We start from the raw sequence: 57671 nt of genomic DNA on the forward strand, positions 1-57671 counted from the left end.
GCAGCGCCTGTTTGGCATTGATGCTGTGTTATCACCTATTTATGGGGAATAACCACACGACATAGGCGCTGCCTTGCCTAAATACCAAACAGACTGCTGCAAATTTAACCTTGAAAGGTCAACAGGCCCTAATATACTGATATTAAATAATAATATTTTTATAAGCCTCCAGCCGGAGGCTTTCAGGGGTAACAAGGCGAATTTATGCTTCAATAGCCGGCCTATTGCAAGTAAATTCAACGCAGTTAGCGCTTAAAGTAGCCGCTGGAGATATATTTATTAACCAAAGATCAGGTTAACTACTTTAAGCTACGATAAAACAAGGTGGTTACTTTTTCTTTTGGTAACCAATTAGCGTATTTTAAACCCAGCTCTGAGAGTGGGTCCGCCTCAAGTACTTGTTCAAGCGAAGCGTTATTTTGCATGGCTGTGAGCATTAAGTCTTTCGCTTTTTGCACCAGTTCACGGTATTTCATTAACCCAGCACGGTCACTCATGGGGCCGTGACCAGGAATAATTTGGGTATTCGCATCGCTCTTTTTAATAACATCGTCAACAGCAGCAAGTACGCCATCAACACTGCCACCACTGTCTACATCAACAAAAGGTAAGCTACCAAAGTTAAAGTAAATATCGCCCATGTGCACAATGTTATCGTTGCTGAAAAATATCACTGAATCGCCATCTGTGTGCGCGTGTGCGTAATGCACCACATGAGCGTGCTCATCATTAAAGTGTAGTTTTAAATCATGGCCAAAACTAATACGCGGTAAATATTTAGACCCCTCACCGTGCTTTTCCTTTAAGCGTTTATGCACGTTGTCGTGGGCAATTACATGCGCACCCGCTTTGGCAAAGTTTTCATTGCCGCCAGTGTGATCGCCATGATGATGCGTGTTAATTACAAACTCAGCACTGCCAGGCTTTAAATCGCTAATTGTTTTTTTAATGTCGTCTGAGAGCTTGGCAAACTGATCGTCAATTATATAAATGCCATCTTTACCTACGCTTGCTGCAATGTTGCCACCTTGACCATACAACACATACACACTGTCACTCAATTGAGTCGCTGTTACTGGGCTTTTATCCGCCATGGCGTAATTACTTAAAAACAAGGTAGTGATGAGTGCGGGTAATATTTTTTTCATTATTGTTATCGCTATTAAAAATAAAATATGATTATTGAACGTGATGACTCCTATTTTAGTTCACTCTTACTATAAAGCTAATTAACCTGAACGCACGGTTTAGTTTTTAAACCAGCGATACAGGCCAAATACAAGCAAAAAAGCAAAACAAGCCACTGCCAGTAAACGCCAAGCACTGTAACTTTGCTCTTCTTTGTTCGGCGCAATAGCAACTAACCGAGTATCTGCTTTTGATACTGGAGTTAACGTCATCGAGTTTGCTTTGCCTAGCGTTTTTAGCGGTAGTGTTGCGGATAGTGTTCTATCTTGTAGCTTTTGCGCTCTTATGGCTGCAGATTTGACTTTTGTTTGCCACTGCGCTTCAAAAGTTGCTCTTTGCTCTGCCCTATTTTCACTACACCAAACAAAATCTGTTCGCTCCATTTGTTTAGCACGACAACGCCCAGGAAGCTGATAAAAACGGCCCCATTCAAGTCGTTTATCATCGCTGTTATAGCTTTTACCAAACACTGTAGAGTCATAAACTTTTTTATTTAATAACTCATTAGCAGAAGAAGGTACGTAGGTATTTGCGTATACACGTCGGCTGTAGCCCTTAGTTGGACGTTTACAATGATTACCTAGCTTTTTAAATAACTCAGTAGAGCGCCGACGTAACCGCTCTCCTTGCTGTGACGTATAGCTGGAGCGCATTCTGTCTCTAATTTTTTCTCGCTCTGCTTCTATTTGATTACATCGGGTTTGTGAGTATTGCTCTGCCCCCACAGTGTCAGCGCTAAAAACTAAGCACACAGCTAATAAAGTCCTTTTAATCATGTCTACACCACTGTCGTTAAATTAGTATTAGCGTATCATTTTTTACACTCACAGCAAGGCGTTCTATTAGAGGTTTTCTAGGCTTATTATTCGCCTCATCGAGGTATATTAAGTTTGAAGGAGTGAATTTAAAAGTTGAAACAACAAACGTAGCAGCGACTTTATATCGCGTTTATGAACGAGTTCATTTGTGATTATTACAACCAATTTTACCACCGAGTTCACTGAGGCGCTGCGCTACACCAAGAAGAAGAGTTATAGCTTCGTGCGCCGAGCGATGAGCTGCGGATTGACCCTAGCACATAGTCATTTCCCTAGAGCCTAGGCCCTTTTTATTGCCTCTAAAGCGCAGAGTCTCATTACCTCTATGTGAATAAATCACTTAAAAACAATTTGCACAAAGAGAAAACAATGAGGGTAAATGAGAAAATAAAAGCTACGGGGTTCGGGCGAAGGGCAACGAACGGCGGGCTACAAATTACCCTAGCCCCTAGTCACTTCCCTAGCTTCTATCATCTTTAACCTAGAACCTTTACCACCGTAGGCGTTAAGCTTGCTGACGCGAAAAGCAAAGCTTTTAAATTACTTTCACGTCATTATTCGCCTCATATAATGAGGCAAATAGTGTAATTATTTGCCTCATAATGTGAGTTTGCAAGTTTGAATGGGTAAAGCTAGCGAGTTGAAAAACGGCTACAAATTACCCCTAGCACCTAGTCACTTCCCTAGCTCCTATCACCTTTAACCTAGAACCTTTACCACCGTCGGCGTTAAGCTTGCTGACGCGAAAAGCGCAGTTTTTGGATTGTAGGCGGGAGTTTGTATCCGGCTTTGGTTTTTAATTGCAAATTTTCAAGGGGTCGCGTTGGCGAAAGCAACGAGATTAGTGAGTACATACTCAATAAGATTTAAATATATTTTACTCCGCAGCATTCAATTTTAAAAAGTAAACACCTAAAAAAGCTTCCATTTGTACCCATTTATTTAGTATGTTTAATGTTCAATAAAAAGGAGTGCTATTTCATGGATGGTCAATTACCTCTATTTGATGAGATATCAGTTAAAAATGAGTACGCGGGATCGCCGCAGGAATCAAACCGTAAGTTTTGTACAGAACTCGAAGATGAGTTAATAGCTATTGGCTTTACTGAATGTTCTGACACTCAACCTAAAATTAAAAAATATACAAAGCGGGCTGCCTATCAAGATATGTATGGCAGTACGCGCCATAGTACCTTTTTGATACACCATAAAAGCAAAGGGTTATTAAGAGTCGAAGCTCACCGACAAGTACAAAGTGGCTCTGTCGACCAAAAATTCCCGTTCTTTTATGAGTCATTAAGTAATGCACCCGAGAGAACTGTAGTTATTGTTTTCGATGGAAAAGGCTATAAAAAAGAAGCATATGACTGGTTATTAACACAAACTGAAAACCGTATAGAAAAAGCATTCAAAGTATTTTCTTCAAAAGAAGACTTTCTTAATTATCTTATTAACGAGTAAATGTCGCGTTGGCGACTGCAACCAAAGAGAAGTAACCGCCGACTTCTCTTTGGAATCTCTCGGCGCCCCGAGGGTCACACTGCTTCCTCAATTTAAATTAATGATATGAACGTAAATGCTGTGTATTCGCCCAACTTACACATCCCTGTACGCTCCCCAGTTCGGGTATCCATACCCTCTCGTTCAAAACTACGTTTTTCACCCATGGCGAAGTCACAGCTTAACGCGCATCCATGCGCTGCTATTACTCATCATTAATTCAATTTCGGGTGTGATCACGGGGAAGTTGTCTTGGTAGCAGTCTTTAATTCAATAATGAGTTAATGCTTGTTTACATTGCATTTTTTAGTAAACTGAATGCTCGCAAACAGGGAGCGATTTAATGCAGCAAATTGGTATATACGAGCAGTTGATTACGCAAGTAATTAAGCAAAATTTAAAACGCGATCAATTTTATGTCGGTGAACGACAGCTTGAGTCAGCTGAGGCGGCTACGTGGCTTTCGCGTTTTTTAGGCAAGTTGGTTGAACATGCCATTGATGCAATCCCTAATTCAAGCGAGCGTTTGCAGGAGCAAATTAACCTCGCAAACAACCTTGTGCTTTGGCTTAAAGATCATATCCGCGATGACGAGCTGATCAACGAAAACCTTATCGACAGCCAAGGCCGTATTCTAACCGCATTATTTAATACCCAAAATCCCATTGCTGCAAATCTTAAAGATTACTCCAAAGATATTTTCCCGCTAACAGGACTTACTCAAAGCGAATTATTCAGCGGGGCGAATGCGGGTATATCGCTCGAAACCGAGCTAAAACGCGAGATTAAATCGTCAGACACTATTTACTGGCTTGTCTCATTTATAAAATGGACGGGGCTGCGTATTTTTAAAAACGAACTTGAAGCCTTTACCAAAAGCGGCAATAAGCTCAAAGTTATTACCACCTCGTACATGGGCGCAACGGATGCTAAAGCGGTGGAGTTTTTAGCAAACCTACCAAACACTGAGGTAAAACTTAGTTACAACAACCAGCAAGAGCGTTTACATGCAAAGTCATACTTGTTTATGCGTAATACGGGTTTTCATACCGGTTATATTGGCTCGTCTAATTTATCGCATTCGGCGCTTACCAGCGGCCTTGAGTGGAACTTAAAAATTACCGCGCAAGAAATCCCGCACATCATAGCAAAAACCAAAAGTACCTTCGAAACCTATTGGCAATCGCCAGATTTCGAGCTATTTACTGGCAAAGCTGAATGTAAAGAAAAGCTCATAAATTCACTTAACGAGCAACGCGGTGTTGGCCAAGCAAGCAGCCAGTTTTATTTTGATATAACACCAAAAACCCATCAGCTCGCAATCTTAGAAAAGCTAAGCGTTGAGCGAAGCGTGCATAATCGCTTTAAAAATTTAGTGGTTGCCGCAACGGGAACTGGTAAAACAATAATATCGGCGTTCGACTTTAAAACCGTTTACGACAAAAACCCAAACGCCCACTTTTTGTTTGTAGCCCACCGTGAAGAAATACTCAAACAAGCGCAAAGTGCTTACCGTGGTGTACTTAAAAATAACGACTTTGGTGAGCTGTGGGTGGGTAACTACAAACCACAGCGTTACAACCAATTATTTGCGTCAATTCAAACGCTGAATAGCCAAATTAAATCGCTGAATTTAACGCATGATTACTACGATTACATAGTGATAGATGAAGTACATCACGTAAGCGCTGCAAGTTATCGCGCTATTTTAAATCACTTTACGCCCGCAATATTACTTGGCTTAACCGCAACACCAGAGCGACAAGATGGCGCAAATATACTTGATGATTTTTGCGGCGTAATAGCCGCTGAAATTCGCTTGCCAGAGGCAATAAACCAACGCCACTTATGCCCATTTCAATACTTTGGCCTCGATGACGACACCGACCTAAGTCAAATAACATGGCGAGGCGGCCGTTACGATATAAGCGAGCTAAGTAACCTCTATACAGGGGAGAACAACCGCGCTAATAAGATTATATCCAGCCTTGCTGATATAGTGACTGATGTTAATAACATTAAAGCGCTCGCGTTTTGCGTAAGCCAACAACACGCAGAATTTATGGCCGCTAAATTTAACTTAGCGGGCATAAACGCTGATGTACTGATCAGCAAAAACACCAATGAGCGTGCGACCAAACAGCAAGCACTGCGCCAAGATGAAATACAAATACTGTGTGTGGTTGATATTTTTAACGAAGGTGTCGATATTCCAGAGGTCGATACCCTGCTATTTTTACGCCCGACGGAAAGCCTAACGCTGTTTTTACAGCAACTCGGCCGTGGTTTGCGCCTGCCCGACAATAGCCAAAAACAGTGCTGTACCGTACTCGACTTTGTAGGCAACGCCCGCCCAGAATACGACTTTGCCAGTAAGTTCCGTGCACTCATTGGTAAAAGCAACCAACCAATAAAAACTGAGATTGAAAACAACTTCCCGCATTTGCCACTGGGTTGTCGTATAGAGCTACAAAAGCGAACGCAACAAACAATATTAAAAAATATTCAGCAAGCCATAAACACCAAGCGCCGTTTACAACAGCTGATAAATAGCTACCCGCAACATACCAATGACGCGCTTACGCTCAGTAATTTTTTACGCATAAACCCACAAGTCACGCTTGAAGATATTTACAAACCAAAAGATAAAAAGCTCGGCGGCTGGCACTGGTTAAAAGGCGATGAAATACCCGCAGAGCAAGCCGACATTTACGCCGCGTATTACCGCGCTATCAACACTCAATTACTCGGCTGCGACTCGCTCAGTTACTTATGCTTTTTACGAGATTTATGTAACAACGACTTTAGTTTTACGCCAACGCCACAAAACCAACAGTATGCGCTTATGGCGCATTACAATTTTTGGGATACCAGTGGCACAAGTTTAGGGTTTAATACCCTTGAGCAAAGCTTACAGGCACTTAAACACAAAGAGTTACAGCAGGAACTTGCCCAAGTAATTACGCTGTTAATAAACCGCATTCACCAGCAAGAAAGTGATTTAGCATGTTTACCCAATCATGCAATCAAATTACACAGCCGCTACACGCGCCAGCAAATACTCGCCGCGTTTGGCGCTCACACGTTTGAGCAAAAGTCATCTGCTCGTGAGGGTGTTCTTGTATTAAACGACCAAAACCTTGAGCTACTATTCGTCACTCTCAATAAATGTGAGAAAACCTACTCGCCCACCACGCTGTACCACGATTACGCAATCAGCCCCACGCTGTTTCATTGGCAAACGCAAAACAGCGCACGCCCAGAACACGGCCGCGGCCTAAGTTATATTGAACACAAAAAAACAGGCAAAACCATCCTGTTATTTGTGCGCGAACAAGGCAAAGACGAAAACGGCCGAACCATGGGGTTTGTAAACTACGGCGAGGTTAAATACCAAAGCCACAACAGCAGCCAGCCGATGAATATAACGTGGGAATTAGCCAACCCCATGCCAAACGAAATGTGGCATGAGGCAGGGAAATTAGCGGTTGGGTGATGAGCTAAAACTTTGATTAAATAAAATTTTAAATATTTTTTAAGGAATAACAAATGAAAAGTTTACGTGGCCTTGCTTTTGTCGCCTTTGTAATAATGATATCTGTATTGTGTAGTATAATTGCTCAATTCGGCTTCTCACCAGATTCACCGATTGAGCAATGGGGAGCCTTTGGAGATTTCATTGGAGGAACATTAAATCCCATTTTTGCCTTTCTATCATTTATTTGTTTATTAATGACAATTGTTTTACAAAATACAGAACTAAAAGAAACAAGAAAAGAGTTTACCCGCGTAGCAAATGCTAATGAGCAGCAACTTTCACTTATTTCCAACCAACAACAAAAAGATGATACTTATAAAGTAATTCAAAAAGTTACTGAGCGCCTTAACAAGAACTACAATGAAAATAGATTCAAAGAAAAAACTCTTTCTTTACATAAAATTATCTTGGGTGGTGCAGATTATAATAAAAACCTCGATTTCAAATTTCTATATGAAGCATGTCTTTACACCAATAGTGACGAATATAAAATCATTAAATACATTGAAAAAGATCTTTTCTTATTAAAAGATCTTCTTGAGAATTATGACAAGTTAACTAACTTTGAAACAGGGGAATACAACCCGCTTATCAATTTTTATCGGAATGAATACCTTGAGCTTGTACAAGCTTTAGGCACGTATAACTTGGTTGATCACAGTTTATTCGAAAGCTTTTAACGCCCTCTTATTAACGAGTAACTTACTTAATAACCCTCGTATAATTCTTAAATTTTCTAATAATGCGTAAGAAATTGTTGGCCTAACTCTGAAGAAATTAGGCTTCAACAATTACTTGCTTCCTTACTAATATTATGACTTTTCTTCAACTAGCTTATTTTGTAAGTCATATTTACGATAACCTGTATCACTTTGCAGAGAGCTAAGACTTGTGCAATGCCAGTGTTCAATAGTAAAAACTTTTTTTCCATTTTCATCGAATACATCGTATTCCCAGTACTCATTTTGAGCCATAGTGCCTTTTGCTTTAAATCTAGTTTGCTTTATTTGGTAGTTCTCTGGAAAATTAAATTTTTTATTTAGGCTCATACATCCCCCTTCGGTTGGTTCCCATAAAACTGATATTGTTTTGCTCTTTTAAAAATAGTGAATCGACTTAATTTACCTGTGAAATTTACTCTTAAACGTTTTTTATGACCCAACTCTATTTAAAATAAAACTTCTCTGAGCTACCTTTACCAAAATATTGCTCGTATTCCTGAGCCGCATATGAGTCCATCATACCGGAGATGTAATCAGTCACTAATCTGACTTTACAATCATTAATAGACCTTAATTCTGGGGGCAATAATATATTATCTTTGTTGTATTTTTCATCAGTATATACCTCAAATAAACCTCGTATTATTTGCTCTCCTCGTCGCTCATAAAGCTGAATATCTTTCTTTCGAAGTATAGCCTTGAACAATAGCTTTTTAAGCCCCTCAGCTAGTTTTCCAAATTGCTTGTAGCCCAAACATCCATTAACCATACCAATATCAGCACATAACGTATTCACTATTTTTGAAGTTAACTCTTTTTTTAGTACAATGGCATACTCCTCTGAAGTACCATTTCTAGTAGCCTTCATCGCTACTCCTTGTGCCTCTTTCGCAATCGTAGCCATTGCATTGTAAGCACTTTGAAACTTTTCACTGATACTAAACTCATGGACAATCTCACCTAAACTTATCAAACCAAAGCTTAGTGCGTCCTCCAAGTCATGCGCTGCATACGCAATTTCATCGGCTAAGTCCATTATTTCCGCATCTATACTTTTAGTAACAGCTACATCTTTACTTTCAAGTGCAGCTTTTAGAAATTCGTAGTCATCATCGTATAAAAACTTTTTACTATTTTGCTGCTTGTTGAAGAAGTACTTAGTAATCCCCATAAGAGTACGCACATTCAGATTTAACCCTGGATACGCATAATGTTTTTTCTCTAGAGTACGTAAAATTCGAAATGCTTGTGCATTTCCCTCATAGCCACCGTACCCTGAACTTAAATCGTTGAGTACAACTTCACCATAGTGACCAAAAGGTGGATTACCAATATCATGGGCAAGTGACGCAGTTTCAGTTACAACCGTGTGCTTTAAATTTAGATCAAAAGCAATTGAGCGAGCAATTTGTGCAACTTCTAAGCTATGTGTGAGCCGATTTCGATTAAACTTATTGGCATCTACCCCTAATAACTGCATTTTACCTTGTAGACGCCGAAATGATGAGGAGTATAAAACTCGTGCATAATCCCGCATTAAGTCTTGTCGATTCTCAGAGCGACCATCATCGTAGCTATGCACACGATATTCTAACTTAGAAATAATATTCTCTTGTTCTTTCGCATACTCAATTACTTCACTATCGTACATATATTCCTCTTCATTTACTAACCAGCAAAAGCTGGCTCATAAAAATATCAATAGAAAAACTTCCTTAACGTATGTAAAAATGTCTATATTTTTGGAAGGAAGTTCTTCTTATTTAATTACTTAGCTAAACCCTACTGTAGCCAAATTACTACATATTACTCATATTTTCGCTTATATGAGCGCTTTTAGCGCGAGCAAGCTCTGCGCCTACAAACATAAAGCCAGATACAAACCCACGACTATATTCAAAAACACCAATCTATCAAAACACTCCAATTCCCCGTGATCACACCCGAAAGTTATAAATTGATGATTAATTACTTGCATGGCAGAATTTTGTTCCCGACAAATTCCAAGTACCTAAATCCCTTTAGGCAATTTATGTTAAGCCGTGACTTCGCCATGGATGGCGAATACACGGCGCTTACGTTCACATCAATTTTTAACTTGAGGACACAGTGTGATCCTCGGGGCGCCGTGGGGTTCCAAGGGGCGGTCGGCGGCAGCCGCCCCTTGGTTGCCGCCAGCAATCTGGCAAAAACCTCGAATAGAGGTTTTTAATCTCTTCGAAATACCTAACAAAACTATGTAAAAATTCACGGCTAAAGCTAGTTCCTACAGCACGATTTTCACGTACAAATAGTGACACCACCAAAGCTAACTTTTACGTCCCAAAGTTAAACTATATTTTGGTGATCGTTTTTGATCATTAAACTCAGGAAGCTGACCAAATAACTCAGCAAAATACGCAAAGCAGTCATACTCAAATTTTGCAACCTCTCCCATTACTCTTAGGTCTTCAGGGTTATTTGATTTAACATCACACTCAAAAGAAGCAACAGCGACATATAAATTTTTGACCAATCGTTCATAACTTTGGTGTTTATATCTCACACGATCTGCACCACCATGTCCCTTTTTTCCAATTATGGTGTTATCAAATTGCCGTAACCTTCCCTTCAAGCCGTTTAGGGAATTAGTCATTCCTACATACACTATGTCTGTAGTCCATAAAAAATTTTGACCTGATAAGTTTTCATCAGCAATTGCAATGATATAAATACCTGGGTATTTAACACCTTCGGTTAAATTTCTATCAGCCCAGCATACCCATTTACTAAAACGATCTTCATACATAACTTTATGCTAAAGCCTCATAAAATTTAAAGCTTGGGCCAGTAAACCGAATGTCCCCGCCTACACTCATAACCACCAATCTACCAACACACTCCAATTCCCCGTGATCACACCCGAAAGTTATAAATTGATGAGTAATCACTTGCATGGAGGCAAGTTAAGCCGTGACTGGCACATGGATGTGCCTTACACGGCGCTTACGTTCACATCAATTTTTAACTTGAGGACACAGTGTGATCCTCGGGTGCGCCGTGGGGTTCCAAGGGGCGGTCGGCGGCAGCCGCCCTTTGGTTGCCGCCAGCAATCTGGCAAAAACCTCGAATAGAGGTTTTGAATCCCTTTCCAAAACCATGTAAAAATCCACGGCTAAAACCAGTTCCCACAAAACCAATAAATTACATTGACGCGCTAAAGCACGACCTACAATTTAAAAGCTGCGCTTTTCGCGCGAGCAAGCTTCATGCTTACGCGTCATACCTCGGTTTACCTTCCGCCACTAAACTAAGCTCTGCACTTGGTTGCTCTTTGGTATGCAGATATAACCCCGCACCAGCGGCTTGTTCAAAGCTGTCTTTCGCTAACCACAACTTCGCGCTGTTCGCCTGCGCGACCTGATACGCCCAATCACTTACCGAGCGTGATTTATCAGCATCACAATTAAAATAATCACTGAGTTCACGAGTTATATGCTGGCTATTCAAAACCAAGTTTTGTTCTTGCCAGCGTTCGCGGTGCAACTGCGCGGCTAAAAAGTCGCGCTTACTGTTATTGCACGTGCTGTGCGCGGCCACAAAGTTGTGGCCTAAATCGTTTGCGTAACGGGCAAACGGTATAAAGTGGTCAACCTCGGTTTTATTATTCAACGGCTTTTGGCAATAAAAGCAATTGCCGTGTTGCAACTCGATTAGCACAGGTTTGGCTTTACTCAGAGCATTGCGGTCAAAGCCGAATAAAAAGTCGTGCAGTTGGCTTTGTGGGCCAATTAGCGCTTGGTTATGCTTAATGCTTTGAATTTTTTGCAGCCACGCATTTTTAGCTAAGTACACTACCAAATCATAAAAGCGCCGAAAACAACTGGCTATGCCAGCATTGAGGGTAATGTATTTCGTGCTGTTGGTATGCGGGTACAAAAAGCACTCTGCTTGTTTTGCTAATATTTGTAAACGCCACAACGGCCCACTTTTGAGTGTTGCCATCGCAGCGTTAAAGGTTGGCTTATAGAGCGAACTTTGTTTTAACGCGCGTAAATTACGAATGTTGTTTTGTTGGCACTCATAAAGCACCGAAATCACTTTAGATTGCGCGCCTGTGTTTTGCTTAAGTAGTGCGCTTTCGCCTGTTTGCTCTGAAGCAAACGGCACTGCGTGATGCCAATATAAAACAATAAGTTTATCGGCTAAGGTGGCTAAATCTATTTTTAGCTCTGCTTGATCTGATAACAGTGGCTGTTCAACACATACATCAGCCAACGCATGCAATAACGCAAACTTGTACGTTGCGCTAAAATCTCCTTCCACCAGCATACGCTGAATGTAAGCAATAAAGTCGAGTTGCTGCTGCATTGCGCCAATCATAAAACGGGCACTGCTTTAATTAGGGCATTGAGCCACACTTCGCTTTCACGACCTGGGCGCTGATCAACACTTTGCCATTGTTTTATTATTTTAAGTTCGGTGTGGTGGGCAATTAGCGCAGTTAGGCCATCTTCATTTAAATCGGTAAATTCGCGGCCGTTATGCACGCGCTCAGTGTCGCCATATTTAAACGACACATACAAAACCCCGTTTGGTTTAAGCGCGTGTTGCAGGTTTAAAAATACCTGCGGGAGTTCGCTTTTAGGCAAATGCAATAAGCTGGCACAGCACCAAATGCCGTCGTACATATTTGTACAATTAAGCTGCTGAAAGGTTTTAACTGCAACGGGTTGTTGTAAGTAACTGCTAGCTAACTTTGCAAGTTCTTCGCTTGCATCAAACGCACTAACAGTAAAACCTTGCTGTTTAAAGTACGCGGCGTCGCGGGCAGAGCCGCAACCTGCATCTAAAATATGGCCGTGTTTGGGGATAAGCGGTAAAAACTCACTATAAAGCGCCGACATATCAACATTAAGCGTTGAGTCGCTAAAGCTTTGTGCGTTTTGATTGTAATAACTGAGTGTTTTATTTGACACTAATCTTACCGCTCCATGGCTAACAAATAATACTTAACTACTAGCTTGTTAAGCTTTGATTAAGTTTAACCCTAACCTAACATAAAAATGTATTAAAAACATAGGGTTTTCCGATGAGTACCAAGTACATAGGCAGTAAACAGTACAAAATAAGCATTTAGTCTGGGTTGTATTTAGGTACTAAGTGCTGGGATTAGCCCGCTGCTTTGCCTTCTCATTTACCCGCATTCACTGCTCTTTGTGCAAATTGGTTTTAAGTAAAACGCGTCAACAAGCTTAACGCCTATATTGCAGAGAAGGCGTAAAGTGTTATGTTTATTTCGAGGCGCGTAGCGCGGTTCACGCGGCTGGTTTTTACCTTGAATGCTATTTACCTTCACGTTGTTAGTTTAACTTTACGCGCCAATAAAAAAAGGCCCCTTGGGGCCTTTAGGTAACATCACTTACCTTTAACGTTAAGCTGATTTAGCAACCAATGCCTTTAAGCTGTTACCTGCTACAAATAATGACGCTGCAAATAAGCCTATGTCTTTTAGTAAAAACTCACCTACAAAACTCAGTACTGGGAAGCCTGCATCGCTTGTGATACCCGGTAAAAATACCATCATACTGATTGTGACTGTAAATAACGCCATCGACAGTACACCACCAATCACCGACAACGCAGGATTCACAAAGCGGCCAATAAATAATAAACCTATGATGATCTCAAGGCTGCCTAAAAAGTTAACCATACCCTGCTTTGAAAAAATAGCGTACATCCACGATACCAGCGGGTTATTCGCAATCATGCCGTACATGCCCTCGGCTTGTCCGGCACTAAACTTGATGCCGCCAAACCAAATATAAATAACGCCAAGGGTAATGTAGATTAACGGCAAGCCTGCTTTTTCAAGTTTGTTACCTAGGGTTGCTAATGTGTTTAGTTGTGTTGTTGTTAGGCTCATAACGGGCTCCAGTGTATTTTGCATTTACATACCTACTAGTAGGTAGGTTTATCGGTTAAAATTTTTAGTACTTCTTTGCACCCGGCTAGTTTTGCTGTTAGCGCAACTAACCGGGCGTGTATTAACGACACCTGTTTAAGCTTATGTACTTTACAGGTGTTTATAATCTGTTTACTGCCACAATTAGTGGCTTTTTTACTCAGCGTTAAGCCGCCAGCATGCTTATACTTGCCTCACAAGTTTGCTCAAATAGCCCTTGATGTTGTCCTCGGTTAAGCATTAGTGCGCCTTTTATGGCACAACAAATAATAACGGCTTGTTGGTAAGGTGTTGCCTTAAACGAAAACTCACCGTTTTGCTTACCCTGTTCTAAAATACGTGAGAGTATTTGTAACTCTAAACCTGCCAATTTATTTACTTGCTTTTGCAGTGGCTCGCTCATCAATTGTAAATCTGTTTGCATGGCGTAAATACCACACATTTGCTGTTGTTCTGCGCAGCTTTCAAAAATCGCAAAGTAACCTTTTAATTGGTCTACCGCGTGCTGCTTAGTTTTAAGTTGTGAGTCTAGCTGCGCTAATGCATCACACTTTTGCTGACAATACGCCAAACCCAAATCAGCTTTTGCAGGAAAGTGATGATGAATACTGGCTTTGGTAATGCCCAATGTTTTTGATAAATCTGCATAGCTAAAGCCATTAAACCCCTTGAGTTGAATTAGCTCATTAGCGTGTTGCAAAATAGTTGTGTATGTCGTGTTCATGGCAAGTATATTACCTACCAGTAGGTAGGCTGGCAAGTTATTTTTTAATCATGTAACAAAAAAGATCGTGTTGATCGTTTAAGATCTTGTAATCCATAACTAAAATAAATAATAAACTGCCTATAGCCAAGTGCCTTTTGCTACCCTGTCATCAGATTTTTATTACACCACTGTGGTTTGGTTGAGTATATTTAGTATCACATTTTTGTTTACTCTGTGTGCACACGCTGCTTTATTGTGCTTTTAAAGCCTGTGTTTGTGTAAAAGTAAGCCACCGCTCTTTTATTCGTATGCGTGACCAATCTATATGTATTGCCCTATATTGTTGGTTTTATTTGATCATGCTTATAGCAAGATGCGGGCAGTTAAGTATTAGGCGCTATTTGTTATGTGCTTTTGTGCTTTTGTGCTTTTGTGCTTTTGTGCTTTTTCGCTAATCATCGTCGCGAGTTATTTGGTATTTTTTGGCAATACTGCTTTGTGTTGGCGCTGAATTTAATTATTTATCGCTGTCCTTAAAAAATGTCTTCAAAGCTTAATAAAAAGGCTATATTTTGTATCAAACCACATAAGGATTGATGCTATGACGGGTAAAACGCTGATTTTCAATTTTGATGGCACAGGGAACGAACCCCGTGATGCGGAGCAATTTAGTTCTGAGCATTTTAAAGAAGATGCCAGTATCTCAAATATTCTCAAGTTGCATTTATTATTAGGTGGCACACTCAATAACGAGCCCGCAACCGAGTTTGATAGCCAGCTTAGTTTTTACTACCAGGGTATAGGCACACAAGGCAGCCGTTTAAAACGTTTATTAAATCAAACACTGGCACCTCGTGATGACGATGTTGCCAGTATTTTAAATCACGCCATGAGTGATTTTAAAACGTATTACCAACCGGGCGATTGTGTGTTACTAACGGGCTTTAGCCGCGGCGCGGCGTTGGCTCGTCGGTTTGCTAAGTGTCTTGAACGCTTTTTAACCGACCAAGTTTACCTGTGTGTGTTTGATACCGTTGCCTCGATTGGCCTTTCTAAAATGACTAAAGCCACGCGTGGTGCTGAGCACGTTATTTTTGAAAACCATACCCTTGCTAACAATGTGAGTGCTGCCTTGCATTGCGTGTCGCTTGATGAAAAACGCCGTGCTTTTGAGCCAACTTTAATTAATCATCAAGCTCATGTTGATGAAGTGTGGTTTGCCGGTGCGCACTCAGATATAGGTGGTGGGTATTACCGTGATGGCCTTGCCGACATTTGCCTTCGCTTTGCTATTGAGTGGTTGCTCGAAAAACCCTTGCCTGTGGGCTTTATTACCAGCCAAGATATTGATTATGAGCTGCTCTTTCCAAACGTTAAAAATGCATTGATTGCCCAAGACGATGTAACCGTCACGCCAGATCCATTAGCACTTAGCCACCAGCAAAATTACTTTTGGTTTAACCCATTTTTTAAACTTATTGATCGGGAGTGTTGTGTATTGGTGAATGAACAACAAAGTGATATACCGCCAGTGGTTCATCATAGTGTGGCAAAACGGATTCATCATTTAACCAGCTATCGCCCTGAATCATTAAAAAGCGTGAACTACCAGCTTTTATACAGTGATAACACGACACTGAAATTTACCGGTTTGAGCGCCCATATTGCTCTGATGAATCAAAATATGGCGGTGTTAAAAATAGACCAAAGTCACGATGTAGTGGTGTTTGCGTCTGAGCAGTATAATGCAACGGGCTTAATGCTTGAGCAAGGTGCAACTTACCGTTTTACTCCCTACCCTGATCAATACTGGTTTGATGATGGGGTAAAGTGTACTGCTGCTGGCTGGCACCGTGATAACGTAAAACTAGGGGTGAAAGAAATCCCTATGGCACTGCTCGAACCCTTTAGGCGTTTACCACAATCCCCATGGTTTGCTTTAGGTGGCGCAATTGATTTCACTGATAACGACGCTTTTGAGATTGCCGTCGGCGGCGAGTTTAAAATGCACCATTCAGGCGAGTTTACGCCTTTTGCTAATGACTTAATGCGTTTTTATGGTGCTAATGCGGGGAAAATAAAAGTAAAAGTAACGCGTTTAGGGTAAGGCTTTATTGCGTGTAGTGATTGATAATGTTGGTAATCGGTGTTTCGAGCTGTTTAATTGCATCATCAATTTTTTGGCTATGTGCTGTGCTCACTGTTTTATTACTAAACATAAAATGAATAGGGTTGTCGTTTACAATATAGGGGTGCAGTGAAATGCCTTCAATATTTTTTTCCGCCATTAAATATAAGCCGGAGACTTCGTCGTCTATCATAAAGTCGACTCGTTTTGCTTTTAGCATTAACAACCGTTGATTAATCATTTTTACTGGCACGATAAGGCTTTTATAGTCTGTTTGTTGACTTAACTGTGCAAACTCCTCGCCGTAATAGCCTCCGCTGTTAATCACAAAAGTTTTGCCGTTGTGCATTAAGTGTTGCAGGTCATGTTTTACAAACGCGCTGTTTTCATACCAAAATAGGCGCATGCGTTCTCGCCTGTAGGGCAGTGAAAAGTGGCTGTACTGTGCTCTTTCGTCGCTATAACTTGCCGCAGGTAATACATCAACAGTGCCTTTTTTTAGTTCCACTAAGCCTCTAATTGATGAGGGTAATAATACAAACTGGCTACAAAACCCCGCTTTTTTTAGCACTAGGCGCGTTATATCTATATCAATGCCACTGAGTGTTCTCTCCCCTTTAAATACAAAAGGAGGCCATGGTTGGCCAATACCTACTTTGAGTGTTTTTTCACACGCAAGGCTAAGGGGTGCTAATAATATAAAAATAATACACAGATATTTAATAATGAACTCTCTGCATTGCTTCGTTTATTTTATAAGTATGCAACAATCTGGCGGAAACACAAAAAAAGCAGCTTAAAAGCTGCTTTGAATAATTGAGTTACTTAAATTGCCACCTGAGAGTAGGTCAGGTGGCCTTTGTTTAAATTAAAGTAACTTCCATACGTCAGCTGAGCCAGGCTCGTTTCCTTGAGTCCACCACTTAGCTTGGTATTTGTTGCCGTTGTGAGACACTTCATCACCGCTGTTATACACACCAGATGATTGCCAAACAACACTGCCAGAACCATCTACAGGTTGAGTTGTTGCTTCCCATACGCCGCCTAAATCAGGACGATTACCTTGTGTCCACCATTTTGCTTTGTATTCAACACCGTTATAAGTCACTACATCGCCACCTACGTATACCGCAGCTGCATCCCAGCTACCTTTTGGTGGTTCTGTTGTATCTGTGTTTGTTACCGTTACAGTAAAGCTTTGTGATGTGCTTAGTTCACCATCGCTCACAGCCACCGATACGGTTAGGTTGGTATCAGCTTCAACGTTACCAGCCTCTAAACTAACGTTTGCTCCGCTGCCTACAAGTGTTAAACCCGCTGGCACTGTCCATGTGTATGAAAGTGCATCGTTTTGTGCATCAGTTGCAACAACTGATACGTTAGCAGATGCGCCTTCTTCAACACTGACATTAGCGATTGCATCAACACTTGGCGCGGTGTTATCACCACCACCTGTTGTAGGTGCAATTACGTTTACGGTCACGTCGCGGCTTACGGTTGCTTCGCCATCAGATACACTAACCGTTACAACGTACTGTGTATCAACCGTGACAGCTGGTGCTGTAATCACAAGTGATGCACTGTTTTGGCCAGATACAGTTAATGCACTGTCTGCTGCCCAGCTAAAACTTAGTGGGTCGTTGTCAGCATCGGTTGCAGACGCTGCTACGGCTACACTTTCGCCAGCGTTTACAGACACTGTTGAAGACACAGAAAGCACTGGCTTTTTGTTACTTGGTGGATTAACCACACCGCCTAAACCATCGTGCATTGCGTTAAGGATATCGCCATTATCAGCATCGATTTCCCAAGCGAATAAACCACCTAGGTTATGCTGCTTAACATACGCTCCTTTAGCGAGTACCGAACGGCGGTTATCGTATGTGATCAACTTACCACTACTGCGATTCCATACATAAGCGGCTTCTGCCATTTCGTCGTAACCCGCTTCAAAACCATTAACGCCTTGCTCATTAGCACCAAGCATATAAGTTTTAATGCCTTTGTAGTCGATTACGCCGTCTTCCCAAACGCCTTGTGCCGTAGAGCCTTTTAATGGCCCATTACCTGGTGCCGTCATCGGGTTACCATCAATTGTTGTGTTTTGTGGGTAAACACCTTCCCAACCACGGCCATACATTGCTGCGCCAACAACTATTTTCTTCGACGGTACATTTTGCGCTAGTAATAGCTGTATTGCATTGTCAGTGGTGTATGCAGGGCCTTTACGTGGCTCGCCATTTTCATCTAATCCCGTGCCATTACATTGGCCTACACTCATGTGTTCACCACAGTAAAGTGCCGTTTGGTGACCTGTTACGCCGCTCCATGCACCGTAAAAATCGTATGTCATGGCGAAAATATAGTCCATGTGCTGACTAGCTGCTTGGTAGTCAACGTCTTCAATTTTGTCGTAACCTGCACCAATAGCCGACGTTAGCTCGTAAGTACGGCCTGTTTCTGCTTCAAGTTTATCAAGCATGGCACGTAACTCTTGCATTAGCGCCACATAAGCTGGACCGTCGTTTACTGGGTCGCCGATGTCTGGGTTAGGGCCGTCACCACCTGGGAATTCCCAATCGATATCAACACCGTCGTAGAATTTCCATGTTCTTAAAAACTCTTCCATTGAGGCAACAAACGTGTCGCGGTTAGCTTTATTAGTAAAGCCACCAAATGGGTCTGATAATGTCCAACCACCTACAGATGGTAAAATTTTAATATCTGGGTAACGCTGTTTAAGTGCCATTAACTGCGAATAAGTACCACGAATTGGATCTTTTGCATCAACACCTGGCAACGCTTTTTGAACTGCTGCCCAAGGGTCGTGAATAACCACTTCGTAATCTGCAGAGCCGGCACAAGCTGTATCAAGCGCACGCTTAGGACCACCTGTTAACGAAGCATTTTCACCACAGATTGGGATAAAGCCGTATAGAATGTGGCTTAAGTTTTGTGCTGGCATATTGGTTACATCGTAATCGCGGCCATAAATACCCCACTCGACAAAGTAAGCGCCCGTAACTAAGCCTGCTTTGGTGCCAATGTCGCGGTTATTTGGATCTACATCCATCGGCAATGGCGCTAAGTGGCCACCGTCAGTATCAGCAATAACAATAGGTTTGCCTGCACTGCGTGCACACGTTGTGCCGCCTTCACATAGCTCAACATACATTGTATGGCGGCCTGCTTTGTTATATGGGAATGTGATAGTACCTTTTTTGCTGCCTGCTGCAAGTGCGCCTTCATTGACTAGCATGTCATCAAAATATACTTTGTAGCTATCGCCACCGTCACCACTCCAGGCGCTCCACTCAATATTGATCGTTACTTCATCAACGCGCGAAACAAGTTGCTTATATGAGCCTGTGCCCTCTAAATCAACTTGTACAAATGAGTACTGTTGTGGCTCCCAGTTAATGCTTGGTGTAGATGGTGCAGCAGATGCTGTACTTGCAAATAAAGCAACACCGATGGCTGCGCTTAGTTGTTTGATATTCATAGGTCTCTCTTATCCATTATTTATGTAATTATTTAATAAGTTTGAACTGCAAAACTTAGGCTTTATTAAAGTTTGCTCCATACATTGGCTTGCCCTGGCGTATCGCCCTGAGTCCACCATTTAGCGCGATAGCGCTGTCCTTGATACGTTACTTCTGCGCCAGCTTGGTAGGCTTTGCTGGTATTCCAAGTGGCTGCTGTGTCAGCTACTGAGGCTGATTCCCATGCCGCTGAGGTATCTGGTTGTTGGCCTTTGTTCCACCATTTAGCGGTGTAAATCACGTTAGCAAAACGGGCTTTATCGTTTGCTTGATAGATCTGAGTGCTGTCCCATTCAGGTACTGTTGGATCAACAGGGTCAACCGGATCAACCACAGGCACATCGTTAACCGTGACGCTAAAACTGGTTTGGGTAGTTAATTGACCATCCGATACAGATACTGCAATGGTGTAATCGGTGTTTGCTGATACCTCTGCAGTGGTTAAGTTGATGTTGGCACCAGAGCCTGTGAAGCTTAGCGGTGTAGGCACTGTCCAGCTGTAAGTTAGCTCACTTTGCTCATCATCAAAGGCATGCAGATGAATTGCTGTTGTGGTGTTTTCATCAACTACGAGGTTATCTGGGGTATGTACAATGGGTGCGGTGTTTGTTGGCGCACCTTGCACACTCAAGGCATAGGTATAATTTGCATTGCTGCTGTACACTTGGTTTATCAGTACGTCGGTTGCATCAAACGTAATGTCGCCCGCTTGGTTTTGCACACCAATTTGCACTAGATGCGCATAATCGAGGTTGAGCTGCTCAGCCAATGCTTGTTGCCAATTTGCTTGATTGTCGGCATTGATTTTAAGCTGTTGGTTGATCACCTCTTGGCCTGTTTCGTCAAATAATCGCGCCCATACGGTGTCGCCTGCAATGGCGTTTTGCCCTTGGCGAACAAAATAACCGACGCTAGTCCACGAATTTGGATCAGTCGGGCCTGCGTCATTTACTATGTTGATGTCGCTACAGTTATAAAAGCCTTCACCGACCACATCATTACGTTGCCAACGGCTATATAAAATGGCCTCGCCGCTGCGGTCTTGCGGAATTGCAACATTCATTTCGTAGTAGCGTTTACCATCGGGGTCTTTAACAACCTCAATGTTGTCGTGCTCTTGTACTAGCTGTAAGTCTTGCCAAGTTAGTACGTCAGTTGCGCTATTGAAGCTTGGCTTGGTAATGTAAAACTGCCAAAAGCTTGGGTTGTGCGGGGTTGATGCAAGGTAACGTATTTGAATATCACCATTGGCATTGGGCACTACATCGCTACGCTGAAAGTGTGGTGAGGGTAAATCCATACCACGCTTTGCGTTATCGCCACCGGCACATAAAAGCCCATTCGGTACTTTTGCCTCAACCGCGGCTTGGTTTAGATAATCAGGGGTATTAACCGAAAACTCAATTTCTTGTACAAACTGTACGGTGCCTGATTCTAAATAAGCAGCACGACATGCTAAGTTTGGAATACTGCTGCCATCTTCTGGCCACCAATAACCACCATCTGCTTGGCAAAATGATTGGCGGGCTTTGGGGCTGTCCATGTAACCATGCGCATTAACATGTGCAGGCGCTATGCTCAGTAGCACAGTACTGGCAATTGCCGAGAGCGACAATGTGTTTAATTTGATTGATGTCATTGTGTTGTCCTCAAAAAGACTATATTTAAGGGTGAGTGAATGCTCACCCTCTTTTATTGTTATTGTTTACAGGCTACAGCTTTTGCTCCAATCGGCAGTGCCTGGCTCTGAGCTGGTCCACCATTTGGCTTTATACACTGCATTGTTATGCACCATTAGATCGCCGCCAGCAGCATGGCTAGGATTGCCTGCCCAGTCGGTTTGAGGGAAGTTTGGATAAACCGCAATATCAGCAACGGCTACACCTTCACACGTACCTGATGTGTCACCGCCTCCATTACCGCCGCCTGTGTCACCACCGCCATTGCCTGGGGTTGCATCTGGTAGCATTGGGTATTCAGCTTTGAATGCGTAAGTTTTGCCATCTTTTTCAATGGTGAAGTTACTAGGTCCTGTGATTGGCATGTAGTACATAACTTGCGCATTTACGGTTGCACCTGCACTGAAGTCTTTTGGTTGACCGCCCCATTCATTGTTCAGTGTGATTGAGAAGCGATGGAACTCGTTCTCAAAACCGCCAATATTATTACCCGCTGCGTTCGATCCATTTACTTCTACTGCCATGCCCAGTTTTTCTTGTGCATTCCAGTTAGATTTAAAAATAGCTGAGGTTGATACCGGCACATCAAATGAGATTTTTGCACCACTTAAATCAAGACTTGAGTTATTAGTAAATGCAAACGTTGGGCTGATTGGGTAGTTATCATCGCCAATTGGGAAGTCTTTTGCTGTAAATGTTATATCTACTGCTTCCGCAGGCACTGTGAAGTTTGGATTTCCACCATGTACATCATATGCAACACCGCTTTGATTAAACTTGTCGTATGCTAATGAAGTTAATGTAGAACCCATGAAGTACTCGCCTTTGGCTGAGTCATAGTCAAAGTCACCTGCCAGCTCCCAGAACATAATACCGCCAAGGCCATTGTTGATAACGTAATCAACCTTTGTTGCCATTGACTCTTCATCTTCTATCGAGAGGAATACTTTTTTATCTGCGTTCCATAACCAAGGTGCAACGGCAACGCTGTCATAGTGACGAGTATAAGTACCCGTTAAGCGGTCATCAGCGTCTGTATCAGGTGTTAAGCCATACACGCCTAAATACGAGCCAACAATACCGTTTTCAAGGTTTTTAACATGCCATAGTGGGTTTGAACCAGCTGGCATTTCTTGGCCTGCATCGTTCTTATCATGCCAAAGGTTATCAATGCCTAACGCACCATTACCGCATTTGTTTTTCTCACCTACGCCAGTACCTTTAGCGCAATCAGCTTGGTTTGGTAACGCCGCTTGGCCCCATAAACCGTTTGTTCCGCCTGATACATCTTTAAAGCCACGAGTGTAGTAAGGTAAACCAATATTAATACGACCTGCTGACATCGCACCACGGAAGTAACGCACTGCCCAATCAGTATTTAAATAACCAATGCCTTCAAACTCTTTGGTGCCGTATACATTCCATTGCGCAAGCTCTGAGTCTAACCCAGTATCAAATAATGCCGCGTTATGGCCTACGTGTGAGTTCCATGCGCCGTGTAAGTCGTACGACATGATGTTAACGTAATCAAGGTATTTAACAGTTTGGAATGTTTCCATACCGCGTAGCAAATAACCTGAAGATGGGGATGCAATCGTTAGTAAATAATGCTTACCCGCAGCCTCACCTGCACGGTCTAACGCCTCACGTACTTTTTTCATTAGCACTTGGTATGAGGCATTTAAACCACCACGACGTGCGTTTGAAATTGGGAAGTCATCAGGATGGCCTGAGTCATTCATTGATGATGGATATTCGTAATCGATATCAACCCCATCAAAACCATATTTTTCAATAAACTCAACTGCACTTTGCGCAAATGCATTGATACCTGCATGGTTAACTGAACCATCAGCATTGGTGGTCATGGTGTAAAAACCACCGCTTGCAACACGGCCTGTTTCATCAAAGTAACCGCCGGTTTCAGCCCAACCGCCCACAGATATGAGTGTTTTTACATCTGGGTGTTGTTTTTTGTATTTGTTTAACAGGTTAAAGTGACCTTTGTAGTTAAACTCTGGGTCCATTTCTGCGCCAACTACGCCCGGCCATTCCATATTAGTGGCAGGATTATTTACTGAAGTAGGATCGCCAATAGATACTTTGTTGTTTGCATCAACATGGGCAAATGCATAGTTGATGTGGGTGATTTTATCCCACGGAATATCGTTCACTAAATAGCTGGGTTGACCATTAGCGCCATTACGCCAGCTAGTAAAGTATCCAATTACACGGCGTGGATGATCTGGGCCCATGATCTCACGGCCATCTGCATCATAAATTGTACAGTAAGGCGTATTTACACCGGGTGTTTGATACAAACCTTGTGGACGACAATCACTGCCCGTAACTGGGCCGGTATTTTCGTCAACAACCGTTAATACTTTTGTTACTTGCGCTGTTGCACCGTCGTTATCGGTCACCGTTAGGGTGAAAGTTGCTTGACCAAGTGCCGTTGCTTGCCATGCAAAACTACTCTGTGGTGAGTTTGATTGGTGAACATCCACCCCGTTTGCTGCAAAGCTTAGAGCCGTTACTTGGCCATCACTATCAGTTCCAGAAAGTGCAAACACCACCTGCGAACCAACAACCAGTTGATCCGGTAGCGTGCTAAATGAAATAGCAGCAACGGGTGCTTGATTTACAGGGTCAACTACAACGGCATCGCTCACACTAATTGTTTGTGTAATTTGTGGTGATTTTGCGCCTTGATCATCTGTTGCAACCGCACTAATTTGATGTGAACCAGGGCTTGCCTGCCAATTTGCACTAAACGGTGCAGTGGAATCAACCAGTACTGACGTGCCATCAACAAAAAATTCTACATTTGTGACCGTGCCATCAGCATCTGTTGCTGATGCCGAAATGACAACGCTGTCTTTATCGGCAAATTGAGAACCTTCAGCGGGGCTCAAGCTGGCTATAACAGGGCTTTCATTTTCTGTGACAGCGCTGTCACACTTACCCAATAATTTCCACTCTTGCCAGTCGCCAGCATTCTCCACAGGATTAGATTGCGTCCACCACTTGGCTTCATACGCGTTTCCTTGTGACTGAACTTGGCTTCCGCCAGTGTGTGTTTGACCTGATTGCCATGACGTCAGCGCGCTACAGTCAACTGCTGCATGCGCACTTAGGCCAATAACGCTAAGTGATAGGGCACTTAACTTAAAGGCATTTATTAGTATATTACGTGAGCTCATCTGCTCCTCCGCCCAGGGGGTAAAAAATAACATTTATTTTACAACTTCATTCAAAATTAACACAGTTTACATATACGTCAACTTAATATTAGAAAATAAAGGTACAAAAACCACCCTTCTTACAATCAAAAAGAGTTAAGCGTAAGTAAAAACCCAACCCTAAAGTATCAATAATCGCATTTGTATCTGCAAATTTTGTGTAATGTGACACAACCAAAATGAACACTATATTAACATTAAATTAACGCCGCATGATGAGTGTTTACGCGGGTTGAAGCTGGGGTTTACGTGAACGTAAAGGGTACAAAGTGAGGCAGGATTTTATTTTATATAACCAGAAAGCCCCGCATTAGAAATAATTTATCTAAGCGGGGCTTTATTAATTTTTATGGATTGGCAAAAAACCTTATTTGATTACTACTTTTTTAAGCAGCCATTAAATAAGACTCTCGTCCTATGTGTTTGTTGTTTCGGCTGTAAGAACCTTTGCCTTTTTTAGCTTTCACAACTTGTGGTTTGAACACTTTTGATGTGACTAATGCGGCTAATGCGTTATCACGGATGACGCCACGACCGGTGTCTAGCTTACTGTTTGTTTTTGCTTTTTTACTCATATCTGACCTTTAAATTTAAAAAGTATTTTTGTGTATATGCACATAAATTGAAATGGCGATTGTAGGCGTTAATTTCAACAGCGCAAGCATTTTAAATACATTTTAGCGGTTTATGTTCGAAAAAAAGCGCAGTAGATACTGCGCTTAAATTATGTAGCGAATGATTAAAAGCTAAAACTCACTTTTGCATAATAGGTCATGCCATCAAAGCCATAAGGCAAAGCCCTTACAGGGTATTTGAACGCTTGGTTAGTTATAAAATCAAGTACTTCATCTTGACCTAACTCATCTGGCGTTACATCAAATAAGTTATCTACCCCCATGTTTAGGGTGAGTGACTCATTTAACTCATAGCCAACATTTACATCAACTAACACCGCCGATTCCACAACACTGGTGGCTTTAAACTCACCCGTAGGTGATAACTCATTAGGTAAACCAATGTGATCATTACCAAAGTACTTCACATCAGTCTCACCATAGTAGTTGAAACGTAGCATGGCACTTGCTGCATCTCGCTCATAATCAAATGTTAACGTGCCGCGTTCACCTGGCTGACCATCCGTTAAAAAACTACGTTGAATATCATCTAAGGCAATACTTTGTGGTATGCCAGCAGGCGCATTAACATTATCGATTTCGGTTGTATTTAAGTTACCTGCGAACGTTGCTGAAAAATTACCGTCGTACAAATCTGTACGGTATGAGGCAATAATATCAACCCCTTTGGTGGTTGAGTCTACTGAGTTTGAGAAATAAGCAGCTTGGTCGGCACCTGTTTTAGCTAATGCAGCTACAGCCGCAGGGCTAAAGGCAACATCGCTTGCTGATAAGAAGCTGCCCAATGTAATACGGTCTTGTATAGCGGTGTGGTAAAAATCAACTGTAAGTGACATTTCACTGCTTACATCATAAACAAAACCAAAGCTGATATTTTCAGAGCTTTCTAAGGCTAAACTTTCAACCCCTAATGCTGCTGGAAATTCAGAGCCAGCAGTGGCAATAAACGATTGCTCAAGTACACCACCAGCACCTAAATTCGTGGTGTAAGCAGTGTATGCACTTTGCTGTAATGACGGTGCTCTAAAGCCAGTCGATAGCGCACCTCGCACAGCAAAATCATCTGAAAATTCATAGCGTGAGGCTATTTTACCGATTAGGTCATCACCCGCATCTGAAAAGTCTTCATAGCGTAATGCTGCACTGATATTCCACGCATCTGTTAGCATTGTTTCAGCATCAATATAGATGGCATAACTTTCACGCCCTTGCTTATTTGACGCTTCAGGACGAAGCCCGTTGTATGCTTGGAAGCCGCACTCTGCAAATTGATTTGAATCGTTTACCGCAGGGTATGAAGTGTCCATGTTTGCCAAACCACAAGCATAGGATGCTTCAGCGCCTGGCACTATTTGGTAGTTCTCTTCTCGGTATTCTGCACCTACAGCTAAATATATCGGCTCGCTTGTGCCAATATCAATAATACCATTAAGGTCTGCATTAATAGTGGTTTGATCAAACCTAAACCCACCTGAATACCCTCCATTTGGGCCTGAATTTGCAGCGATATCGGCATCACTCGCATTGGGGTTATTAAATAGGTATTCAGCCGCGTATGAGGCATTTAATGTATTTCGTGATGTGAAGTCATATTGGTTTTCACCATACACAGCGGATACGTCGTAGCTCCAATCCGTATTTAAGTCGCCTTTGACCCCTAGCGCAACTGAAATATCCTGCGCTTCATTATAAATGCGTGGTAAAAACCCATCGCTGTAGACTTGAGTTACGTTTTTAGCTGCGGCATCAAAATTACGGTAAAAACCATTGCCCAGCGCGGTGCGCTCGGAGTAACCACCAAATGAATAAAGTTCAACATCGCCCATGGGTAGCGCCATGTTGTAAAACAATGATGTGAATTCACTATCTGCATTACCCTGCCCCCAGCGTACGTCATCGGATAAGGTTCCGTATGGCACATCTGATGAGCCTCCAATGTCTCGTTGTGCGCGGTTAGTTCCGTCAGCATCACGATACTCAGCGGAAAAATTAATAAAACCGCCTGCATCTGAGATATCAAAACCACGGTTTAAACCAATGGTTAACGTATCACCATCACCTTCTTTAGTGCTGCCCATTTGGACATAACCTTTGGTAATACCCGTTGAATCATTTAAGGATAAATTTATTACGCCTGCAATGGCGTCAGAGCCATACTGAGCTGCGGCTCCATCACGTAAAACCTCAACCCCTTTTAATGCTGATAATGGAATAGCGTTCATATCTGTACCGGCCGCACCTGCTCCCACGGTGCCAACTAATCCAAATATTGATTGATTATGACGACGTTTTCCATTTACGAGTACAAGGGTTTGATCAGGCTGTAGGCCGCGTAGAGTCGCGGGACGAAATAGGTCGGAGCCATCCGATACTTGGGTACGCGAGAAGTTAAATGAAGGAGCCGTAGCTTGTAAGCTTTGACCCAACTCTGTGAATCCACCTTTGTTTAGCGTATCCGCATCGATTAAATCAATTGGCGAAGAAGACTCGGTAACTGTGCGGTTTGATACACGAGAGCCCAATACGGAGATTTGTTCTATATTTTTTTCTGCTTGAACTGGCTGTTCTTGCGCTATTACAGACGGGGCGCTCATTGCAAAGGCAACTGCCACTGCTAGTGAGCTAAAACGAAATGTTGTCATACTGTGTTCGACCCTGTAATTCACTGACTCATGGATTGCGGCACGAGTGAGCTAATTTAAAATTATTGGTTTAGTTCATCATTTAGTCACGCTAGATACGTAACTTGAATAATGCCTTACCAAGCATCCTAGCAATATCTGTCTCTAAAAAGAAACACATTTAGCTACGACAATGGTCGAAATATGCAATTTTTATCTAAATTTTATAATAAAAAATTTATTTGATTGAATTTTACTCAAAAAAAAGCATGATTATTCAAATCATGCTTTTTCTTCACGTGTTGAGGATTAGCCTTCTTCTTCTAACAAGGCAAGCTTTTCGTCTTCGAGCATTAAGGCCATTGATGCAATTGAGACTAAACTTTCATCTAAACCTGCAAACAAAGTGGTAAACCCTGCACTAAGCGCTGCAGGTTCAGCATGTTCTTCTAACGCTTTATCCCACATTGCAAAAGTAGCGAGTAAATTAAGGCTTGCTTGAAAGTTATCAACGAATAGCTGACCATCTTCTTTTGGCTTTGCTTGCTGTTTGTCTACGTTGAGTAAAAAGTTTGAGTCTTGCTGCCATACATCTTGGTTGAGCATGTATGCTGCTAAATACCCCGTACACCAATTTTGCAATGCCAAACTAGGCGCTTGAGCATCCTGCGCTGGGGCATAAAGTGTATTTAAAATGTGTGTTTGCGCAACTTGTGCTTCTGTCACATTATCTAACACGCTATTCATGGCATCGCGTTCTTTTGAGTCATTCATTAGTTTGTCGAATATTGCTTCATCAGAGCCTGCAATATAGCTAGCTATTTCTGACTCACCATAAAACTCTGAACACGCAAGTAAACCGCTCATAAAGCCCAAAACATGGTCTGTTGTTAATTTATTTGATTCACAGTGCTGCTGCAAAAGACTTGCAAGAACGTTTAAGCCATCTTCATTGATCATAATTAGCCCTAAAAATTTAACTATACTATACGCTTATAAACACATTAGAGGGTTAAACTAACTTATTCAAATATTTTAACAAATTAACATGAGAACGGTTTTCATTTGCTATTCATTAAAAAGCGAATGACTCAATACAGGGAAAAAACAACTTACCTTTGTCCCTTCGTGTTCAGTGCTGTCTATCTCAATTGTTCCTGAGTGTGCAGTTACCATTGTATACACTAATGCCATGCCCATGCCGGTGCCGGTACCAACGGGTTTTGTGGTAAAGAATGGATTAAATATTTGCACCTTTACTTTATCGCTCATTCCACAACCATTATCGGTGACTGATATGACGATCTTGTTGTTCTCATAGCCTGCATGCACATGAATATGCCCATCTCTTTCATCATGCACATCACACGCATGTTTGGCATTAATGAGTAAATTAACAATAATCTGATTAATCATCGATAGATTACACATTGTTTGTGGCAAAGGACTAAAATGGCTTGTTATGTTGTAGTTTTTTAGTTGATTATTTAACAGCTTTAAGGCGTTTTTTATGCCGTCTGTCATATCACAAAGGTCTTTTTCGTTATCTGCAGGGCGTGAAAAGTTTAGTAGGTTGCGCACTATGGTATTAATTCGCCGCAGGCCTTCATCACTGTCCTCAATCAGTTCTTTAATCTCTGCCCCTATTTCAATAAGTGACTGCGACTGGCGTAACGTTTCTAAGGCCGCCTTTAGCTCTTTTGCGTCTAATTTTCCTGATGCAAATTGCTCATTTAAAAGCAGCAGTTTATCCACCACTAACCGAATTTCAAGTAGGTACTCATTGTTACTCATCACATAGGCAAGTGGGTTATTTATCTCATGCGCAACTCCAGCCGCTAAAGTACCTAGCGTTGCCATTTTATCGGCTTGAATGAAGAGCTGTTGTTGACGTTCAAGCGCTGCCACTTTTTTTACCAGCTCTTGATTTAATGCTGATAGCACTTGGCTTTTATCTTCTATCAATTGCTCAGCTTTAATTCGAGCCGCTCGCTCTTGATAATATGCTTGCTCAAAATCGTCAATTTTAGACGTCATTTTCTTCCATTCGTGTGTAGAAAACATTCAAAATACATGCATCATCACCTCTATGCTGGCACAGCGGGTGCGTTATTTTGATCGACATATCAAAATGATCACCAGCTCCATAAATTAAGCCTTCTGCTAATACGCATAATTTGCGCGGTGAATTGTAATGTATTTCAATATGCCCTGATGTGATCATCATACAACGCATGGTGGGTAAATTAGCGCCATGATGCAGCTTGTTTACTTCTTTGTGAATCACATTGTTTATATTTAAAATAAGGGCTTCAAAATGGGCAAAGCGACTCACAACGACTTCATAATGAAACATTAAATGTGCGAATAAATGACGCCCAAATAAGGCTAACACTTCATCACGTGCGATTTGCAGTGTCTCGCAAATATCTTCAACCATGGCATAGAGCTCTGTATCGGGGTAATCATTCACAGCAACGTAACAGCGCCCTTCAGCCGCATATTTATCTAGCAGCCTATCCCAATAAGATTCGTCTCGATGCTGTACAACCATCGTTTTGAGAGCACAAAAAATACTCCCCTTCATCGTACTTTACAGTCCAAGTAACGCATATGAACTATTAATGCCCTCGGATAAATGCCCTTTATTCGCACAGCTAAAAAAATTAAATAAATAATAGTGAATCATCTCCAATGAGTTAAATAAATGAGTGAAGTTCACCTACTATAATAGTGGCACAATACATTTTGATGTCTTTGCGTTACTTGTATTTATAAAATTAGCACAATTTATTTTTTTTACACGTTTATAAACTGGGTTTCACACGCTATGTTTAAAGTGTATAAAAATAAAGGAGTTGTTTGTGGAGACGCCAGCTATTCAAATAATGTGTGTAGACGATGATGAAATCGTACTGCGGTCTTTATCAAGGCTGTTGAAAAGTCAGCACGAAAATGTGTTAACTTTTACAAATCCACTTTTAGCGCTAGAGCAAATCAAACAGCACGAGTTTGCAGTAATTATCAGTGACATGCGTATGCCGCAGATAAACGGCGCTGATCTGTTCAATCAGGCTCAAGCGATTTCTCCAGATTCTCAACGAATCTTAGTGACAGGCTTTACCGATATAGAAACAACGCTTGATGCTGTAAACAAGGGCAAAATACATGGGTTTATTCAAAAACCTTGGCAAAATAGCTTGCTGTTGAGCACTGTGACTGACAGCGTCGAGAAATATAAATTAAAAAAACAAAATCAACGACTGCAGCAAAAAATAACAGAGCAGAACAAGCAACTTAAAGAGCTTAACAATTCGCTAGAGCAACGTGTTGAGAAACGCACTAAACAAATTAAGCTGGTTTTAAAAAAGTTAGAAATCGCCAATGCGCACGAGGTTAACGAGCATCAGAGCACCGTTGAGGTTTTGTATAACTTTATTAACGCCAACCCATACCTAGATGGCACTAAAGCGCAAAACATTTCTAATACCTGCACTGAAATTGCCAAACAGTTAAAACTGCCGCCAAAAAATATTGAAATGGCCTCAATGGCAGGTTATTTAGCACAAATAGGCTTGCTTGCTATGGACCCTGATCTGTATAAAAAACCAGTCAATGAATTAACAGAGCAACAACGAAAAAACTTTTATACCCACCCAAGTACTGCACAATTAATGCTCATGCCCGCAACTCATTTACATGAGGTTTCTGAGGCTATTTATCACCAATATGAATATTATAACGGCAATGGCATTCCCAAAGGTATAAAAGGAAATGAAATCCCCCTCAGCGCAATGATTTTGGCTGTTGCTCGAGATTATTGGAACGCATACGAAAACAATAACTTAGCACTTGACAAGCGCCACCAGCATGCAATTGATGTGATCACTCGCTACAGTGGAAATTTTTATCATCCTAAAATTGTATCTGCACTAGAGCAATGCCAGTTAACATGTATAAAACAGCAGTCTCAAGTGGGCTCAATGAAGATAATAAGCGCGCAGGAATTACAAGTAGGTATGGTTTTAGGTCATGCGTTGCAAAGTCATGCTGGTATCATGCTTTTACCAAAAGATCATACGTTTAGTGCTAAGTCTATTGAGAAGTTACAGCAACTAGAAGCTAAAAAACCATCACCATTTAGGATCATGATCAAATCATCGTGATTTAGTGATCTTTATTAGCCTTTTCTTCGTTACAATAGCATAATAATATATCTAATTACTGTCTATTTTAGGAGCAGTGCGTGTCGCGATTTTCAGCCGTTACCGATAACCCTCATGATCAGCGTTTTAATCAAAAAACCGGAATTTTACTCACCAATTTAGGTAGCCCAGACGCCCCCACAGCGAAAGCTTTGCGTATTTATCTAAGAGAATTTTTATCTGACCCTCGTATCGTTGAGATCCCTAGATTTATATGGATGATAATCCTCCACGGTATTATTTTACGTATTAGACCTAAGCGCTCTGCAAAGCTATACGAAAGTATTTGGACGGAAAATGGCTCGCCATTAACACATATTACTCGCCAGCAACGCGATAAGCTTGATGCCTTCATTAAAGCTCAAGGTTACACCAATACTGAAGTAGTCATGGCAATGCGTTATGGTAACCCATCTATTGAAGCGGGCCTTGAGCAACTTAGAGACAAAGGCCTAACGCGTATTGTGGTTTTTCCTTTGTATCCTCAATATTCAAGCCCGACAACAGGCTCAACTTTTGATGCTGTAGCCAAAGTACTGCAAAAGTGGCGCTGGGTGCCTGAACTTCATTTTATTAATGGTTACCACAAAAACGAACGGTACATAGAATCGCTTGCCAATAGCGTAAGTGAAGACTTACAAGCCAACGGTACTCCACAGAAGCTAGTCTTTTCGTACCACGGTATGCCGAAGCAGTTTTTAGATAACGGTGATCCTTATCATTGCCTGTGCTTACAAACCACGCGCCTTGTTGTTGAAAAGCTAGGCCTTGATAAAGACTTGGTAATTAGCACTTTTCAAAGCCGATTTGGTAAAGCTGAATGGTTAAAACCATACACTGACGCCACGCTTGAGTCGTTACCGGGTGAGGGTATTAAAGACATCGCTATTATCAGCCCTGCATTTAGTGCTGATTGCCTTGAAACGCTCGAGGAGTTGGAAAGCGAAAATCGTGAAATATTTGAGCATGCAGGCGGTGAAAAGTACCGTTACATTGCAGCGCTGAACGACCGAGATGATCACATTAATGCATTATTTAATGTATTAAAACCGATGCTTTAACTAAAGCAGTTATTTTCGAGGCTGGGTTTTCAGCCATATAGAGCCTAGTATGTGGGCGCTCCCCATTAATAGGCTCTAAAGCTTTATATTGCCGCGCAGCGCTTTGGTTTGTCCGTGCTTGGTTTTTTTATCCATGCGCTTGCGCTGCGAATTTCTCGTTGGTTTTGTTGCGCGCCGAGCACGTTGTAGTTTAGTAGCTGACACAATCAAATCTTTTAAACGCTTTAACGCATCCTCTCTGTTGAGTTCTTGGGTGCGATGGCTTTGCGCTTTTAAAACAATCACTCCCTCTTTTGTTATTCTATTGTCATTGAGTTGCAGCAGTCGCTGCTTGTAAAAGTCAGGCAGTTTAGAGCGTTTTATATCAAAACGAAGGTGAATAGCACTGGCCACTTTATTCACATTTTGCCCGCCAGCCCCTTGCGCTCTAATTGCAGTAAGTTCTACTTCCCACTCATCGATTGTTACTGTATTTGAGATAATTAACATTAGGTTCAGATAGTTTTGTCAAAATGAAAGTGTAACATTTGTTAGTAGTTGAGCCCACATATTGGCGCTTTGCTTAATCAAGTAGACTATTTTATAAGGAATTTAACATGAAAAAACTAGTGATGGCACTAAGCTTGACTGCAATGAGTTTTTCAAGCTTTGCAAAAGATATGACTGAAAATGAGCTAAAAAGTTACATTCAAGCACTTCCCGCAGTCGTTGATTGGTCAGATGATCAGGATGCACTTAAAAGTGCTAATTTAAAAAGTTTACTTGGCAGTTCAGATAGCAATAACAATGCGTTAGCTTTGAGCGCATTAGGCAAGATTAAAGATAATGACTTATACAAAGAATTTGCAACACTTACCAATCAGTATGGTTTAACCCCTGAGCAGTTACTTAGCGTAGGCTCTGAAGTATCAATGGCTTACTTTGAAACGATAAAAAGTGACCTATCACCTGAAAATAAAGAAAAAGTAAATCAGCTAATGGGTGGACTGCAAAGTATGGGTGCGACTAAAGATAAAGGCGCAACTTCAACGATGGGCATGGTAGGTAACTCTGCAAGTGCAAAGAGCCAAGATGCAACGGCTGTCAGTGCTCATAATCTTGAGCTTGTTCAAGAATATCTGCCGCAATTAAAACGATTATATGCTGATTTGCAATAATCATTACATAAAAATGAACAAGCGGCCTTAGGGTCGCTTTTTTATTGCTTGTTATAGTTGCATCTTTATACTGAACACAATTTATGATCAGACTTTAGTAAATTTATGCCGTTGAATACTCTACCAAGCGTACAAACACCAGATGAACAAAAATCCCTTTGCGCTTTACTTGCGCACCTGTTAAGCGCCTCCTCGTATGGTTTTCAACACTCAGTTCAGCAAATCACTCAGCGGCTATTTCGTCACATAAAAGCCGGCTATTCGTTTTCTAAAACTGAGCTAAACTCACTAACAACTCAGTTAGTAGAACAAAATTTACTGTGGAAACTCCCTTTTGGCCCGCATTATAAAGTAACCACAGACGCAGTCCCTTTTATAATCATAAATTTACAGCAACACCAAACAAGCTTAATTGCGCCATTATTGGCTGAAATTAGCCATGTGTATCATCAACAAGACAAAGCGCTAAACTTTATTACCTTGTTACTAGAGCATTTTAATAACCCCAAAAAGCGCTTTATTATTAATGCCGAATTTGATCTGGGCGAACAGTTTGTACATTTGCTGGGCCAATCTCAATTTGCTAATGCATTGTGGCAAATATTACCCAAACAATGGCAACAAGAATGCCTAATTCACTTCACTCACGCGCAATTTTTTAATTTAATGGCACCAAACCCTTGGCCTACATTAGTAAACTCGTGTGACGGGATGAGTGAGCACACACGTTATTATTTTAATGAAAACCTTGCAATATTATTACAAGACAAACAATACGATGAGTTACTCGATAGCCAAGCAGATTGGCAACACGCATTATTTTTAGAGGCAAACACCCTTGCTATTAAGGGCGATGCACCAGAAACAGCATTAACCCACTACAAAAGTGCGCTCACCCGTTTTAGAAAGAGATTTGGTAAGGGCTATTACCCCGCTGAAATGACAGGACTGCTTTATACGCTCAGTTTGCTAATTAATGGCAGTGCTGCTGATATGAAACAATTAACCACGTGTAAAAAGTGGTACTACAAACACTTTGGTGAAGACGCTTATACCAGCATCGCCGTTGATTATTTGCTTGATAATGATCCTATTTCACACTTTCCCAGCTATCGACTCGTCAACAGGTTAAACAACTTAATGGCGAATCCTAACGCAGTTGCGGCATTATTTTGTTTTTTAATTGCATTGGTCAAATATGCCAACGATGAACAAATAGATGAATTACGGGGTCAATCGGCGCTACTTAAACAGTTATTAAATACGCTTGCTGATCACTCACATTGGGTAGGCGAGCAATGTTTACACTTAGCCAAGTGGCTCTTTGATGATTCAGCACTGCCTAATGAAGGTATTTTGCAACACTTTTCGCGGGTACCACAATGGCAACGCTGGCTCGATGAAGTCAGCCAAATCAACGAACAAAAAGACACTATGCGTGTAATATGGCAACTTGATCTGACCCACCTTGATTTGCCGCTAGTACAAGCAAGAGTAAAGCAACTTAATGCAAAAAATGAATGGACTAAAGGCCGCAAAGTAGCTATTCACGATCTTAAGAATGAGCAATATCAGGCAGCCTTAACTGAAGCTGATATCAATTTAATAGACGTTATTTATAACCATGCCGGCTTTGGTTATCAAGAAGTACAAGCAACTGCGACAGTGCTGCAAACTTTAATTGGCTTTAATAACTTAGAAGATCATCGTAGCGCTCCACTTACCCTAATAAAAGGTGAGTTTATTATTGAAATAGCCAAAGATCTAAACGACTGCTATAAGCTGGTATTACAGCCAACAATCGACGATTATGATGGTGATTTTTTACTTACTCACAGTCATGGCAATAGCTACCAAGTATTCGCAGTGGATGAAAAACAACAAAAATTACAGCAATTATTTGAGCAGCAACCTAATAACCTGACCGAAGAGCGCCTACCGCAACTTAACGCGGCACTTAAAGCATTATCCAGTGATCATCATATAAGTAGCCAACGCAGTGAGTTTGCCGAAGTAAATAATGTGCGCCTAGGTGATTGCCAGTTCAGTGCTGTCATTAAGCTTACGCATATGGGTATAGACGTCAATTTTTATGTTATGCCTCATACTGTTGATGGGCCGTGGTTAGAACCTGGTGAAGGGGCAACCAGCATTGTTTATAATGACGACACTGATAGCAATAGTGTTGTAGTTAAACGCGACCTAAAAGCTGAAAAACGCACATTCAAAAAATTGCTAAAAAATCTTAACGGTGTGTTTGTAGATAAAAATCACCAGCTCAATTCATCACTACAGCAATTTTTTATCCCCGAAGATATAAGCCAAGCAATTGAAACCCTCGAACAGGCCAACAAAAGTAAAGCCCTGGTACTTAGCTGGGACGAAAGCAGCCAAGGCATGAAGCTGGCGAGCAGTAAACACCTTTCACTAAATCTTAATGATGATAGCGATTGGCTTAGTGTCAGTGGCGATGTTTCACTTCCTAGTGGCGATATTTATACACTGCAAACACTACTCAAAGCACCGCGCCGTGGCAGTATTATTAATTTAGATGATGAGCAATCGCTGATCCTAGATCAACGTTTAACTAACTTGCTCAATCGTTTAGAAGGCATGCAACACGATAACGCAGACACTTCACAGCTACGTATAGCTAACGCCCGCGCGTTACCGCTACATCAAACACTGGCTGATTTAGGGGATGTTACATTTGGTGAAAACTGGAAAACGCGATTAGCTAAGTTTGATCAAACTGTCGAGCCCATTTTGCCTGCACATTTGGTTAACGTGTTACGTGACTATCAAATCATTGGCGTCAAATGGTTAATGCAACTTGCTAATTGGGGGCTCAATGCCTGTTTAGCCGATGACATGGGCTTAGGTAAAACGCTTCAAACACTCAGCGTATTACAAATGCGAAGCCACTTAGGCGCAAGTTTAGTGGTTGCCCCTAAATCGGTGTGTCATAACTGGCAAGCCGAAGCCGAACGCTTTGCCTGCACATTAAATATAAAAACCATTGCTAACGCCACCCTGTGTGAAGACGTGTTAAGTAATTCACGTGCGAATGATTTGATTATCGTCAGTTATGGGCTATTGCCATTAATTGGTGAACAACTTGCTAAGCTTGAATTTACTAATATTGTGTTTGACGAAGCACAAGCAATTAAAAATCCATTAAGTTTGCGTGCAAAAGCCGCGTTCGCACTTAACGGACAATTTAAAATTGCCCTTTCCGGCACCCCTATTGAAAACCATTTAGGCGAGCTTTGGAGCTTATTCAACTTTTTAATGCCAGGCTTTTTGCACACGTTGCCGATGTTTAAAAAGCGTTTTGGTAATGCCGATAAAAACCAACAGCAAGCCGATACACTTAAAACCTTAATCGCCCCGTTTATTCTGCGCCGAACTAAGCAAACAGTGCTGACTGAGCTACCAGAAAAAACTGAAATAAACTTAACCTTTGCATTATCTGAAAAAGAACAAGCACTTTACGAAGCAACGCGTTTAAATGCTCTAGAACAAGCCAATCAAGACGACAGTCAATACATTACTATTTTGGCATCATTAACTAAGCTACGCCGCGCTTGTATAGCACCACAGTTATTGCTTGAAAACAGTAAAATGCCTTCAAGTAAACTCGATACCGCCGAAGCAATTATTACCGAGTTGCTTGAGAATAATCATCAAGCGCTCATTTTCAGCCAATTTGTAGATGTATTGAAACTCGTAGAGCAACGATTACAAAAACGAGGCGTTGATTACTGCTATTTAGATGGCAGCATGAGTACCAACAAACGTAAACAACAAGTTGAGCTGTTTCAAGCAGGTAAAGCCCCGCTATTTTTGATAAGTCTAAAAGCAGGTGGAACAGGGCTTAATTTAACCGCGGCAGATTATGTATTGCACCTTGACCCATGGTGGAATCCTGCTGTTGAACAACAAGCATCAGATAGAGCACATAGGCTTGGCCAAACTCGCCCCGTTACTGTATATCGGTTAATTGCAAAAGATACGATTGAAGAGAAAATTCTTCAATTGCATGAGCATAAACAAGCGTTAGCTGACAAACTGCTGGCTGGAAGTGGTGACGTTGGTCAATTATCAAAAGACCAATTGCTGGCTCTTTTAGCTCATCAAGCTCAGTAAGCGCTACTGATGAGCAAGTGTTACGGCAAAGGGGCTGGCATCTTCTAACTCGTCAAGCATTTCAGGGCTAGGTAGGCAAATATCCTGAACAAAATGCAGTACATCTGGCTGCGGCTCACCAAATAGTACGTCGAGCGCTAAACGGTCTTTTCCGTAAAGACCACGGTGAATCATGTTGGCTGAAAAGATAAGTAAATCACCCGCTTGCATTTCTATTGTGTGCCCCGTGGGAAGGTCATCGTGGGTATTGCTGTGATCTATCGCTAAACGTGTTGCCAACTCTTGGGGTGTATCCCAGCGTCGATGTGTGCCAGGAACAAGTTCAATACCGGGCTCATCTTCCAGAGCGACACGACAATGAATAACTTCTGGCCCCGTTAACGCGGCTTGCTGTTCTTTTATATCTAAGTGATATTGCATATCCCGGTGCCAATAATTCTCTTGCTCTGGGTTCACCGGATTAAAGAACAATTGAGTATTAATAAAAGCGGCACGCGTTAAAATAGAATCAACCTGAGCCATTAATTTAAAGCTGGCAATAAATTTAAATAGCACCATTCGCTGCGCGTCATTTAGATAAGTGTTCGCCGTTAAATAGGCGCTATTGACCGCCTTGCTTTTGTAAAAGTAGTGATTGTCGGGGATCCATTGCTGATGAAAACATTTTACAACCTCGCGCACTTCGCAAAGCTCTGCTTCAGTATAAAAACCGGGAATATGAAAAAAACCAGTGCTACAAAATTGTGTATTGATCATTTATCACCTTGGGACTGTAAAATAGTACCAACCTGCTGTTGAAGTGCGGGTAATACATCCGCTTCAAACCAGCTATTCTTACTCAACCAACTATTATTTCGTGGGCTTGGGTGTGGCAAAACTATTTTACTAGGCCAATACTCACGCCATGATTTTACTAACTCAGTTAGTGGTGTGTTTTTATACTCTGGCAAATGGTATGCCTGTGCGTACTTACCCAAAACAATCGTTAACTTTATGTTTGGTAATGCATTTAATAACGGTTCTCGCCATGCAGGTGCGCACTCCTTGCGCGGAGGTAAATCACCTGACTTGCCTTTGCCTGGGTAACAAAAGCCCATTGGCAATATCGCTATTTTCGTTGCATCATAAAACACCTTTGTATTTATACCCAGCCATTGGCGCAATCGTTCACCGCTGGCGTCATTAAACGGCTTACCTGTTTGATGCACTTTGAGTCCTGGTGCTTGACCGGCAATTAAAATGCGTGCTTTTGCATTAAATTGAATCACTGGGCGCACGCCTAATGGCAATTGAGATTCGCAGATCATGCAATTACTAACTTGTTCAACTAAATTACTTTGCATCACTGAATTGCCCTATTTACTAATACACAGTTAATGGGCAGACATCACTAACATGCCTATTACAAAGCGATTCTTCAATCTGGGCATTATAAATAGGGGCTGCGTTGAACACTTTACTGTGTGTTTTTGCCATAAAAGTTGCTCGAGTTAGTAAAAAAATGATCTATCGAATATCGTTATACTTTTTCGGACCATACGGCAAACTCGTTGCCACATGGGTCTAAAAAGTGAAATCGGCAGCCACCAGGAAAGTCAAAAAGAGCTTTGCTTATATCTCCCCCATGTTGTTTAACTTTAGCCTGTGTTGCCATTATGTCATTACTGTAAAACACCAACAGTGGCGCACCATTTGACGTGTTCGCAGACAAAGGTGCTTGATAAAATCCACCATCAAGCCCTGCAAACTCTTTACTAAAAGCGGTGTATTCAGGGCCATAGTCCGTAAACTGCCAATTAAATACAGCACTAAAGAACGCTTTTGTTTGTTTTAAATCTTTTGCTGCAAACTCAACATAATTGAGTTGTTCATGATTTGCCAAAACCTAATCCTTAATAACTAGTTAACGTTAATTGACCTGCGCTTTTTTCTGTATTAAGAATACAAGCAGTTAAAAAAAATAGCGAATTATTCACTCAGATCATTCCGATTAAAAATATAAGTTGTGTAAACAAGATGTTTCACTGTGTATAAGAATAGTATAGCGAAGCTATGCTCATCACGTTAAGATGGGTTAAATATAACAACAATAAGAAACGACAGATGTTTAATAAAACTAACGCATTAATTTACTTTTTAGCCTTCAGTAGTGGCTTTAGTATTATGGGGATCGAGTTGCTAGGCGGGCGGATTTTGGCGCCATTTTTTGGTAGTAGTGTACATATTTGGGGCAGTATTATTACCGTGTTTATGCTGAGCCTATCGTTTGGTTACTTACTTGGCGGTAAAATGTCGATTCGACAACCATCGTTAACAAAGTATGGACTGATTTTTTTGGTTGCAAGTATTATGGTGCTTCCAATCGCACTATTCGCACAGCCTATAATGGCGTTTATTTTTAGTCATATAGAAGATAGCCGTTATGGCTCTTTGCTCGCATCTACCGCATTATTTTTTATTCCAACCATTATCCTCGGCATGATTTCACCCTACTCTGTTAGATTGCTCGTAACAGACCGTGAGAGAAGCGGCCAAGTTGCTGGCGGCTTGTACTTTGTAAGTACCTTAGGCAGCGCTTTAGGCACTATAATTACCTCTTTTTACATGGTGCTCGCATTTGATGTAAATAGCATCATCATTGGGTTCGCGACGTTAATAGGAAGCTTAGGGTTAGTTGCGATAGTTGTTGATTCGTTAGCAAAGAAAGAGGTGGTTTATGCGTAAACTCGCTGCTTTATATTTAGTTGCAACAGCCCTATTTGCCTCCCAAGCAAGCGCAGAAATCATTCATAGTGAACGGTCTTTGTATCGAAATATATTAGTCGAAGAAAATGGCGATTTGCGGTGTTTAAAATTTGATGAAAAAACCCGTATGAGCAGTCAGAGCTGTATGTATATAAGTAAGCCTAAGCAACTTGTTTTTAACTACACAAAACTTACTTTCGCGAGTTTACTAATGATTGATGATCCTAAAAATGTGCTCATCATTGGTTTAGGTGGAGGAACACTGTCTAATGTAATACACGAACTCTACCCTAAAGCCACAATTGAAAACGTAGAAATTGACCCAGCCGTGATTAAAGTAGCCAGAGATTACTTTGCTTTTGTAGAAAACGATAAAGTTACATCAAAAGTACAAGATGGCCGTATTTTTATTAAACGTGCCGCGATAAAAAAACAACAATATGATTGGGTTATTCTTGATGCTTTTAATGGCGATTATATTCCTGAGCATTTGTTAACTAAAGAGTTTTTCGAAGAAATTAAAAGTGTGCTTGCACCCAGTGGAATTGTGGCTGCAAATACATTTTCATCAAGTAAATTATACCAGCATGAATCAGCGACATATCATGCGGTGTTTGGCGATTTTATTAATGTCTCGACCACTGAAAATAGTAATCGCATCATACTTGCAGGGTTTAAGCACATGCCCTCACAGCAGCAACTTGCCAGTCGAATAAAAAAACTAAGCCCACAACTATCACCTTATGGTATCGACTTGACTGCAATCAGTGAAGGAATGGCCTCGACCAAAGACAATCAAGATTGGCCTGCAAATACTAAGGTATTAACCGACCAATACTCGCCTGCGAACCTACTTAACTTTTAGCCCGCTTTATCGCCGACCAACGTCGGCGACAGCACCACACCTACCCCTTACTATTGAGTAGGTATTTGATTGACGCTTTTCACTATTATTTAGCGAAAGTGGTGATTAACTGCGTTTTAAACAATCAAGCTTAACATTAAGTTATTGATAATTATAAGTTATAAAAACGGCCCAATCATTGCTGAGTAAATTAACTTCATAACAAGAGACATTCACCAATGTTAGATATTCAATCATTGAGCCATCAATATAAAAAAGGTAAAGACAAACAATGGGCTATTAATGATCTGTCTTTGCACGTTAAACCAGGCATTTTAGCGTTGCTTGGCCCTAACGGAGCGGGTAAATCGAGTTTAATGAGAATTTTAGCCACCATCACAAAACCTACACAAGGGACTATTTTGTATAAAGGCCAGGATATTGTTAAAGCGCCCCAATTATTACGTAAAGAGCTGGGCTATTTGCCTCAATATTTTGGCGTGTATGACCAGCTCTCTGGTGTTGAGTTTTTGCAATATATGGCAGGATTAAAAGGGCTTGGCAACGCCAAAAGCAAAAACGTTATTGACGACTTACTTAATAAGCTAAATTTGACCCACGCAGCAAACAAACCTTTAAAAGGGTATTCCGGCGGTATGAAGCAGCGAATAGGTATTGCTCAAGCTTTATTAAACGATCCCCAATTACTTATTATTGACGAACCTACCGTAGGCCTTGACCCACATGAACGTTCAAATTTCAGGCAGTTGTTAACAGAGCTCTCTACTGACCGTTGTATTATATTCTCAACGCATATTGTCTCTGATGTTGAATCAATTGCTGACCATGTTGCGATTATGAAAAATAGCCATCTTATTCGCTCATCCACCGCTGCACAATTGCAACAAGAAATAGCGGATAAGTGTTGGACACTGAGCGTTGAGCACAACGAATTTAAGCGCTTTCAGGATGAGTTTATTGTTAGCCATAGTGTAAAACGAGCAAACAAACTTGCGCTTAATATTGTTTCCCCGTTTAGCCCGCATGCCAAAGCAACGCTCAGAGAAGCCACATTAGAAGATGCATATTTGTATTTCACCCGTGATCAATTTGCTACAGCAAACGCACAGAGAGCTGGCTAATGAATCAAATATACCAATGTATTCTCGCTGATTTTAAACAACGTACCCGGCAACAACGTTTCATTGTAACGCTACTCTTAATGTCAGTATTAACATTACTGTACTTTCCACCCCCTGATGCGCAATATCAAACACTGGTTATTAATGGCTATCGAGGCATTTATAATAGTGCCTGGATTGGGCTGTGCCTTGCCATGCTCAATGTAATGTTTTTACCTATTATTTGTTTTTATTTAGTCAAAAATGCGCTTGAATTAGACCGCCAATCACACACCTGTGAGTTAATTGCAGCAACTCCTATAAACAAGCAAGCATTTGTATTTGCTAAGTGGGCCGTCAATATATTTATTTTGCTGATTATCGTCTTCGTTATGTTATTGACGAGTTTATTTATTCAAATGTATTACGGTGAGAGCTATCAATTCGATGTATGGGCTTTTGTGTGGCCGCAGCTGGTGTTTGTGCTCCCTTTGTTGTTCGCTATTTCATCCATCGCTATCTTGTTCGAATCAATAAAGTGGCTGCGAGGCGGCTTAGGCAATGTGGCTTATTTTTTCTTATGGGTTGGCTTTATTACTCAGAGTATCGAGGGAGTGTCGGGGATCGGCGCAATACTTGAAAACTTAGAATCTGAAGTGGCCACTCGTTTTCCTACTGAGCAAGGCATGTCTAACATAGGTATTACAACCAACAATGCTGTAAATACCTTTTTATGGGATGGGTTTACCCCAAGTTCAGCTTACCTTGTAGGAATGTTACCTTTATTGGGTTTAAGTTTAATAGGATTGACGCTTGCGTTTTGGTACTTTGATCGTTTTAGCCATACACCGGCAAAACGGATGAAAAAAAACTTTCCCCTTTCAATTCACCTTGCAAAAGTCGCAACCTTGCTTGATACCCTATTTATAACCGCAACAAAGTCATTTGCCTTCACGCGTTTTTTTAGGCTAGAGCTTAAACTTATGCTCAAGGGACAGACGAATAGTTGGATTATTGGTTTGCTTGTTTTAAATATGGGTCAGCTGTTCGTAAGCCAGGAGTTATTAATAAGTGCTTTAATACCCCTTTCATTGCTGTGGTGTGTGCTCGTGATTTCGCCGTTGGGCCAGCTGGAAAAGCAAGCAAATACACTAGAAATAATGACTTACAGCAAACGCACTCCCATATTACAAAATACAGCCAGTTTAATTGCAGGGTGTACTGTGCTTTTAATCGCTTGCTTTGGTGCTTTTGCCCGACTGACTATAATGGCTGAATGGTTATTGATAATACAGCTATGCATTGGCATTGTGTTTATGGTTTCGCTTGCTTATTTTTGTGGTGCATTTACCCAAACAAAACGCATGTTTGAAGTGCTGTTTCCAGCTATTTGGTACTTGGGCCCAATTCAAACTGGGTTATACCTTGATTTTATAGGTGTTAATAGCCAAGCCAGTTGGCATGCTGGAATGCCTTACTACTTTTTAGCCTGTGCAGCCACCATGGTTACACTAACAATGAGTGTAAAACAAACACGCTAGTTAGCAAATTAATCTACCTATACTCCTCTTAAACGAGTGTAGGTAGATACATACTCGCCTGCACCACTTTGCAAAACCATTGCTCTGACTACACGCTAGCCAATCATACTCTTAGGTAAGTTTATTTTCTTGAGAATTATTCTTATTGTTGTCCCAAAACAAAAACTGTTATAACATAACAAATGTTACGATATAACAAAATGAAGGATTCTCATGATTGAAATAAGTCACCTGAGTAAATCGTTTGGTGATAACAATGCCTTAAACGATTTATGCTTATCTATTCCTGCGGGGCAAGTAACTTGCTTACTTGGCGCTAATGGCGCGGGTAAAAGCACCACGTTAAATCTGCTACTAAACTTTATTGCACCTGATTCAGGACGGATAACCATTGATAATATTGATGTGCAAATGGAGCCAGAAAAAAGTAAACAAAAACTTGTGTACCTCCCAGAGCAAGTAAATTTATTTGAAGAGTTCAACGCGATTGAAAACCTGCAATACTTAGCCTCACTTACAAAACAAGTTACTAGTAACGAACAAGTTGAAGATGCACTGATTCAAACAGGTCTGCAAAAAAGTGCGTGGTTAAAGCCTTTGAGCAGCTATTCAAAAGGTATGCGACAAAAAGTAGGCATTGCATTTGCTATTTTGCGACAAGCAAAAGTGCTGTTACTTGATGAGCCAACATCAGGGCTTGATCCAAGTGCGACCCGTGAATTTATCAAAATTATAGAGTTGCTAGCACACCGTGGTGCTGCAATTTTAATGGTGACACATGATCTGTATTGCGCGCATAGCCTGGCAAAGCAAATAGGCATTATGAAACAAGGAAAACTGTGTACCCTGCTCGATAATAACACCCTGACTCTTGATGAACTTGAAGCACATTACCATCACATCATCTCAGGTGATCCATTACCTAAGCCCGCTTCACTTAACAATACAAACTCTCTCAAACCTGAACTAGTATAATTAGTAGGAAAATGAACATGTGTAGTACCCGCCTTTCGCCAATTAGCCTTGCGCTATTAACTAGTTTGAGCATTTCAACAGCCGTGTACGCTGACGATGAGCAAAACAAAGATTCAACCTTATTTATTGGTGAAGTGATTGAAGTTATCAACCACAATAATGCTGCAAAAGAGGCACAATTAGTCGGCTCAGTCGACATAATTAACCGCGACCAATTACAAAATGAACATGTAAATGTCACTGTGGATTTATTAAAAAAGGTTCCCGGGGTTTATTTTTCACGTTTTAACCAAGGTATCATCTCCACTGATGTGGCTATTCGTGGCTTTAATGCTGAAGGCTCAATGCCACACACCAAGTTACTGATTGATGGCATCCCTAGTAACTTACACGTAGGCTTAGGCGAAATGGATGCGCTATTTCCTATGGAAGTAGAATCAATTGAAGTTGTAAAAGGCAATCATGATGCGCGCTACGGTTTGCATAACTTAGCGGGCAATCTTAATCTGCGCAGTCGCCGTGATGATGCTAAAGAAGTAGAAGTACTTGCAGGTAGTTTTGATACTTATGAGGCACAAGGTTACTTTGGTGATGTGAAGGACACTTTTTCACAGCATTACTTTGTCGGTGTACGTGAAACCCAAGGGTATCGTGACCATAGTAACTTAGAAAAGCATGTATTGTCTGGCAAATGGTTCTATCAACCAACCAATCAAACCGAAGTAGGCGTAGTTGCACGATATTTTGATTATGAAGCCGATGCACCTGGGTACCTTACAGAGGAAGCGGCAAAACGCGATGCAACCCAATCAGCTGATTACGCTAAACATGACAGTGGTGATAAACAAACTCAGCACCTTAGTGTTCATGTTGATCATACGTTGGATAAGCAGTGGCATCTAAGTGTCAAAACCTATATTCAACAATTTGATCGCCATCGCTACATTCAATACACCGCCTCTTCTGCTCAACAAGAACGACTAGAGAAGGATCGCCAATACGGTGCTATTGCAACGTTAAGCGCTGTGCTGAATCCATCTTGGTTATTAACCATGGGCCTTGATTATCAAGCGCAAGACAATACCAATGAGCGTTTTAGAACCATTGAGAAAACCCGCCAATTGCAATTTCGTGATTGGGACTTTGATTACAATAATGTCGGTGGATTTACGCAACTTCAGTACCGAGGTGAGCGACTATTGTTAAGCGGTGGCCTTCGCCTCGATAGCTTTTCGGGCGACTTAGTTGATGGTATCAACCAACAAACCAAAGCAATCAACGATGATGGGGTGATTTTACAACCCAAATTAAATGCCTTGTATGAACTCACCGATTCACTGAATATTTTTGCGAACTATGGCGTTAGTTTTCAAGCGCCCACAGGCAGTAAAGCCTACCTTAGTGAAAACAACCCTGGCTTTGAGTTTTCTAAAAACTATGGTTATGAAACCGGCGCAAAGTGGCAGTTATTTGAGTGGTTGAATACGCGAGTGTCTATTTGGCAGCAAGATGCTAAAGATGAATTAACGCCAAAAACAGATGGTTCGGGCGGCTTTGATAATATTGGTGAAACTAAACGACGAGGTTGGGACCTCGCCTTTAGTGCAGATATAAACTCTAAATGGTCCAGCTTTGCATCATATACCCGTCAGGAAGCCAAACTGGTTGAACCTGGTGAAACTAAAATAGCGCAAAAAGGTAACTGGTTATTAGGCGTGCCGGAGTTTACAGCTACGGCCGGTGTTATTTATCGCCCAAGTGAGAAGCTAAAAACGGCAGTCTACGGGCATTTTCAAGGTGATTATTACGTAAGTAACGTCGTACAAAACAAGCAATACGGCGATTATAAGCTCGTTGATTTAGCCATTAATTATGATTTAGGTTGGGGTAATGCAGGCTTTAGAGTCAACAACCTATTTGACAGTTACTCGGACTATGTTTACTTGGTTGGCGATGAAACAATCCATTCTCCTAGCGATGGTCGTTCAGTCAATTTAAGTCTGTCATATCGATTTTAAAAGGAATGCTACATGTCTAATGGAATAAGTTGGCACGTGTGTAAACACGAGCTAAAACAAAAAGCAAAAAATAACACGCTTTGGTTGTTGTTTGCCTTGATGCAACTGTTACTCGCCGTTGCTTTATTTACCAGTTGGCAGCAGTACCAACAAAGCCGCGCGTTGCAAATTAGCTCACAACAGTTAGTTGAGCAACAGTGGCTAGCACAACCCGACAGACACCCACACAGGGTGGCTCACTTTGGTCACTTTGCTTTTCGCCCTCCCAGTGCATTGAGTTATTTTGATATTGGTGTGAATAACTGGGTAGGTAACAGCGTATTTTTAGAGGCCCACAAGCAAAACAGTGCAAACTTTGCCAAAGATGATCAAGCTGCAACCTTACTTAGGTTCTCTGAATTATCCGTGGCTAATTTGCTTTTATTTGTTTGGCCTTTAGTGTTAATTGGATTGGGGTTCTCTACAATAAGTGGCGACCAAGAGCGCGGTACGCTTAAACAAATGTTGGCTGTGGGTGTTAAGTTTTCGCATTTATTATGCGGAAAAGGCTTAGCTTATACACTATTAAGCGGTGCATTTTTATTACCTGTTTTTATAGTCTCTATTGTATTGTCATTGGCCAGCGATGCTGTGTTTACTAGTGATGTGTTTTATAGAATTGGGCTGTTATTTGTTCTGTACTTGGCCTATTGCGTATTTTGGATAAGTGTTGTGCTTTTAGTATCAAGCCTCTCTCGATTGCCAAAGCACAGTTTAACGGCATTAGTAACGTTATGGTTTGTATTGCTCGTGCTGACCCCTCGCACGTTGGCTGATATAGCACAGCAATTACACCCCCATAAAAGCCGTAATATGCTGTCTCTCGCTGTACAGAGCGACATTCGTAAAGTGGGGAATAGCCACAACCCGAACGATCCCCATTTTAATGAATTCAAACAACAAATTCTGAAGAAATATGCGGTAGAAACAGTAGAAGATTTGCCAGTTAACTATCGGGGTCTCATCATGCAAGAAGGTGAGCGTATTAGTGCTGAAATTTATCAACGCCATTACCAACATCAGCTAGATCTGTTTAATGCTCAACAGGCATTTATTAGCAAATTTTACTGGCTTAACCCTTACTTAGCGGTCAGAGACTTATCGATGGCAATTAGTGGCGTAGACAGCAGGCACTTTTTTAATTTTGAACAACAAGCCGAACAGCATCGGTTTGAACGTACTCAAGGCTTAAATAAGATACATACCCACGAGATTGATCACCACAACGACCGCGAACAACGCGTATCGTCATCGATGTGGCAGAACTTTCCTAAATTTGATTATCAGCCTGCTTCACTTAGTTGGTCTTTAAAGCACAGTTTTGTGGCGGTTAGCTCATTTGGACTTATCACTTTAATACTGCTGGCTGTGTTGATCACACCACGCATCCAACGTAAGGCGTTTATTCATGCTTAAATTTGAACTTAAACGATTACTTTCGCCGCGCGCCAACCAAATTAGTTTATTGGTGTTTGTACTTAGTGCGTTGCTGGCGATTTTTTTAGGGGCCAACGCCTATAAAAATATACGTAAAGACCAAGTCATTGCGAATATTGTGTTTGACAAAGAACGCGCTCATTTAAAAGAAAGGGGCAACCTGCCCGAGATGGGATCGCTCGCTTACTATGCTAAAGCACCTACACAATGGCAATTGTCGCCTTGGGCTGCGCTGTTTACTGGGCAGAGTCAAAATAACTTAGCGGCAATGAAAATAAACGCACTGGCCTTACAGGGTCAAATTTATAACAAGGAGGTGATCAACCCCAGTAAACATCGTGCTGGAGGGTTTGATTTAGGCTTTGTACTTGCTTATATACTTCCCATTCTAATTGGTGTGTTGTGCGTTAACTTGCTTAGTGATGAGCGTCAATCAGGGCGGTTTAGATTGCTGAGTGCGTTTGCTGGCAATGCAGCAAAAAAAATCCTTATACGCGCACTATTGTTACGCTTTTATATGGTATCAGGGCTAATTGTTATTTTATTTATCGTGGCTGCAGTGTTGCTTTCTTTACCGCTAAACGGGGTGTTTCTATCGGTGGTTGGGCTGAGCATTACGTATTGTGCTCTGTGGTTTCTAATTGCTGGCGTTATTGTGAGTTTAAACCTAACAGGGTTATTCAATAGCCTTGCATTTATTAGCGTTTGGCTTGTTTTTGCAGTATTGATCCCCGGAGCCATCCATTTAGTTTTAAACCAACAATACACGCAACAACCGGCTTTACAAGCCAGTGTTGAACAACGTTTAATCTTAAATGATGGCTGGGATCAAGACATGCAAGCGGCGCTGACGCGCTTTAGTAAACAGTACCCTCAGTTTAGTGAGAAACTTAGCTTTGAAGGGCGGTTTCATTGGAAATGGTATTATGCCATGCATCAACTCAGTGACTTAGCTGTGCAAGAGCATTGGCAGGCGCACCTTGCTTTACAGCAAGCCCGAGATAACAGTTTATCGCGCATTGATTGGTTGTCACCAAACTTAGTGTATCAACGCGCCCTCAATTCGTTTTCAGGCACTGATACACTCGCTTATCAACGCTATCTGTTGCAAGTGAGCGCATACCATAAACAGGTCAGTGAATTTATTTACCCCTATTTATTTAATGACACCCCGGTGACAAATGCTGATCTTGATCTATTTCCAGCGTTTGAGCCAAGTATAAGCCCTGTCAGAAGCAATGAATTATATTATGGCATTGTTTTATTTGTGATTCTGTGTGGCTTGTTCACGGCTATTATTCGCATACGCTTTAGGCACCTCGCGGTTACTTAAGCCTTTAACATTCAAGTGATAACGTGCTTTGCCAGCATGTTATCACTTTAAATTCACCGCCTAGGTATTAACCACAGCGTGAGCGCTCCCGCCAAAATACCCCAAAATGCAGAGCCAATAGAGTAGAAACTTAAATCTGAAGCGGTTACTAAAAATGTGATTATTGCAGCTTCTGTATAATAACTATCAGACAATGCTTGCTGTAAGCTAGACGCTATCGTGGTGAACAATGCAATGCCTGCTAAAGCGAGAATAAGCGCCTGCGGCAAACTGGCCACTAACCCAACTAAAGTAGCCGCACCTATGGCCATTAAGATATAAAAAATCCCCCCTGCAATACTGGCCCAATAGCGCTTATTGGGGTCTTTATCAGCATCTTCGCTCATGCATATTGCAGCTGTTATTGCCGCAAGGTTGATGGCATAACCACCAAATGGAGCTATTAGTATATTTGTAAAACCCGTCACGTTAAGTGATGCTGAGATAGGCGCGGGGTAATTATGCGCCTTTAAAACAGCAATGCCAGGCAGGTTTTGTGACGTCATAGTGACTATATACAGTGGAATACCTATACTGATCATGGCTTGTACGTTAAATTCTGGCGCAATAAAAGTAAATTCACTCATTTTCCATTGCCAACTACTGGTATCAATCTGCCCTGTAGCTCCTGCCATAACAAAGCCTGCAACAAGCACCATCAACATAGTAAATCTAGGCATTAGTCGCTTGCACAGCAAATAGGTTAAAACCATAGCACTGATTATTAGCGGTTTTTCACCCATAAAGTTAAAGACATCAATACCAAACGTGACCAACACACCGGCTAACATTGCACAGGCTACTTGACTGGGGATCCGCTGCATCACTTTTTCAAACCACCCTGTCACCCCTGATATAAAAACCAACAGAGCACTGAGCATAAATGCTCCTACAGCCTGATTCAAACTAAAACCTTGTGCGCTCGTGATCAACAATGCTGCGCCAGTTGTTGACCAAGCAATTAGAATAGGTAGCTTGTAATAATAAGATAAAGCAATGGAGGTGCCACCCATTGCAAGACCTAACATCAGTATCCAACTTGCCACTAAATCAGGGGTCCCCCCGAGTACGATTACAACTTGGTATATCAATGCTATCGAACTGGTAAAACCGATTATCACCGCGACCAACCCTGCGGTTGTCCGGTTTAATAATTGATCTGATAGCTGCATAAAGCGCCTAGAATAGAAATGTGTTTAGCACTTATTTATACATAGATTAACTCACGGTGCTAGGAACAAAGTTAAAACTATGACTAAGGTCTATACCTAAACCACCTCAAAATGCAGAATTCAGCGTTTCACAGGGGCTTAATATTAAGGCGTTACTTTGCAGTAATGGCAGTTACTTAAAAAGTAACAACGACGAAAATAAGTGCCGCTGAAACGCCCTGCGGGTTGCTTTAAAAGCGGTTTATACTGCATTATTGATTTTAACAAGGGAACAAACATTAGTTGCAATCAATGCCTTGCCTAAATCGCTTTTAATTCCAACTGCATCTTGAGGTGGCTCAGGTATAAACATGTAAACAATTAAAATATTTATTATTCAACCAAAGCGGGGAGCAGTGTTTTTCCGTCACCGTCTATTTCGTTGAGTATTTTTAGTCCTAGCACGTTTGCAATAAGCGGATAAATATCAAGATTGTTAACCTCTTTAAGAACTAGATTTTGCTTAAATGCAGGCCCTTGCGCCACAAATGTTGCCGCCATATCCTCACTATAAGCATAACCATGGGTGCCTAAATAATTAATATGTTCTTTGTTTGCAAATGCCTTAGGTGCAGCAGTTTGTAAAATTATATCGCCCGTTCGGCCATTATTTTTGTAGTGATAAGCCTCTCGCTGACTATCGCTTAACACGATATAACGCCCTTTTGCAGCTTTAACTAACCGCTGCTTATAAGCTAATATTTGTGCTCGTGTAGTACCTTGATTGGCATAAATAAGTACCCGAGGGCCAGTATTTTTTAGCATAAACGCATCATCTTTTGGCAAGGTTTTTAACGCAATACTTTGCTCAGGATCGACTTGGCTCATACCATGATCGGACACTAGTACTAAATTAGCATTAATCGACAATTTGTTGATTCGACTATGTAGCTGCCCCATTAAATTATCTAGCTGTTGAACTGCGTCTTGGGTTTGCATTGCATCAGGGCCAAACTCGTGACCAGCACTGTCTACTAAAGAGAAGTAACTGATCACTAAACGTGGCCGTTGTTCTTTTGGCAGTGTTAGCCATTGCACGATTTGATCAACTCTTTTTTGATAATCACTGTGTTTTGAGTAATGGTAATAATAATCGGGTAACATGCCGTTAAAGCGGGCGTCAGATTCAGGCCAAAAATAGGTTGCCGACTTTAGCCCTTGCATCGACGCTAAATTCCAAAGTGGAATGCCACTTAACCACGTACTGTCGTCTTTTCCCTTACCCATACTGTAACAGTCGCTTCGTTTTGAATCACAAAAACGATTTTCAACAACACCATGGTTTATTGGCAGTAAACCCGTAACCATCGATATATGGTTTGGAAATGTTTTTGTTGGGTAGACGGGCCGCATTTTTTGGCCTCTTACCCCTTGCTCTGCAATATGAGCGATATTTTTAGCGCCGTGCTTTTCAATGTAATCCCAACGAAAACCATCAAGAGAAATAAGCACAACGGTTTGCTCTTCATTAGCCTTGGCTGTGAAGCTAAGTAGTAACAATGTGATGGTAGATAAGTAGAGAAATAGCTGACGCATTAAAATGCTCCTAAAGGTGTGTCACTAACATGATAAAAAAATTTGTCCGACAATAAAATACCTTTACCTATTATTTCAAGCTGTTAGATTTAAGACATAGACCAAATATGAATGGATTTATTATGATCGACTTTCAAAAGAAAATAACACCCGCCAGAACCGAGCGTAGCACAGCTAACCTAAACATGGCATTGGAAAGCGATCGTGGTCGAATAATCAACAGTGCGGCCATTAGGCGCTTACAGCAAAAAACTCAAGTATTCCCATTGGAGCGCAACGCAGCGGTTCGCTCAAGGCTGACACACTCACTTGAAGTCCAGCAAGTAGGTCGGTTCATCGTGCAACGAATTTTTCACTTTTTAACCCAAGAGCAAATTATTGATTATGGCTTAAAGGATTTAGAGCGACCATTAGAAAGCTTAGTTGAAATGGCCTGCCTAATGCACGATATTGGCAACCCGCCGTTTGGTCATTTTGGTGAGGCGGCTATTAATAAGTGGTTTCAGGCTCATTTAGCCAGTGTTGCACCAGAGCGCTGCCAAACCCCTAATACTGGTATTAATGTTATTTTTAAGCACTTAATTGAAGACATTCAAAACTTTGAGGGCAATGCACAAGGCATTCGTATTGTGCATTCATTGCTCAGCTTAAACTTAACCTACAGTCAAACGGCAGGAATTTTAAAATATACTCGCCCAGCGAGTATGGCAAAAAAAGACAGTCCAAAAGATAAAAACTACCTGATGAAAAAAGTAGGATACTACTTCAGCGAGAAGCCGTTTATTGAAGCACTGCAAAATGAGCTTGAAATCAATCAATACTGTCGTCACCCAGCAAGCTATATTATGGAAGCTGCGGATGATATCTCCTACTGCTTAGCAGACATAGAAGACGCTGTAGAAAAAGGCATTATCAGTGTTGAGTTGTTATGCGATAAATTAAAACACCAATATAAACGCACCCTTATTAATCTAACTATTGATGATACTGAACATTTAAATTTCGTTGAGAAAGCAATTGATTACGCGCTCAATAAAGCCGCCACTCAACCTTATAATTTTAATAGTGAGTTTTTTATTTATTTGAGGGTGTCGTTACTGCACCCACTTGTCAACCATGCGGCAAGTCGCTTTATTGAACATATTGAGGCTATCTATCATGGTGATTTTAACCATGCTCTTCTTGAAGACAATAGCCACTTACATGCAGTTACTAAAACATTAAAGCAAGTGGCGCTTGAACATGTATTCAACCACCAAGAAGTAGGGAAATTAGAGTTACAAGGATATCGTATTATTACCGGATTGCTTGACTGCTATAAGCCTTTATTAGCCCTTAACTACGATGAATTTAAACGAATAATAAAAGGCGATGCAACATTTTTGATTGAGTCTAGATTAATAAAGAAGCTTTCTAATAAACACCTTAATAGTTATCAAAAAGCGATAGATACCTTAACCGACGAGCCCGATCACTTTGCTGCCTATGAGTTTTACTATCGTTGTCGCCTTATTCAAGATTACATAAGTGGTATGACTGACCAGTTTGCGTACGATGAATACCGCTCATTAATGGCCATTGACTGATAGTAGCTCTGTTAAATAAACTGGTGACGAGCAAAACCTTCATCAGTTTATTTAAATTTTGCTTGCTTGAATAACATTCTCGAACGGGCGTTGCTAATTGCTTGCTAGATAATTTGCCAGAGTAATATTAAACTAAGACTATTGTTTTTTTATCATTAAATGAGCGCCAATGACTTTTATTATACGTCTTTTCTTTTTGACGTTGCTTAGCTGTAGTTTTAGCACTACGGCAAAATACAACGAAGCGATGTGTATTTTGTATAAACAACAGATGCAACAATTTAGTGATGATAAAAGCAGTCGCAGTTACCGAAATGCACGAAGGGACTTTAATAAAAATTGCAGTAATCCACCACCTGTTGAAAATAAACCTCAGCAAACTATTGCAGAGCCAGCGCCAATTATAAAAAGTCAAAGCACTCAACAAAACAAAGATACGAGCAATGACCTCAATAATGTTAACGAGCAAAGCGCCGTAGAAGATACGCTATCTATAAACGAAACTGTAAACCCCCTTGACGAAATTGACACACCAGCTCAATCAAAGCTTAAATTATCTGAATCAGATATAAAAGAAACAAAGACTGTGGCTGATCAAAACCCGTTGGTTGAGGTCGATAATGAGCAAGAAATAAAGTCCAACGCTCAAGAGACTCCCATTGAGTCGCAACCGAAGCCAGCTATAAAAGCCGCTAACGTGCAAACCAGTACAGCCGCTACTCCGGCTATTGCATCACCTGTCATAGCCGCAAGTGGCCAATCAACATCATTGACCACGCCGATGCTTATTATCGTGTTAGTGTTACTGATTGCTGGATTAGTGATTTATAAACTTCGCATTAAAAAGCAATCAGCTGATTCACCCACAACCCTTACCAGTAACGCAGTGGTAACGCCTGCCACAATGCCGACCCAGCAAGACTCGCAGCCAACGCCACTATCGGATTCAAAAACAGACATGGGTGCATTAAACACAGATGCAGCAGCACCTGAAAAGGAATTGCCCATAGAGCAAGACATAGATGAGCCCAACGCACACACAGTTAAACCTGAGGTTGTAAATACGCCTTCAGTAGACTCAACCGAACAACTCGAAGCCGACACAGCAGATGATGAGCTGAATGAATATAGCGAGCGCGAGATAGAGCCTATTGCACCGGTAACGCACGACGAACCAAACTATGAACCTGCCGATGAGTCACCAATGTCACGTATTAAAAACGAACATGACTTTAAAGAGCCTGAAGTACGTACATTTGACCCTGATGCCCCCTTGCCTGGGCAGAAAAAAGAATCGCCCGCGCAAGTTCTAGTTGAAAAGACTCCTATTGATACTCTAAAAGAAGACTCTCCCGCTGATCTAGCTGATGCCACGCAAGAACATTCACGAGAGCATGGTAGCCATCAAGATGCGTTAGATCAGAAGCTGCCTGAGCAAACATTTGAACAGCCAGAAAACATCAACACCGAAGAGCATGAGATTGAACAAGCGCTCAATACATTAAATACACAAATTGCTGAGCAAGACAGTTCTTCAACAAGTGCAGATGAAACATCTGAAAAACAAGTTAAAGCCAATCCATTTGCAAACCTATCGTTAGACCCAACATGGGATCCTAACACAAAGGAAAAACCAACTATCGAGCCCAAAAAAGCGGTTCCAAAGTCAGCTGAACTCATTGCAGCAGAAGAACGAGCTAAGCAGTTGAAGACCGATGAATAAGACCAATACGCAATAATACTTAATCATTTTGCGGGGCTAAACGTGTCGCTACCTGCGTTAAAAAATTTTTATTTAGAACAACTAAATAGTGAATTTTTTGCCTGGTTATCACACGTTTTTCTACTCTCAAAATAGATCACTTAATTAAGCGAATTGGTATAAAACGAGGTGAGCCTTTTTTGCGCTAACTGAGGCATAAAAAAAGCCGCATAAATGCGGCTTTGGGAGGTTAGTCTCACTGTATTTGGGCGTGTCTCCAAACGAGTGAATACGTTACCAAGGAACTTTGTTGATTACGCCTCTACTGACTCAAGCGCAATCTTAACCATTTCATTAAATGTACTTTGACGCTCATCGCTCGGTGTAGCTTCACCAGTGATCACGTGGTCACTGACGGTGAATAACGCCATGGCTTTTGCACCGTATTCAGCTGCAACGCCATACATACCTGCTGTTTCCATATCGACAGCTAACATACCTAACTTATCAAGCTCTTGATAAAAAGTATTGTCAGCTTGATAGAAGGTGTCAGTGGTAAAAACGTTACCTACTTTCGCTTTGATACCTAACTCTTTAGCAGCATTTACACCGTTTAAAAGTAAGTCAAAATCTGCAATAGCCGAGAAGTCATAACCACGTACGCGAGCACGGTTTACGTTTGAATCTGTGCTGGCACCTTGTGCAAAGA

Annotated in this window: 43 protein-coding genes (1 of these 43 running past the window's edge); 18 read left to right on the forward strand and 25 right to left on the reverse strand. The window is 41.3% G+C overall.

Annotation, left to right across the window (positions count from 1 at the left end):
- Nucleotides 1-299: 299 nt before the first annotated feature.
- Both CSC79_RS01035 and CSC79_RS01040 read right to left on the reverse strand, forming a co-directional pair.
- Complete coding sequence (locus tag CSC79_RS01035) at nt 300-1148, reverse strand: MBL fold metallo-hydrolase (RefSeq protein WP_099293070.1); 849 nt, start codon at nt 1146-1148, stop codon at nt 300-302.
- A gap of 99 nt (nt 1149-1247) precedes the next feature.
- Complete coding sequence (locus CSC79_RS01040; RefSeq protein ID WP_099293072.1) at nt 1248-1964, reverse strand: hypothetical protein; 717 nt, start codon at nt 1962-1964, stop codon at nt 1248-1250.
- Nucleotides 1965-2987: 1023 nt separating this feature from the next.
- Between CSC79_RS01040 and CSC79_RS01045 the strand changes: the two genes are divergently transcribed.
- The 3 genes from CSC79_RS01045 to CSC79_RS01055 all read left to right on the forward strand — a co-directional run bounded on the left by CSC79_RS01045 (nt 2988) and on the right by CSC79_RS01055 (nt 7724).
- Nucleotides 2988-3467: a PD-(D/E)XK nuclease superfamily protein gene (locus CSC79_RS01045; RefSeq protein WP_099293074.1), complete on the forward strand. Its 480-nt coding sequence runs from the start codon at nt 2988-2990 to the stop codon at nt 3465-3467.
- Nucleotides 3468-3849: 382 nt separating this feature from the next.
- Complete coding sequence (locus tag CSC79_RS01050) at nt 3850-7002, forward strand: DEAD/DEAH box helicase (RefSeq protein WP_099293076.1); 3153 nt, start codon at nt 3850-3852, stop codon at nt 7000-7002.
- A 53-nt stretch (nt 7003-7055) separates the two neighbouring features.
- The gene (locus CSC79_RS01055) at nt 7056-7724 is read left to right on the forward strand and encodes a hypothetical protein (protein WP_099293078.1); all 669 of its coding nucleotides are present in this window, start codon (nt 7056-7058) and stop codon (nt 7722-7724) included.
- A 132-nt stretch (nt 7725-7856) separates the two neighbouring features.
- Here CSC79_RS01055 and CSC79_RS01060 read toward each other — a convergent pair whose 3' ends face one another.
- The 7 genes from CSC79_RS01060 to CSC79_RS01095 all read right to left on the reverse strand — a co-directional run bounded on the left by CSC79_RS01060 (nt 7857) and on the right by CSC79_RS01095 (nt 14434).
- Nucleotides 7857-8093: a hypothetical protein gene (locus CSC79_RS01060; protein WP_099293080.1), complete on the reverse strand. Its 237-nt coding sequence runs from the start codon at nt 8091-8093 to the stop codon at nt 7857-7859.
- A gap of 115 nt (nt 8094-8208) precedes the next feature.
- Entirely contained in the window at nt 8209-9417 is a 1209-nt protein-coding gene (locus tag CSC79_RS01065) for a deoxyguanosinetriphosphate triphosphohydrolase family protein (protein WP_099293082.1), read from the reverse strand.
- 657 nt (nt 9418-10074) lie between these two features.
- Complete coding sequence (locus CSC79_RS01075) at nt 10075-10554, reverse strand: hypothetical protein (protein ID WP_099293086.1); 480 nt, start codon at nt 10552-10554, stop codon at nt 10075-10077.
- Between the two features lie 464 nt (nt 10555-11018).
- Nucleotides 11019-12128, reverse strand: coding sequence for an HNH endonuclease (locus CSC79_RS01080; RefSeq protein WP_099293088.1), 1110 nt, complete (start codon nt 12126-12128; stop codon nt 11019-11021).
- Nucleotides 12125-12724, reverse strand: coding sequence for a class I SAM-dependent methyltransferase (locus CSC79_RS01085; RefSeq protein WP_099293090.1), 600 nt, complete (start codon nt 12722-12724; stop codon nt 12125-12127). Before CSC79_RS01085 ends, CSC79_RS01080 begins: the two co-directional genes overlap by 4 nt.
- A 455-nt stretch (nt 12725-13179) precedes the next feature.
- Entirely contained in the window at nt 13180-13695 is a 516-nt protein-coding gene (locus tag CSC79_RS01090) for a DUF417 family protein (RefSeq protein WP_237113933.1), read from the reverse strand.
- 181 nt (nt 13696-13876) lie between these two features.
- Nucleotides 13877-14434 carry a TetR/AcrR family transcriptional regulator gene (locus CSC79_RS01095; RefSeq protein ID WP_099293092.1) on the reverse strand — a complete coding sequence of 186 codons (558 nt, stop codon included), beginning with the start codon at nt 14432-14434 and terminating at the stop codon, nt 13877-13879.
- 583 nt (nt 14435-15017) lie between these two features.
- Between CSC79_RS01095 and CSC79_RS01100 the strand changes: the two genes are divergently transcribed.
- On the forward strand, nt 15018-16523 hold the full coding sequence (locus CSC79_RS01100) for a DUF2235 domain-containing protein (protein ID WP_099293094.1): 1506 nt from the start codon (nt 15018-15020) through the stop codon (nt 16521-16523).
- Nucleotides 16524-16527: 4 nt separating this feature from the next.
- Here the strand turns inward: CSC79_RS01100 and CSC79_RS01105 are convergent, their stop codons facing one another.
- The 9 genes from CSC79_RS01105 to CSC79_RS01145 form a co-directional block, all read right to left on the reverse strand.
- The gene (locus CSC79_RS01105; protein ID WP_099293096.1) at nt 16528-17271 is read right to left on the reverse strand and encodes a transporter substrate-binding domain-containing protein; all 744 of its coding nucleotides are present in this window, start codon (nt 17269-17271) and stop codon (nt 16528-16530) included.
- 141 nt (nt 17272-17412) lie between these two features.
- Nucleotides 17413-20046: a glycosyl hydrolase family 18 protein gene (locus CSC79_RS01110; protein ID WP_099293098.1), complete on the reverse strand. Its 2634-nt coding sequence runs from the start codon at nt 20044-20046 to the stop codon at nt 17413-17415.
- A 65-nt stretch (nt 20047-20111) separates the two neighbouring features.
- A complete protein-coding gene (locus CSC79_RS01115; protein WP_099293100.1) occupies nt 20112-21725 on the reverse strand; it encodes a lytic polysaccharide monooxygenase in 1614 nt (537 codons plus the stop codon).
- A gap of 66 nt (nt 21726-21791) precedes the next feature.
- A complete protein-coding gene (locus tag CSC79_RS01120; protein WP_099293102.1) occupies nt 21792-24968 on the reverse strand; it encodes a glycosyl hydrolase family 18 protein in 3177 nt (1058 codons plus the stop codon).
- A gap of 425 nt (nt 24969-25393) precedes the next feature.
- Nucleotides 25394-25582: a ribosome alternative rescue factor ArfA gene (locus CSC79_RS01125; RefSeq protein ID WP_099293104.1), complete on the reverse strand. Its 189-nt coding sequence runs from the start codon at nt 25580-25582 to the stop codon at nt 25394-25396.
- A gap of 164 nt (nt 25583-25746) precedes the next feature.
- Complete coding sequence (locus CSC79_RS01130) at nt 25747-28284, reverse strand: TonB-dependent receptor (RefSeq protein WP_099293106.1); 2538 nt, start codon at nt 28282-28284, stop codon at nt 25747-25749.
- Nucleotides 28285-28572: 288 nt separating this feature from the next.
- Complete coding sequence (locus CSC79_RS01135; protein ID WP_099293108.1) at nt 28573-29223, reverse strand: UPF0149 family protein; 651 nt, start codon at nt 29221-29223, stop codon at nt 28573-28575.
- A 108-nt stretch (nt 29224-29331) separates the two neighbouring features.
- Nucleotides 29332-30300: an ATP-binding protein gene (locus CSC79_RS01140; RefSeq protein WP_099293110.1), complete on the reverse strand. Its 969-nt coding sequence runs from the start codon at nt 30298-30300 to the stop codon at nt 29332-29334.
- Nucleotides 30290-30850 (reverse strand): heme NO-binding domain-containing protein, encoded by a 561-nt coding sequence (locus tag CSC79_RS01145; protein ID WP_099293112.1) that lies wholly within the window; start codon nt 30848-30850, stop codon nt 30290-30292. The genes CSC79_RS01140 and CSC79_RS01145 overlap by 11 nt, the downstream gene beginning before the upstream one ends.
- A gap of 301 nt (nt 30851-31151) precedes the next feature.
- Here CSC79_RS01145 and CSC79_RS01150 point away from each other — a divergent pair, with 301 nt between their 5' ends.
- Together CSC79_RS01150 and hemH are read left to right on the forward strand one after the other, a co-directional pair.
- A complete protein-coding gene (locus tag CSC79_RS01150) occupies nt 31152-32429 on the forward strand; it encodes an HD domain-containing phosphohydrolase (protein ID WP_099293559.1) in 1278 nt (425 codons plus the stop codon).
- 80 nt (nt 32430-32509) lie between these two features.
- Complete coding sequence (gene hemH, locus CSC79_RS01155; RefSeq protein WP_099293114.1) at nt 32510-33529, forward strand: ferrochelatase; 1020 nt, start codon at nt 32510-32512, stop codon at nt 33527-33529.
- 75 nt (nt 33530-33604) lie between these two features.
- On the opposite strand, the gene arfB is transcribed toward hemH, so the two are convergent.
- Nucleotides 33605-34018: an alternative ribosome rescue aminoacyl-tRNA hydrolase ArfB gene (gene arfB / locus CSC79_RS01160; protein ID WP_099293116.1), complete on the reverse strand. Its 414-nt coding sequence runs from the start codon at nt 34016-34018 to the stop codon at nt 33605-33607.
- A 107-nt stretch (nt 34019-34125) separates the two neighbouring features.
- Between arfB and CSC79_RS01165 the strand changes: the two genes are divergently transcribed.
- The gene (locus tag CSC79_RS01165; protein WP_099293118.1) at nt 34126-34686 is read left to right on the forward strand and encodes a short-chain dehydrogenase; all 561 of its coding nucleotides are present in this window, start codon (nt 34126-34128) and stop codon (nt 34684-34686) included.
- Between the two features lie 105 nt (nt 34687-34791).
- A complete protein-coding gene (locus tag CSC79_RS01170; protein ID WP_099293120.1) occupies nt 34792-38835 on the forward strand; it encodes a DEAD/DEAH box helicase in 4044 nt (1347 codons plus the stop codon).
- Between the two features lie 3 nt (nt 38836-38838).
- On the opposite strand, the gene CSC79_RS01175 is transcribed toward CSC79_RS01170, so the two are convergent.
- From CSC79_RS01175 to CSC79_RS01185, 3 genes are all read right to left on the reverse strand, one after another.
- Nucleotides 38839-39591: a phytanoyl-CoA dioxygenase family protein gene (locus CSC79_RS01175; RefSeq protein ID WP_099293122.1), complete on the reverse strand. Its 753-nt coding sequence runs from the start codon at nt 39589-39591 to the stop codon at nt 38839-38841.
- Nucleotides 39588-40178, reverse strand: a complete 591-nt coding sequence (locus CSC79_RS01180) for a uracil-DNA glycosylase family protein (RefSeq protein ID WP_099293124.1) — start codon at nt 40176-40178, stop codon at nt 39588-39590. The genes CSC79_RS01175 and CSC79_RS01180 overlap by 4 nt, the downstream gene beginning before the upstream one ends.
- A 176-nt stretch (nt 40179-40354) precedes the next feature.
- Complete coding sequence (locus CSC79_RS01185) at nt 40355-40717, reverse strand: VOC family protein (RefSeq protein WP_099293126.1); 363 nt, start codon at nt 40715-40717, stop codon at nt 40355-40357.
- Between the two features lie 221 nt (nt 40718-40938).
- Between CSC79_RS01185 and CSC79_RS01190 the strand changes: the two genes are divergently transcribed.
- The 8 genes from CSC79_RS01190 to CSC79_RS01225 all read left to right on the forward strand — a co-directional run bounded on the left by CSC79_RS01190 (nt 40939) and on the right by CSC79_RS01225 (nt 50888).
- Nucleotides 40939-41559 (forward strand): fused MFS/spermidine synthase, encoded by a 621-nt coding sequence (locus CSC79_RS01190; protein WP_099293128.1) that lies wholly within the window; start codon nt 40939-40941, stop codon nt 41557-41559.
- The gene (locus CSC79_RS01195; RefSeq protein WP_099293130.1) at nt 41552-42445 is read left to right on the forward strand and encodes a fused MFS/spermidine synthase; all 894 of its coding nucleotides are present in this window, start codon (nt 41552-41554) and stop codon (nt 42443-42445) included. Before CSC79_RS01190 ends, CSC79_RS01195 begins: the two co-directional genes overlap by 8 nt.
- Before the next feature lie 218 nt (nt 42446-42663).
- The gene (locus CSC79_RS01200) at nt 42664-43566 is read left to right on the forward strand and encodes an ABC transporter ATP-binding protein (RefSeq protein WP_099293132.1); all 903 of its coding nucleotides are present in this window, start codon (nt 42664-42666) and stop codon (nt 43564-43566) included.
- Nucleotides 43566-45086: an ABC-2 transporter permease gene (locus tag CSC79_RS01205; RefSeq protein WP_099293134.1), complete on the forward strand. Its 1521-nt coding sequence runs from the start codon at nt 43566-43568 to the stop codon at nt 45084-45086. The genes CSC79_RS01200 and CSC79_RS01205 overlap by 1 nt, the downstream gene beginning before the upstream one ends.
- A gap of 213 nt (nt 45087-45299) precedes the next feature.
- Nucleotides 45300-46061 (forward strand): ATP-binding cassette domain-containing protein, encoded by a 762-nt coding sequence (locus CSC79_RS01210; protein WP_099293136.1) that lies wholly within the window; start codon nt 45300-45302, stop codon nt 46059-46061.
- A 17-nt stretch (nt 46062-46078) separates the two neighbouring features.
- Entirely contained in the window at nt 46079-48079 is a 2001-nt protein-coding gene (locus CSC79_RS01215) for a TonB-dependent receptor (protein ID WP_180270366.1), read from the forward strand.
- 12 nt (nt 48080-48091) lie between these two features.
- A complete protein-coding gene (locus tag CSC79_RS01220) occupies nt 48092-49534 on the forward strand; it encodes a DUF3526 domain-containing protein (protein WP_099293140.1) in 1443 nt (480 codons plus the stop codon).
- Nucleotides 49527-50888: a DUF3526 domain-containing protein gene (locus CSC79_RS01225; protein WP_099293142.1), complete on the forward strand. Its 1362-nt coding sequence runs from the start codon at nt 49527-49529 to the stop codon at nt 50886-50888. Before CSC79_RS01220 ends, CSC79_RS01225 begins: the two co-directional genes overlap by 8 nt.
- A 53-nt stretch (nt 50889-50941) precedes the next feature.
- Here the strand turns inward: CSC79_RS01225 and CSC79_RS01230 are convergent, their stop codons facing one another.
- On the reverse strand, nt 50942-52099 hold the full coding sequence (locus tag CSC79_RS01230) for a benzoate/H(+) symporter BenE family transporter (RefSeq protein ID WP_099293144.1): 1158 nt from the start codon (nt 52097-52099) through the stop codon (nt 50942-50944).
- A gap of 372 nt (nt 52100-52471) precedes the next feature.
- Nucleotides 52472-53674 (reverse strand): ectonucleotide pyrophosphatase/phosphodiesterase, encoded by a 1203-nt coding sequence (locus CSC79_RS01235; RefSeq protein WP_099293146.1) that lies wholly within the window; start codon nt 53672-53674, stop codon nt 52472-52474.
- Between the two features lie 119 nt (nt 53675-53793).
- Between CSC79_RS01235 and dgt the strand changes: the two genes are divergently transcribed.
- Together dgt and CSC79_RS01245 are read left to right on the forward strand one after the other, a co-directional pair.
- Complete coding sequence (gene dgt, locus CSC79_RS01240; protein ID WP_180270372.1) at nt 53794-55260, forward strand: dGTPase; 1467 nt, start codon at nt 53794-53796, stop codon at nt 55258-55260.
- A 169-nt stretch (nt 55261-55429) separates the two neighbouring features.
- Nucleotides 55430-56983, forward strand: coding sequence for a hypothetical protein (locus CSC79_RS01245; protein ID WP_143483809.1), 1554 nt, complete (start codon nt 55430-55432; stop codon nt 56981-56983).
- A 293-nt stretch (nt 56984-57276) separates the two neighbouring features.
- On the opposite strand, the gene deoD is transcribed toward CSC79_RS01245, so the two are convergent.
- Nucleotides 57277-57671, reverse strand: the 3' portion of a protein-coding gene (deoD, locus tag CSC79_RS01250; protein WP_058559480.1) for a purine-nucleoside phosphorylase. Its footprint extends 313 nt past the window's final position; 395 of the gene's 708 nt are visible here — the last part of the coding sequence; its start codon lies beyond the right edge, outside the window; its stop codon occupies nt 57277-57279.

Source organism: Pseudoalteromonas sp. 3D05, from assembly GCF_002723455.1.
Classification (GTDB): domain Bacteria; phylum Pseudomonadota; class Gammaproteobacteria; order Enterobacterales; family Alteromonadaceae; genus Pseudoalteromonas.

What these genes read in the sequence shown, in the direction of transcription:
- CSC79_RS01035 (WP_099293070.1), bottom strand. Translation starts at nt 1,148, where the DNA reads ATGAAAAAAATATTACCCGCACTCATCACTACCTTGTTTTTAAGTAAT.
- CSC79_RS01040 (WP_099293072.1), bottom strand. Translation starts at nt 1,964, where the DNA reads ATGATTAAAAGGACTTTATTAGCTGTGTGCTTAGTTTTTAGCGCTGAC.
- CSC79_RS01045 (WP_099293074.1), top strand. Translation starts at nt 2,988, where the DNA reads ATGGATGGTCAATTACCTCTATTTGATGAGATATCAGTTAAAAATGAG.
- CSC79_RS01050 (WP_099293076.1), top strand. Translation starts at nt 3,850, where the DNA reads ATGCAGCAAATTGGTATATACGAGCAGTTGATTACGCAAGTAATTAAG.
- CSC79_RS01055 (WP_099293078.1), top strand. Translation starts at nt 7,056, where the DNA reads ATGAAAAGTTTACGTGGCCTTGCTTTTGTCGCCTTTGTAATAATGATA.
- CSC79_RS01060 (WP_099293080.1), bottom strand. Translation starts at nt 8,093, where the DNA reads ATGAGCCTAAATAAAAAATTTAATTTTCCAGAGAACTACCAAATAAAG.
- CSC79_RS01065 (WP_099293082.1), bottom strand. Translation starts at nt 9,417, where the DNA reads ATGTACGATAGTGAAGTAATTGAGTATGCGAAAGAACAAGAGAATATT.
- CSC79_RS01075 (WP_099293086.1), bottom strand. Translation starts at nt 10,554, where the DNA reads ATGTATGAAGATCGTTTTAGTAAATGGGTATGCTGGGCTGATAGAAAT.
- CSC79_RS01080 (WP_099293088.1), bottom strand. Translation starts at nt 12,128, where the DNA reads ATGATTGGCGCAATGCAGCAGCAACTCGACTTTATTGCTTACATTCAG.
- CSC79_RS01090 (WP_237113933.1), bottom strand. Translation starts at nt 13,695, where the DNA reads ATGCAAAATACACTGGAGCCCGTTATGAGCCTAACAACAACACAACTA.
- CSC79_RS01095 (WP_099293092.1), bottom strand. Translation starts at nt 14,434, where the DNA reads ATGAACACGACATACACAACTATTTTGCAACACGCTAATGAGCTAATT.
- CSC79_RS01100 (WP_099293094.1), top strand. Translation starts at nt 15,018, where the DNA reads ATGACGGGTAAAACGCTGATTTTCAATTTTGATGGCACAGGGAACGAA.
- CSC79_RS01110 (WP_099293098.1), bottom strand. Translation starts at nt 20,046, where the DNA reads ATGAATATCAAACAACTAAGCGCAGCCATCGGTGTTGCTTTATTTGCA.
- CSC79_RS01115 (WP_099293100.1), bottom strand. Translation starts at nt 21,725, where the DNA reads ATGACATCAATCAAATTAAACACATTGTCGCTCTCGGCAATTGCCAGT.
- CSC79_RS01120 (WP_099293102.1), bottom strand. Translation starts at nt 24,968, where the DNA reads ATGAGCTCACGTAATATACTAATAAATGCCTTTAAGTTAAGTGCCCTA.
- CSC79_RS01125 (WP_099293104.1), bottom strand. Translation starts at nt 25,582, where the DNA reads ATGAGTAAAAAAGCAAAAACAAACAGTAAGCTAGACACCGGTCGTGGC.
- CSC79_RS01130 (WP_099293106.1), bottom strand. Translation starts at nt 28,284, where the DNA reads ATGACAACATTTCGTTTTAGCTCACTAGCAGTGGCAGTTGCCTTTGCA.
- CSC79_RS01135 (WP_099293108.1), bottom strand. Translation starts at nt 29,223, where the DNA reads ATGATCAATGAAGATGGCTTAAACGTTCTTGCAAGTCTTTTGCAGCAG.
- CSC79_RS01140 (WP_099293110.1), bottom strand. Translation starts at nt 30,300, where the DNA reads ATGACGTCTAAAATTGACGATTTTGAGCAAGCATATTATCAAGAGCGA.
- CSC79_RS01145 (WP_099293112.1), bottom strand. Translation starts at nt 30,850, where the DNA reads ATGAAGGGGAGTATTTTTTGTGCTCTCAAAACGATGGTTGTACAGCAT.
- CSC79_RS01150 (WP_099293559.1), top strand. Translation starts at nt 31,152, where the DNA reads ATGTGTGTAGACGATGATGAAATCGTACTGCGGTCTTTATCAAGGCTG.
- arfB (WP_099293116.1), bottom strand. Translation starts at nt 34,018, where the DNA reads ATGTTAATTATCTCAAATACAGTAACAATCGATGAGTGGGAAGTAGAA.
- CSC79_RS01165 (WP_099293118.1), top strand. Translation starts at nt 34,126, where the DNA reads ATGAAAAAACTAGTGATGGCACTAAGCTTGACTGCAATGAGTTTTTCA.
- CSC79_RS01170 (WP_099293120.1), top strand. Translation starts at nt 34,792, where the DNA reads ATGCCGTTGAATACTCTACCAAGCGTACAAACACCAGATGAACAAAAA.
- CSC79_RS01175 (WP_099293122.1), bottom strand. Translation starts at nt 39,591, where the DNA reads ATGATCAATACACAATTTTGTAGCACTGGTTTTTTTCATATTCCCGGT.
- CSC79_RS01180 (WP_099293124.1), bottom strand. Translation starts at nt 40,178, where the DNA reads ATGCAAAGTAATTTAGTTGAACAAGTTAGTAATTGCATGATCTGCGAA.
- CSC79_RS01190 (WP_099293128.1), top strand. Translation starts at nt 40,939, where the DNA reads ATGTTTAATAAAACTAACGCATTAATTTACTTTTTAGCCTTCAGTAGT.
- CSC79_RS01195 (WP_099293130.1), top strand. Translation starts at nt 41,552, where the DNA reads ATGCGTAAACTCGCTGCTTTATATTTAGTTGCAACAGCCCTATTTGCC.
- CSC79_RS01200 (WP_099293132.1), top strand. Translation starts at nt 42,664, where the DNA reads ATGTTAGATATTCAATCATTGAGCCATCAATATAAAAAAGGTAAAGAC.
- CSC79_RS01205 (WP_099293134.1), top strand. Translation starts at nt 43,566, where the DNA reads ATGAATCAAATATACCAATGTATTCTCGCTGATTTTAAACAACGTACC.
- CSC79_RS01210 (WP_099293136.1), top strand. Translation starts at nt 45,300, where the DNA reads ATGATTGAAATAAGTCACCTGAGTAAATCGTTTGGTGATAACAATGCC.
- CSC79_RS01215 (WP_180270366.1), top strand. Translation starts at nt 46,079, where the DNA reads ATGTGTAGTACCCGCCTTTCGCCAATTAGCCTTGCGCTATTAACTAGT.
- CSC79_RS01220 (WP_099293140.1), top strand. Translation starts at nt 48,092, where the DNA reads ATGTCTAATGGAATAAGTTGGCACGTGTGTAAACACGAGCTAAAACAA.
- CSC79_RS01225 (WP_099293142.1), top strand. Translation starts at nt 49,527, where the DNA reads ATGCTTAAATTTGAACTTAAACGATTACTTTCGCCGCGCGCCAACCAA.
- CSC79_RS01230 (WP_099293144.1), bottom strand. Translation starts at nt 52,099, where the DNA reads ATGCAGCTATCAGATCAATTATTAAACCGGACAACCGCAGGGTTGGTC.
- CSC79_RS01235 (WP_099293146.1), bottom strand. Translation starts at nt 53,674, where the DNA reads ATGCGTCAGCTATTTCTCTACTTATCTACCATCACATTGTTACTACTT.
- CSC79_RS01245 (WP_143483809.1), top strand. Translation starts at nt 55,430, where the DNA reads ATGACTTTTATTATACGTCTTTTCTTTTTGACGTTGCTTAGCTGTAGT.